The sequence below is a fragment of the Streptomyces sp. NPDC051569 genome, assembly GCF_044454085.1.
Classification (GTDB): Bacteria; Actinomycetota; Actinomycetes; order Streptomycetales; family Streptomycetaceae; genus Streptomyces.
On sequence record NZ_JBITDJ010000033.1, the window covers coordinates 1 to 40,711 of the forward strand.

Consider the following 40,711-nt stretch of genomic DNA (forward strand, 5'->3'; position numbering starts at 1 on the left):
GGGGACCCTGTGGGAGAGTAGGACGCCGCCGAACAATTATTGTGGGAAGGCCCCGCACCTTATGGTGCGGGGCCTTTTCGCGTTCACGGCCATTTCGTGTCCACGCCCAATTTCTTTTCCTCCGGGCACGACATATTTCCGTCCCGCTTAGGGTCTAGGCATGCGCTACGAACTGGTCATCTTCGACAATGACGGCGTCCTCGTCGACAGCGAGCCGCTCTCCAACACGATTCTGGCCGGCTACCTCACCGAGCTCGGCCACCCCACCTCGTACGAGGACTCCCTCCGCGACTACATGGGGGCCGCCGTCCACCGGGTGCACGACCTTGTGGGGGAACGGACCGGGCAGCGGCTGCCCGCGGACTTCGACGACACGCTGCACGCCCGCGTCTTCGCCGCCTTCGAGCGGGAGCTGGAGCCGGTCGACGGTGTGGTCGAGCTGCTGAGCGGACTGGCGACGGACAAGGTGCCGTACTGCGTCGCCTCGTCCGGGAGCCATGAGCGGATCCGCGTCGGGCACCGGAAGACCGGGCTCGACCGGTGGTTCGACGACAGCGTCATCTTCAGCGCGCAGGATGTCGGCCGGGGCAAGCCGGCGCCCGATCTCTTCCTCCATGCCGCCGCACGGATGGGCGTCGCCCCCGAGCGCTGCGTGGTCGTGGAGGACAGCCCCCTCGGAGTCGCGGCCGCCCAGGCCGCGGGCATGGACGTGTACGCGTTCACCGCGATGACACCGGCCGGGAAACTCACCGGTGCCAACGGGTACTTCTCCCGCATGACGGAGCTGCCGGGGCTGCTGGGCTGATCGGCCGGCGGATCCGTCGACCGATCCGTCTACCCACGGGTAGCGCGGCGTCCTACGCTGTCCGGCCATGACAGATACGCGGTCGCGGCACGGGCGGGCCTCCCTGGCGTTGAGCTTCTTCGTCCAGGGGGTGACGTTCGCACTGCTCGTCACGCGCATCCCCGCCATCCAGGACCGGTACGGGATATCCGACGCGCTCCTCCCCGTGTTCCTCGCCGCCGTGCCGATCCTGGCCGGGGCCGGCAGCGTCCTCACCGAGAAGCTCGTCGTGCGCGTGCGGCCCGGGAGGGTGCTGCGGTGGGCGCAGCCCGTCGTGCTGCTGGCGCTGCTCGGCGTCGGGGCGGGCGACGCGGTGTGGCAACTCGCCTTCGCCCTGGCCGCGTTCGGGCTGTCGGTCGGGGCGCTGGACGCGTCGATGAACATGCTCGGGGTGAGCCTTCAGCGGGCGTACGGGCGCAGCATCATGCTGGGCTTCCACGCCGCGTACAGCCTCGGCGGGATCGTCGGGGCCTCGCTCGCGTGGGTGGGCGCGCACGGCGGACTCCCGCTGCTGGTGTCGTATCTGCCCGTGGTGGTGGTCCTGTTGCCGGCCGCGTTCATCGGGAGCCGCTGGTACGCGGACGCGAGGAGTGGCGCGGACGCGGGCGGGAACGGCGGCGGGGAGAGTCGTGGGGACGGTGCGGCGGACGGCAGGCCCGTCGCTGGTGGGCCATTCGTGTTCAGGCTGCTGCTGCCGCTCTGCCTCGTCATGGCGTTCGCCTACGTCGGTGACTCGACGGTGTCGAACTGGAGCGCCAAGTACCTGCGGGATGTGCTGGGCGGCTCGGAGGAGCTGGCGACCGTTCCGTACAACGCCTACATGGTCACGACGCTGCTGGGGCGCGCGGTGGGGGATCTGGGGGTGCGGCGCTTCGGGGCGGTGGCCGTCGTGCGGTGCGGGACGGTGCTGGCCGCCGGGGGGTTCGGGGTGGTGGCGGTGGCGCCGGGGGCCTGGGTGGGGATGCTCGGGTTCACGCTGCTCGGGTTCGGGCTGTGTGTGATCGTGCCGCAGACGTTCGCGGCGGCCGGCCGGCTCTTCCCGGGTGCCAGTGACGCGGCGGTGGCCCGGCTGAATGTCTTCAATTACGTGGGTTTCCTGATCGGTTCGCCGCTGGTGGGGGCGCTCGGCGACGCGTGGAGCTACCGGGGCGCGATGCTCGTACCGATGGTGATGGTCCTGGTGACTCTCGTATACGCCCGCTCGTTCGGGGCCGACCCGGCCCGATACGGTGGCGGGCATGAGCGGCCGCGCACTGTTGATGTGGGATGACGCAGTAACGGGTTACGACTTCGGCCCGCACCATCCGATGGATCCGGTGCGGCTGGCACTGACCATGGGGCTGGTGCGGGCGTACGGGCTCGACAGAGCGGTGGACGTGGTCGCCGCGCCCGCCGCCGGGGATTCCACGCTGCGGCTCGTTCACCACGAGGAGTACGTGGAGGCGGTGCGGCGGGTCTCGGCGGCTCCGGACAGCGCCGACGGGTCGTTCGGCCTCGGCACGGGCGACGATCCGGCGTTCGCCGGGATACACGAGGCGTCGGCGCTGATCGCCGGGCAGTCGGTGGGCGCGGCCGAGGCGGTATGGCGCGGGGAGGCCGCGCACGCCGTGAACTTCTCGGGCGGTCTGCACCACGCGATGCCGGGGTCCGCCGCCGGTTTCTGTATCTACAACGACGCGGCCCTGGCGGTCGCGCGGCTGCTGGAACTGGGTGCGGAGCGCGTCGCGTACGTCGATGTGGACGTGCACCACGGGGACGGTGTGCAGGCGGCGTTCTGGGACGATCCGCGGGTGCTGACGGTCTCTCTGCACGAGCACCCCCGGACGTTGTTCCCGGGGACGGGCTGGCCGCAGGAGACCGGTGGTGGCGCGGCCGAGGGCGGCGCGGTGAATGTGGCGCTGCCGGCCGGCACGGGCGACGAGGGGTGGCTGCGGGCGTTCCACTCCGTGGTGCCGGAGCTGCTGGCGGACTTCCGGCCGGAGGTACTGGTGACACAGCACGGCGCCGATACGCATATCGAGGATCCGCTGGCGCATCTGGCGGTGTCGCTCGACGCGCAGCGGGCGGTGCAGGCGTCCTGTCATGACCTGGCGCATGACTACGCCGAGGGCGGGCGGTGGGTCGCGCTCGGTGGCGGTGGTTACGCGGTGGTGGACGTGGTGCCCCGGTCCTGGACCCATCTGGTGGGGATCGCGGCGCACGCGCCGGTCGATCCGGAGTCGGTGGTCCCGGTGTCCTGGCGGGACGAGGTGTACGCGCGGACACGGCAGTTGGGGCCGGGGCGGATGACGGACGGGCGGACACCGGGGTGGCGGCCGTGGGAGGCCGGGTACGATCCGGCGGACCGGCTGGACCAGGCGATCCTGGCGACACGCAGGGCGGTGTTCCCGCTGCGGGGGCTCCTCGCCTAAGACTTGACGGGTTCTGACGGCCCGGATCAGGGCCTGATGGCTCGCTGCGGCTCGTTCGTTACGCCAACTGTGCGGTGTCCCGACGGTTCCGGCCCGCTGTGGTGCCGGAGCCGGGAGTATCGGCAGGATGTTGAGCACCGGAGCGCTCCGCGCGCATCTGCTGGCGGCCAGGCTGGCCGGTCCTGTGGCCACGTCACGGGAGGACAGCCTGCGCAGTTATCGTCTCTTCGCGGCCCGCGATCCCCGGGTGACGCTCGGCCTCGATCCCGAAGGGCCTTGGGACGAGGATGACTTGCTCAGGCTCATGGCCGACAGGTGCGGGGTCTCCGGCGATCCCGGTCTGGTGTCGGGCCCTGATGTGATCGATCCGGAGCGGACGCTGAGCGCGCTGGAGGCGTTCGCCGGGCGGCTGCGCGCGGCGGTGGCGGGCAGGGTTCCGGTGCTGTTCGGGACGGGACATCCGCACCGGCTGCTCGGTTTCTACGCCGGCCTGGCGGATGCGCTGTCGGCGGCCGGCTGTGTTGTTCTCACCCCGGCGCAGGGGAGATGTATCGACATAACAACCCGGTTCGGAGTACGTACGTACAAGCTCGACTACGTACGGGGGGTCGCGCTGGTGCGGGAGCGCGGCGTGGTGCGCGCCCGGAACGAGCCGGGGGCGCATACGCATTCACCCCTGCCGGTCCGGGTGGCGCTGGACGGTCTGGTGGAGGCCGGCGGGCCGTTGCCCGGGCTGGTGATCGGTGATCATGGCTGGGTCTGCGGGGCAGGTCAGCTGGGCTTCGAGGCCATCGGCCTGGCCGATACGGACGATCCCGCGCTGTTCGTCGGCGAGGCCGAGGGCCGGGTGTCCGTGGCGGTGCCGCTCGATGACGGCGTCCGGGCTGATTATTACGGGCCGCTTACTCGCTATGTACTCAATCGAGCGTGTCTGTCACAGTAGCCGCCGTGGGGTACTCCTCTTCCCCACTCGTATCATCCGCCCCTAGTCTGTGGCGTGAGCGCACAGCGACGAAGAGTCACCGGAGGGGAAGCCGGCGGCCGTCGCGTGCGGAAGGTACAGGTGGGTCATGGCTGCTGGCAGCGAGAGGCCTCTCAACGAGGTCAAGTTCCTTACCGTGGCGGAGGTCGCCTCGGTGATGCGAGTGTCGAAGATGACGGTGTACCGCCTGGTGCACAGCGGTCATCTGCCGGCGATCCGGGTGGGCAGGTCCTTCCGGGTGCCGGAGCAAGCGGTTCACGAGTACCTCCGCGAGTCCTTTGTGGGGGTTGGGTCCGCCTAGGGCGTCCCCTCGGATTACGTCCCTCACTCGGTGACGGGTAGGCTAGGCCGACGTAGGTCGTGTGGGCCCAGACGCCCCGCACCGAGTGAAGAGAAGTGAGCGAGGGTAAGTCGTGGGCTCTGTCATTAAGAAGCGGCGTAAGCGGATGGCCAAGAAGAAGCACCGCAAGCTGCTCAAGCGCACCCGCGTTCAGCGTCGCAACAAGAAGTAAGCGACAGCTGTTCGTGCATGTACGGCCCTTCCACCGGCTCGGTGGGAGGGCCGTGGTGTTTGTGTGGCCGGTGTTCGCGGCCGGTGTCCGTGCGGCCAAAGAAGAGGTCAAGCGCGCCGCGTGGCAATCACCGTGCGATGCCGACCGGCTACGGTGACGCCTACAGGACCTAGGGAAGGCGCTGATCTTGGGCAAGGTCGTGCTCGTGACCGGGGCGGCCCGGCAGCTCGGAGGCCGTTTCGTGCGGCGTGTGCAACGCGCTTCCGATGTGGACCGGGTGATCGCGGTCGACGCGGTCACTCCCGAGCACCAGCTGGGCGGCGCGGAATTCGTCCGTGCGGACATCCGCCGGCCGGCCATAGCGCGCGTCCTCGCCGAGCACCGTGTCGACACCGTGGTCCATTTGGATGTGACGGGCACTCCGCTGAGCGGCGGCAGCCGTGCCTCGGTCAAGGAGACCAACGTCATCGGCACGATGCAGCTGCTCGGTGCGTGCCAGAAGTCGCCGACGGTCAAGCGCTTCGTGGTCAAGTCCACGACGAGTGTGTACGGCTCCGCGCCCCGCGACCCGGCGGTCTTCATGGAGACGACCTCGCCCAAGTCGCTGCCGAGCGGTGGCTTCGCCAAGGACGCGGTGGAGGTCGAGGGGTACGTACGCGGCTTCGCGCGGCGCAGGCCGGATGTGGCGGTGTGCGTGCTGCGGTTCGCGAACATCCTGGGGCCCGCGGCGGACACCCCGCTCGCCGAATATCTCTCGCTGCCCGTCCTGCCGACGGTCTTCGGCTACGACCCCCGGCTGCAGTTCGTCCATGAGGACGATGTGATCGATGTGCTGCTGATCGCCTCGGACGAGCCGCGTCGCGGGACGCTCAACAGCGGGACCTTCAACATCGCCGGGGACGGGGTGCTGCTGCTCTCGCAGTGCTCACGGCGGCTGGGGCGGCCCACGGTGCCCGTTCCGCTGCCGGCGGTGAACTGGGTCGGCACGGCGCTGCGTACGGTCGGGATGACGGACTTCTCGCCGGAGCAGATCAGGCTGCTGACCCACGGGCGGGTGGTCAGTACGGACCAGATGCGCGAGACACTGGGATTCGTGCCCACGTACACGACCGCGGAGACGCTCGCGGACTTCGCGCGGGGCCGGAGTGCCGGGCTGCTGCCGCCCGAGGCAGTGGCGCGTACGGTCGACCGGCTCTCCACCTTCGTCAGCAAGGAGGGCGTCTGACATGGCGGATGCCAAGGTCATTCCCTTCGGTGATGAACCGAGAAGGCGTGGATCCGCCACCGGGCGGTCCAAGGGGGCCAGGGACGGTGTGGCGAAACGTGTCTCCGGTCCGGGGCAGGGACGTAAGCCGGGGCCGCTGACGCCCGTACCGGAGACCGTGGAAGGTCCGGCCGGGCGTGAGGGGACGGCGGGGGAGCGCGGGACGGGCGCTGAGGGGCCCGGCGGGCTGTCGGCGTCCGCAGCCGCCGCCGCGGCCGAGGAGGTCGGCGAGGCGGTCCGTGAGGCGGCTCGCGGGCGGGGACGCGGGGACGGCTGGGAGCGCGCGATCGCGGGCGGGCTGGCGTTCCTGCGCCGGCGGGTCACCGGTGAGTACGAGGTCGATGAGTTCGGGTACGACGCGGAGCTGACCGACCAGGTCCTGATGTCGCTGATCCGGCCGCTCTACGACGACTACTTCCGGGTCGAGGTCAAGGGCATCGAGAACATCCCGTCGGACGGGCCGGCGCTGGTGGTGGCCAACCACTCCGGGACGCTGCCGCTGGACGGGCTGATGATGCAGGTCGCCGTGCACGACCACCATCCGGCGGACCGGCATCTGCGGCTGCTGGCCGCCGATCTGGTGTTCATGCTGCCGGTGGTCAACGAGCTGGCGCGGAAGGCCGGGCACACGCTGGCGTGCGCGGAGGACGCGGAGCGGCTGCTGCGGCGGGGCGAGGTCGTCGGGGTGATGCCCGAGGGCTTCAAGGGGATCGGCAAGCCCTTCGGTGAGCGCTACAAGCTCCAGCGGTTCGGCCGGGGCGGGTTCGTCTCGACTGCTCTGCGGGCGGGGGCGCCGATCGTGCCGTGTTCGATCGTGGGGGCCGAGGAGATCTACCCGATGATCGGCAACGCGAGGACGCTGGCGCGGCTGCTCGGTATCCCGTACTTCCCGCTCACGCCGACGTTTCCGTGGCTGGGTCCGCTGGGGGTGCTGCCGCTGCCGACGAAGTGGACGATCCAGTTCGGTGAGCCGATCGCGACGGACGGGTATCCGCCGGAGGCGGCGGAGGATCCGATGCTGATGTTCAATCTGACCGATCAGGTGCGGGAGCAGATTCAGCACACGCTGTACAAGCTGCTGGTGCAGCGGCGGTCGGTGTTCTTCTGACGTCGGTGTACTTCTGACGTCGGTGTTCTTCCGACGTCTTCCGCGCGTCCTCCGAGATCCTTCTGCGATCTTGGGTTGTTCCGGCTCGGGTGGTTCCGGCTCGGCTTCCGGAATGGCTGAGGCGGGGTGCTCCTGGTGGGAGCACCCCGCCTCAGCCATGTGGCCGGTCCGCCTATTCCGTGTGTTCGGCGTCGAAACCGAGACCCGGCAGCAGACCCGGCAGCAGGGGCGGGATCGTGACGTCGGGACCTGGGTGGACGGCGCCGTCCTGGTGTTCGGAGGGCGCCGGCGTGCCGCTGTTCGGCGGCGGGTCGAGCAGTCCGCCCGTACTGCCGCCGATCAGATGATCCCCCTCGGAGGAACTGTCCGAGCGCGAGCCCGACGGTTGTGGCGTATCGCTGGAGTGCGAGCCGCCGCCTTCGTTCTTGCTCGGTGAGGAGGGTGAGGCAGGGTCCGGCCGGCCGGAGCCGGCGGGGTCCTGGGGGGAGCCGGGGCGGTAGGTGGTGCCCCCGCTCTTCTCCGGGACCCGCGGCAGCAGCGACTGGAGCGGAGCGACCTCTTCGTCTATGGCGTCGAACACCGAACTCACCTCGTTGCCGACATCCGTCAGCTGGACGGGAAGCCGGCCCCGGAGCCCGTCCCACGCCACGCGGTGCGAGGCGGAGAACGACGACAGGGTCGCGATCGGGCGGAGCGATCCGTCCCGTTCGTATGCCTGATGGAGCAGGCGATGGCCCTCGGTGACGTCGTGCTTCATCCCGCCCAGCGTGCGCCGGACCTCGGCCAGGAACTCGTGGTCGATCTGGCCGGAGCGGCCACGCTCCATCAGCCGGCGGGCCTCGTTGAGCCGGGTCGAGGCGTGGTCGAGGAACAGCTCGCCCCGGTCGGAGTCGTCGTCCGCCAGGTTGAGCTTGAGGTCCTCCATGCCGCGCTTCAGCCCGTACAGCGAGTCACCGGGAAGGGCGTCGGAACTGGCAGCGGCCACTCCGCCGAACGCGCCGGCTGCCACACCGACCGTGAGTCCGCCGGCCGCGAGTCCCTTGGTCCACCGGGACCTGGGTCGCAATTTCCGGAGCGGGGAAGCCCGGTGGGCACCCCGGCCGGATGTCCGCTGCTCGGGCACCGTAGGGCCCGAGGTAGTACCCCCGGCAGCTGTGCCCTCCAGCAGCATGGCCTCCATGGCTGCCACGAGTTGTGCTCGTTGCACCACTTTGACCTCGGGGTCCAGCGTGGGTTTCGGCCGTTCGCCGAGACCACGCGCCAGAGCCAACAGCCGCCCCTGTTCGGCCGGTTCGGCCGACTCGGCAGCCTGTTCGGCCGCCGCGCCCTGGACCATCTGGTCGTCCAGGGCCTGGGCGAAGGCGTTCGCCCGCCGGTGGGCCGAAACGTTCGCGATCACTGGCGGCACCTCCTCTCGTCATGACGATCGACTCCCCTGGGGGTCCGGAAGGTTGCACGCCTTGAGCGCGTCCACAGGGAGCCTGCATCCCCCACAACGAGCGGCGCGGCACTTGGGTTACGCGCGAAAGATGATCGGACCAGTGCGTCATCGAGGCGTCACCGAAAGTGAGTTGAGCCGCGGGGGAGGCGGGCGGGGAGGCGGTCGGGAAGGTCGGGAAGGGGGAGGCGGGTGGGGCGGGGGTGCCGGACCGGACGCCGGCGTCAGCGGGCGTCTTCCGGGAGCAGACGGGCCAGGGTGCGTACCGCTCGGTACTGCAAGGTCTTGATCGCTCCTTCGTTCTTGCCCATGACCTGGGCCGTCTCGGCGACCGAGAGGCCCTGCAGGAAGCGCAGGGTGACGCACTCCTGCTGCTGTGGGTTGAGTTTCCGTACGGCTTCCAGCAGTGCCGCGTTGGAGAGGGACTCCAGGACGGAGTCCTCCGGGCTGCGCTCGACCTCGTTGGCGTCGAGCATTTCGCCGGTGGTCACTTCCAGGCGGAAGCGGCTCGACTTGAAGTGGTCGGCGACCAGGTTCCGGGCGATCGTGACCAGCCAGGCGCCGAAGTCGCGCCCCTGCCAGGTGAAGGTGGAGATCCTGCGCAAGGCACGCAGGAAGGTCTCGCTGGTGAGGTCTTCCGCGGTCGCCTTTCCGCCCACGCGGTAATAGATGTAGCGGTAGACGGTGTCGCTGTACTGGTCGTACAGCCGGCCGAACGCTTCGGCCTCACCGGCCTGTGCGCGCTCGACGAGTTCCATCATGCGGGCGCTGTCGCTGTCGGCGCTGGGCCGGCGGGTGGTGGTCGATGCGGCGGTGCTGCTGCGGCTTCCCCGTCTGCCGACCGCCGCACCGCCGGTCGCCAGGGCATAACAAGGTCCGATAGGGCCGCTCACGGCAGGGGCCGGTGCGGCGAAGGCGGGGACGGCGTACGCGGTGGGGACGAAGCCGCGCAAGCGGTCGAGGACCGTTGCGCGCAGCGTAGCCAGGCCCGAGGCGTCAACCCCGACGTGTGGGTACACGGGACTCCCAGAGGCAGAGCTTCCATCACGTGCAGTGCGGGACCGTTCGCTCGCCGTGGCGAGTTGTGGGGTCCGGTATGCGTCTGAGGAGAATAACGCTTCGTACAGGCAGCGCTACACCCAGTTGCTCAAATCGTCGATTACGTCGCTTCCGTGGCACCTAGGAGGCGGATCTAGTCGCACATGGTGACCATTTATTGATCGGATTGCGTCACGATCTGCTTGCTCACGTGATGGGTTGTGGCTGGGTGACGGCGCCGGGACTGGCGGGCGGCTCGCGCGGGTAGGAAGCCTGGATCGCTCGCGCCCAGGCATGAGCGCGGCCCCGGGGATTCCCGGGGCCGTGGCGGCGCGAGTGTGTCGTGGGGCCGCTGGGGCCTGTTTGCCGGACGGGTCCCAGCGGCGCGGTATCTGTCCGGCAGTGTGCCCGGTGCCCGGTGCCCGGTGCCCGGTGCCTAGCGGCGGCGGCGGTGCAGGGCGACCGCGGCCGCCGTGCCGCCCGCGAGGGCGCCGACTCCGGCTGCCGCCGGGATGCCGACCTTGGCCGCTTTGCGGCCGGTGCGGTAGTCGCGCAGTCGCCAGTCGAGCCGGCGGGCGTGCTTGCGGAGCTTGCTGTCCGGGTTGATGGCGTACGGGTGTCCGACCAGCGAGAGCATCGGGATGTCGTTGTGCGAGTCGCTGTACGCGGCGCACCGGTCGAGGTCGAAGTCCTCGGCGGCGGCCAGGGCCCGGACGGCTTCGGCCTTCGCCGGGCCGTGCAGCGGTTCGCCGACGAGCTTGCCGGTGTAGACGCCGTCGACCGATTCGGCGACGGTGCCGAGGGCGCCGGTCAGGCCGAGGCGGCGGGCGATGATCGTGGCGGTCTCGACGGGGGCCGCCGTCACCAGCCAGACCTGCTGGCCGGCGTCGAGGTGGGCCTGGGCGAGGGCGCGGGTGCCGGGCCAGATGCGGTCGGCCATGTATTCGTCGTAGATCTCCTCGCCGATGGACATCAGCTCGGAGACGCGGTGGCCCTTGACGATGGACAGGGCGCTGTCGCGGGCGTCCTGCATGTGCTCGGGGTCCTCGACCCCGGCGATCCGGAACCACGTCTGCTGCCAGGCGAACCGGGCGAGTTCGCGGCGCTGGAAGAACTTCCGCTTGTAGAGGCCACGGCCGAAGTGGAAGATCGCGGCGCCCTGCATGACGGTGTTGTCGAGATCGAAGAAGGCTGCGGCGCGGGCGTCCCCGAAGACGGGGAAGTCCGGTACGGGGGCGGCTCCGCCGGGTGCGGCACCCGCGGTGTCCGGTGTCTCCTGCGTGGACTTGAGCCCTGCCTCCGCCGCGGCCTCGCCTGCCAGCACGCTCCGGGCTGTCGCGGAGCGCCTACGGGGGGTGAGCCATCCCAGTGCGGCCATATCGTGAGCATAGCCAGTCTGTTCGGCGCCGGCGGACACGCCGGGGTGGAGTGAGGTGAACTCTCGACGGCCGGTGTGTTGATACGGCGATCGTGGTGTGCCTGTGGACGGACGGCCGCCGACTCCGTCGCCCGGACGGAGAATGGTTCCCATGAGTCCTCTGTTGCGGCGTGCGGCGAAGAAGAAGGCGGGCGAGCGGCTGGTGACGCTTGTCTCGAAGCCGGGTTGTCACCTCTGTGACGACGCGCGGTCGGTGGTCGAGGCGGTGTGTGCCGAGACCGGTGCTTCCTGGGAGGAAAAGGACATCACCCAGGACGAAGCGCTGCACCGTGCTTACTGGGAGCAGATTCCGGTGGTGCTGGTCGACGGTGAGCAGCACACCTTCTGGCGGGTGGACGCCGATCGGCTCCGCCGCGAACTGGGGGCCTGACCGAAAAGACGGTTACCATCGTGGGCGCTTTGCCGGGCTTCCTTCGGTGGGCGGCGTCCGGGTCGCGATCGCGACGCGGAGGTTGTCGCCGGGTCCGGGAAATGGGTCCCGGCGAGGCGCGGGAAGTGGTCGCGGGGGCGTATTCGTGAGGAGTGTGTGCCGGTTTGCCCCCTTCGTGTGTGCAACGTGCTGATGCGGCCGCCGGTTCCGGGATCGTGGGATCGAGTCGCGTGACCCCGGTCACTTTGCTCGGACAAAGCGGACACAATCTTTGTGCACGCGTTCACAAAGACATAGCCTGCATTCGACGGGGCGGTCCTGGGACATACGGCCGCCTGCAGCCTCGCTCATCCCGCAGGAGCACCGTGGCAACTGGCCGAACTCACCGACCGGCGACCCGTAGCCGAGGAATCCCCGAAGCCACTGTCGCCCGACTTCCGCTGTACCTGCGGGCGCTGACCGCTCTTTCCGAGCGTTCGGTACCCACGGTCTCCTCCGAGGAACTCGCGACCGCGGCCGGGGTCAACTCCGCGAAGCTGCGCAAGGATTTCTCCTACCTCGGTTCCTACGGGACCCGCGGGGTCGGGTACGACGTGGAGTATCTCGTCTACCAGATCTCCCGCGAGCTGGGGCTCACGCAGGACTGGCCGGTCGTGATCGTCGGTATCGGTAATCTCGGCGCCGCGCTCGCCAATTACGGCGGGTTCGCGTCCCGTGGCTTCCGGGTCGCCGCCCTGATAGACGCGGACCCCGCGATGGCGGGCAAGCCGGTCGCCGGGATCCCTGTCCAGCACACGGACGAGCTGGAGAAGATCATCAGCGGCAACGGTGTCTCGATCGGGGTCATCGCGACCCCCGCGGGCGCCGCACAGCAGGTCTGCGACCGGCTGGTCGCCGCCGGTGTGACCTCGATCCTCAACTTCGCGCCGACCGTGCTCTCCGTGCCGGACGGTGTCGACGTGCGCAAGGTCGATCTCTCCATCGAGCTGCAGATCCTCGCCTTCCACGAGCAGCGCAAGGCCGGCGAGGAAGCGGCGGCCGAGGCCGCTCCGCCGGCTGTCGAGCGCGGCACCGGGGCGGACGGCTCCGCCGCGAGCGGGAAGGGACCCGAGGGCGACGTGCCCGCGGTGATGCCGGCATGAGCCTTCTGGTCGTCGGCCTGAGCCACCGCAGCGCGCCGGTGAGCGTGCTGGACCGCGCGTCGCTCTCCATCGACGCGCAGGTCAAGCTGTTGCAGGACTCGCTCGCCGCGGAGCCCGCGACCGAGGCCACCGTCCTCGCCACGTGCAACCGCATCGAGCTGTACGCCGACGTGGACAAGTTCCACGCCGGTGTCGCCGAGCTGTCCACGCTCCTCGCCCAGCACAGCGGGGTCGGCCTGGAGGAACTCACTCCCTATCTCTATGTGCACTACGAGGACCGGGCCGTCCACCACCTCTTCTCGGTGGCCTGCGGTCTGGACTCGATGGTCGTCGGAGAGGGCCAGATCCTCGGGCAGATCAAGGACGGGCTGGCGCTCGGCCAGGATCTCCACACCGCGGGCCGGCTCCTCAACGACCTCTTCCAGCAGGCGCTGCGGGTCGGCAAGCGGGCCCACAGCGAGACCGGCATCGACCGGGCCGGGCAGTCGCTCGTCACCTTCGGCCTGGAGCAGCTCGCCGCGGGCGCGGCCGTCGAGGCCTGGGCCAAGGGCAAGCGCGCGCTGGTGATCGGCGCCGGCTCGATGTCCTCGCTGGCCGCGGCGACACTCGCGCGTGCCGGGGTCGACGAGATCGTCGTCGCCAACCGCACGGCCGCCCGCGCCGACCGGCTCGTACAGATCCTCGACCAGCCGGGTGGCAGCGGGGTGAGCGCGCGGGCGGTGGAGATGGCCGCCGTCGGGGACGAGCTGACACGCGCCGATGTGGTCGTCTCCTGCACGGGCGCGACGGGTCTGGTGCTGACCGCCGACGCCGTCGAGGCCGGTCTGGAAGGGCGCACCGCCCCGCAGGCACTCCTCGACCTGGCCATGCCCCGTGACATCGACGCCGCCGTGCACCGCCTCGGCGGGGTCCGGCTCGTGGACATCGAGTCGCTCGCCGAGGCATCGGCCGACGCGCCGATGGCCGCCGACGTCGATCAGGTACGCACGATCGTCTCCGACGAGGTGGCCGCCTTCGGCGCCGCCCAGCGCGCCGCGCACATCACGCCGACCGTGGTCGCGCTGCGCGCCATGGCCGCCGACGTGGTGAGCAGCGAGGTCGCGCGCCTCGAAGGCCGCCTCCCCGACCTGGACGAGAAGCAGCGCGCCGAGATCACCAGGACGGTGCGCCGCGTCGTCGACAAGCTCCTGCACGCGCCCACCGTGCGGGTCAAGCAGCTGGCCAGCGAGCCCGGAGGCGCCGGATACGCGGACGCGCTGCGAGAACTCTTCGACCTCGACCCGCAGACGGTCGCCGCCGTCAGCCGGGCCGACCTGAATGACACCGACGGTGTAGGCAGAGGGCGGGTATGACCGAGAAGGTACTGAGGCCCGAGAAGGCTCTGAGGCTCGGGACCAGGCGCAGCAAGCTCGCCATGGCCCAGTCCGGGCAGGTGGCGCGAGCGGTGCGTGAGCTGACCGGGCGGCCGGTGGAACTGGTCGAGATCACCACGTACGGCGACACCTCCCGCGAGCATCTCGCGCAGATCGGCGGTACGGGCGTCTTCGTCACCGCGCTGCGCGACGCGCTGCTGAGTGGGGAGGTCGACTTCGCCGTGCACTCCCTCAAGGATCTGCCGACGGCGCAGCCCGAGGATCTGGTGCTGGCCGCCGTGCCGCGCCGCGAGGACCCGCGGGACGTCCTGGTCGCGCGGGACGGGCTCACCTTCGGGCAGTTGCCCGACGGTGCCCGGGTCGGTACGGGTTCGCCGCGCCGGATGGCGCAGCTGAACGCGTACGCACGGGACCACGGCCGCACCATCGAGACCGTCCCGATCCGCGGGAACATCGATACGCGGATCGGTTACGTCCACGGCGGGGAGCTCGACGCGGTCGTGCTGGCCGCCGCCGGGCTGCACCGCATCGGCAGGATCGGCGAGGTGACCGACTTCCTGTCGGTCGACACCGTTCTGCCCGCCCCCGGCCAGGGGGCTCTGGCTGTCGAGTGTGCCGCGGTCAACGTGGACCTCGCCGCTGTGCTCGCCGAGCTCGACGACCCGGACACCCGGGCCGCCGTGACCGCCGAGCGATCCCTGCTCGCCGCCCTGGAGGCCGGTTGCAGCGCACCTGTGGGTGCGTTGGCCGACCTGCTGGCCGACGGACAGGTTGTCAACGAAATGCGCCTGCGCGGCGTCGTCGGGACGACCGACGGTTCGACGCTTGTGCAGCTGTCCACCACCGGTCCCGTACCTACGTCGCATGGCGACGCCGTCGCGCTCGGTCGCGAACTCGCGTCCGAGATGCTCGCCAAGGGTGCGGCCGGTCTTATGGGGGAGCGAGAACTTTGAGCCCCAGCACCTCTGACCTTCCGGCCTACTCCGCATCGGGGCACGTCACCTTCCTCGGTGCCGGACCCGGAGATCCGGGTCTGCTGACACTGCGCGCCGTCGAGGCGCTCGCGGGGGCTGATGTACTGATCGCCGAGCCGCATGTGCTCGATGTCGTGCTGAGCCACGCCAGGGCGGGTGTGAGCACGCCTGCGCTGACGGTTGTTGACGATGCGTCAGCGGCCGCCGGGATCCCTGCGATCCGGGATGCGGCCAATCTTGTCATGGAGGCCGCGCGGAGCGGCAAGCGGGTGGTCCGTGCGGTCTCCGGGGATCCGGGACTCGACGGCGACGCGGGCACGGAGATGCTGGAGTGCGCCACCGCGGGCATTCCCTTCGAGGTCGTTCCCGGTGTCGCCGCCGCGGTCGGTGTGCCGGCGTACGCCGGGGTGCCGCTGCGCGACGCGCAGGGTACGGACGTCCGTTTCGTGGACGCCAGGACCGCCAGCCAGCGCTGCTGGACCGAGGTCGGCGCGAGCGATGGCACGGTCGTCGTCTCCACCACCCTGGAGTCGGTCGCCGCCACCGCTGGTGAGCTGGTCGCGGCGGGCCGCAAGCCCGACACCCCGATGACCGTCACCGCGGCCGGTACGACCACGCGCCAGCGGACCTGGACGGCCACCCTCGGCACCATCGCGGTGACCCTCAAGCAGGCCAAGGTGCTGCCCTCGCCGGAGGGGCACCAGCCCGTCATAGCCGTGGTCGGTGAGCGCAGCTCCGCCGCCCAGCGCGACCAGCTCGCGTGGTTCGAGTCCAAGCCGCTGTTCGGCTGGAAGGTCCTGGTCCCGCGCACCCGGGAGCAGGCCGCCTCACTCTCCGACCAGCTCCGGTCGTACGGCGCGGTCCCGCACGAGGTCCCGACCATCGCGGTCGAGCCTCCCCGGACGCCCCAGCAGATGGAGCGCGCGGTCAAGGGCCTGGTCACGGGCCGCTACGAGTGGATCGCCTTCACGTCGGTCAACGCGGTGAAGGCGGTGCGGGAGAAGTTCGAGGAGTACGGGCTCGACGCCCGTGCCTTCGCCGGGATCAAGGTCGCCGCGGTGGGCGAGCAGACGGCCGCCGCGCTGGTCGACTTCGGTGTGAAGCCCGACCTCGTGCCGTCCGGTGAGCAGTCCGCCGCCGGGCTGCTGGAGGACTGGCCGCCGTACGACCCGGTCTTCGACCCGATCGACCGGGTGTTCCTGCCGCGCGCCGACATCGCCACCGAGACGCTGGTGGCGGGCCTGATCGAGCTGGGCTGGGAGGTCGACGACGTCACGGCATACCGCACCGTGCGCGCCTCGCCGCCGCCGGCCGACACCCGCGAGGCCATCAAGGGCGGCGGCTTCGACGCCGTGCTCTTCACCTCGTCGTCGACCGTGCGGAACCTGGTCGGGATCGCGGGCAAGCCGCACAACGTGACGGTGATCGCGTGTATCGGCCCCGCGACGGCGAAGACCGCCGAGGAGCACGGTCTGCGGGTCGATGTCCTCTCGCCGGAGCCGTCGGTCCACAAGCTGGCGGAGGCGCTCGCCGCGTTCGGCGCGGCGCGCCGTGAGGCGGCGAAGGGGGCGGGTGAGACGGTGACCCGTCCGAGCGAGCGCCGTCCCGGCAGCCGCAGGCGCCGCACGACCTGAGAGCGGAGCCGGCGCCGTGGTCCCGGCCGCCGCCCGGCCGGGACCCTTCCGCCGGGCGGCGGCCGGGTTCATGACCGGCCGGGTTCATGACCGGCCGGGTTCATGACCGGTCGGGTTCATGACCGGTCGGGAGCCGGGCCGAGCCGGCTCGTGGCCGGGCCGGTGCGCGGCCGAGGCTGTTGGGCCCCGGGCCGGCCGGGAGCCGGGCCGGGAACAAGAACGTACGACCTCACGACACAGAGGCGATGACGATGACTGAGTACGGTTCCTTCCCCGGTTCGCGGCCCCGGCGGCTGCGGGTGAATCCGGCGATGCGGCGGATGGTCGCCGAGACCCGGCCGCACCCGGCGGACCTGATCCTCCCCGCGTTCGTACGGGAGGGGATCAGTGAGCCCGTTCCCATCGCGACCATGCCCGGGGTCGTTCAGCACACCCTGGACACGCTGCGTAAGGCGGCGGCGGAGGCGGTCGCGGCCGGTGTTGCCGGGATCATGCTCTTCGGGGTTCCCGAGGAGGCCAGGAAGGACGCGGCCGGTACGGCGGGCACGGATCCGGACGGGATTCTCCAGGCCGGGATCCGCGCGGTGAAGGCCGAGGTCGGCGACGACCTGGTGATCATGTCCGACCTGTGCCTGGACGAGTACACGGACCACGGTCACTGCGGGGTGCTGGACGCGGCGGGGCGTGTCGACAACGACGCGACGCTGGAGCGGTATGCCGAGATGGCCCAGGTCCAGGCCGACGCGGGCGTCCATGTGGTGGGCCCGAGCGGCATGATGGACGGTCAGGTCGGGGTCGTACGGGACGCGCTGGACCAGACGGGCCATGAGGACGTGTCGATCCTGGCGTACACGGCGAAGTACTCCTCGGCGTTCTACGGGCCGTTCCGGGAGGCTGTCGGCTCGTCGCTGAGGGGTGACCGCAAGACCTACCAGCAGGACCCGGCCAACGCCCGGGAGGCGCTGCGGGAGCTGGCTCTCGACCTGGCGGAGGGCGCCGACATGGTGATGGTCAAGCCGGCGCTGCCGTACCTGGACATCCTGGCGCGTATCGCGGACGAGGCGGATGTGCCGGTCGCGGCCTATCAGATCTCCGGTGAGTACGCGATGGTGGAGGCGGCGGCCGAGAAGGGCTGGATCGACCGTGACGCGGCGATCCTGGAGACCCTGACCGGCATCAAGCGCGCGGGCGCGAGCATGATCCTCACGTACTGGGCGACGGAGGCGGCGGTGAAGCTCCGCCGCTGAGCTGAGGCTCCGCCGCTGAGCGGACGAAGACCTGACGGGTGGGGGGCACGTCTCCCCGCCCGGCGGTGGTGGGGAGACGTGCCCCCCACCACCCGGGACTTCGGTCAGAGGCGCTCGGGCGACCGGATGCCGAGCAGGGCCAGGCCCTGCTGGAGCGTGCGGGCCGTGATCTCGCAGAGGAAGAGGCGGTTCTCGACCACCTCGGCCGGGTTGTTCTCGTCCAGCACCTTGCACTGGTCGTAGAACGTCGTGAACAGCGACGACAGCTGGAAGAGGTACGCGGCCAGCTTGTGCGGCTCGTACGCCGTCGCCACCTCGGCCAGGACCTCGCCGAACTGGTCCGCGTGCAGACCCAGCGCCCGCTCGGCCGGAGCCAGTTCCAGCTCCGGGTGGGGGACCGGATTCGCGTCGCCCTTCCTGCGGAAGATGGACCGGGTGCGCGCGTACGCGTACTGGATGTAGACGGACGTGTCGCCGTTCAGCGAGACCATCTGGTCCAGGTCGAACTTGTAGTCCCGGGCGGCGGACGTGGACAGGTCCGCGTACTTCACCGCGCCGATGCCCACCTGCTTGCCGCGCTCGGCGATCTCCGCGTCGCTGAGGTCCCGCGCCTTCTCCCGTACGACCGCCGTCGCCCGCTCGACCGCTTCGTCGAGCAGGTCCACCAGCCGTACGGTCTCGCCCTCACGGGTCTTGAACGGCTTGCCGTCCTTGCCGAGGACCGTGCCGAAGGCGAGCTGGACGGCGCGGACCTCGTCGTTGAGCCAGCCGGCCCGGCGGGCGGTCTCGAAGACCATCTTGAAGTGCAGCGACTGCCGGGCGTCCACGACGTACACGATGCTCGTCGCGTCCAGGTTCTGGACCCGGTCGCGGATCGCGGAGAGGTCGGTGGCCGCGTAGCCGTAGCCGCCGTTGCTCTTCTTGACGATCAGCGGGACCGGATTGCCGTCGGGGCCCTTGACGTCGTCGAAGAAGACACAGAGGGCGCCCTCGGAGCGGACGGCGACGCCCGTCTCCTCCAGGATCCGGCAGGTCTCCTCAAGCATGTCGTTGTAGCCGGACTCGCCCACGACGTCGGGGTCGTGGATCTCCATGTCCAGCTGGTTGAAGACCGAGTAGAAGTAGATCTTCGACTCGTCGACGAAGCGCTGCCAGAGGGTGAGGGTCTCCTCGTCGCCCGCCTGGAGGGAGACGACCCGCTGGCGGGCCCGGGTCTTGAACTCCTCGTCGGAGTCGAAGAGCCCGCGCGAGGCCTTGTAGAGCCGGTTCAGGTTCGACATGGCGGTCTCGCCGTCGAGGGCCGTGCTGCCCTCGACGTGCGTGTCGTCCCCGGTGCCGCTCTCGTGGTCCAGCTCGTGCGGGTGCTCGATCAGGTACTGGATGAGCATGCCGAACTGGGTGCCCCAGTCGCCGATGTGGTGGCGCCTGATGACCTTCTCGCCCGTGAACTCCAGGATCTCGACCATCGCGGCGCCGATCACGGCGGACCGCAGGTGCCCGACGTGCATCTCCTTGGCCACGTTCGGCTGGGCGTAGTCGATGACCGTCGTACCGGGCCGCTCCGCGTACGGGACGCCGAGCCGGTCGTCGGCCACCCGGGCCGTGAGGGTCTCGATGATCGCCCGGTCCGTGACCGTGATGTTGAGGAAGCCGGGGCCGGAGACCTCAACGTCCTTGATCACGTCCTGGGTGGGGATGGCGGAGACGACCTGCGCGGCCAGCTCGCGCGGGTTGCCCTTGAGCTTCTTCGCGAGCGCCAGGATGCCGTTGGCCTGGAAGTCGGCCCGGTCGCTGCGTCGCAGCAGCGGGTCGACGGAACCGGCCTCCGGCAGGGTTGCCGAGAGGGCGTCCGCGATGCGCTGATCGACGGTCGAGGCGAGGGAAGTGACCGGGGCCATGGGCTGGGTGCCGTTCCTGTCGGGTGCGGGGGATCGGGCCCAGTATCCCACGGGGATCCGACGGGTCCCCAAACCGTTTTCGCATCGTCGGAGGGACCTGGGAGAATGGCGGTCGCCAGTTTTTTCCGGCGTACGAGGAAGAAGGATGTGCCGATCGTGGCTCAGAGCACCGAGACCGACTGGGTCTCTCGTTTCGCGGACGATGTCATCGCCGAGTCGGAGCGACGTGCGCCTGGCAAACCGGTCGTGGTGGCATCCGGACTGTCCCCTTCCGGGCCGATCCACCTGGGCAACCTCCGCGAGGTCATGACCCCGCACCTGGTCGCCGACGAGGTCCGCCGGCGGGGGTACGAGGTCAGGCACCTGATCTCCTGGGACGACTACGACCGGTACCGCAAGGTGCCGGCGGGCGTCCCCGGTGTGGACGGGTCCTGGGCCGAGCACATCGGCAAGCCGCTCACCTCGGTGCCCGCGCCCGCCGGGTCCGCGTATCCGAACTGGGCCGAGCACTTCAAGGCCGCGATGACCGCGTCGCTGGCCGAGCTGGGCGTCGAGTACGACGGGATCAGCCAGACCGCGCAGTACACGGCCGGGGTCTACCGCGAGCAGATCCTGCACGCGATGAAGCACCGCGCGGACATCGACGCGATCCTCGACCGGTACCGGACGAAGGACAAGGGCGACGGCACCGGAAGCACCGGGAAGCCGAAGACCGGCGCCAAGCCGCAGCAGAAGAAGGCCGAGGAGGCCGAGCTGGAGGCCGCCGAGGGCTCCGGCGCCGCCGCCGAGGACGACGGCGGCGGCGGTTCCGCCGGGTACTTCCCGTACAAGCCGTACTGCGGCGGCTGCGGCAAGGACCTGACGACCGTCACCTCGTACGACGACGGGACGACGGAGCTCGCCTACACCTGCGCGGCGTGCGGCTTCACCGAGACCGTGCTGCTGAGCGAGTTCAACCGCGGCAAGCTGGTCTGGAAGGTCGACTGGCCGATGCGCTGGGCGTACGAGGGCGTGATCTTCGAGCCCTCCGGCGTCGACCACTCCTCGCCCGGTTCGTCGTTCGTCGTGGGCGGCCAGATCGTGCGCGAGATCTTCGACGGTGTGCAGCCGATCGGCCCCATGTACGCCTTCGTGGGCATCTCCGGGATGGCGAAGATGTCGTCGAGCAAGGGCGGCGTGCCGACCCCCGCCGACGCGTTGAAGATCATGGAGGCGCCGCTGCTGCGCTGGCTGTACGCGCGGCGGAAGCCGAACCAGTCGTTCAAGATCGCCTTCGACCAGGAGATCCAGCGGCTGTACGACGAGTGGGACGCGCTGGAGCGCAAGATCGCCGACGGTTCCGTGCTGTCCGCCGACGCGGCCGCGTACGCCCGGGCCGTCGGCACGGCGGCCGGTGAGCTGCCGCGTACCGCGCGCCCGCTGCCGTACCGCACCCTGGCCTCGGTCGTGGACATCACGGCCGGCGCCGAGGAGCAGACGCTGCGGATCCTGAGCGAACTGGACCCGGCCCGCCCGCTCACCTCCCTGGACGAGGTCCGTCCCCGGCTCGACCGCGCCGAGAACTGGATCACCAGCCAGGTCCCGGCGGAAGCGCGGACGATCGTGCGCGCGGAGCCGGACCAGGAGCTGCTGGACTCGCTGGACGAGCAGGGTCGCGAGTCCCTGCGGCTGCTGCTGGAAGGTCTGGACAGCCACTGGTCGCTGGACGGGCTGACCACGCTCGTCTACGGCGTGCCGAAGACGCTGGCCGGTCTGGCGCCCGACGCCAAGCCGACGCCGGAGCTGAAGGTCGCGCAGCGGTCGTTCTTCGCGGTGCTCTACCAGCTGCTGGTCGGCCGGGACACCGGGCCGCGGCTTCCCACGCTGCTGCTGGCGGTGGGCGCGGACCGGGTGCGCAAGCTGCTCGGCGCCTGACCGGCCGGACCGGTGGCCTGAGCGGTGGCGCGACCGGGCGGTTCGTATCGCTGTTTCGTATTGCTGTGAGGGGTTCCCGTCCCGTCGACCCAGGTCGGCGCGGAGGGAGCCCTTCGGCGTCCGAGGCGGAAGATCCGCCAGGCGTTGCGGGAGGGCCCTCAGGCGATGTGCTCGTCCAGCTCCGCCTGGTAACGGAGCGGGAAGTCGCGCACGTAGGGCCGGAGCGCGCTGTCGCTCAGCGGGCCGCCGTTGCGGCCCGTGACGCCGTACAGGTCGAGCAGGTACAGGCCGAACTGGCGGGCGTTGGGGAAGCCGCTGTACTCGCTGATGTACTTCCGGAAGGCGCCGTAGTACGCCTCCTCCCGGGTGAGGTCGTCGGGCAGGCTCGGCGCCGGAAGGTCCTCGGGCTGTTCCTGCGCGGGGACGGGCGCCCCGGCCGGGTCGTCCTGCTGCTGGACCTGCTCCTGGGTGCGCTGGCCGGGCACTCCACCGAGCGGGCGGGAGCGGCCGGGGCCCGAGGGGATCCGTACCGGAGCGGGCTCCAGGCTCTCGGCGTACGTCGGGTTGTAACCGCCCTCGTACGCGCCCTCCGGCACCTTCGGCGCCGCGAACCACGGGCTGACCTGGCGGCGGGGGATTTCCTGCGCGGGGCCGTGCTGTACGTCGTCCCGTACCGGCTGCGGGGTCCCGTCCGGAGCCTGTCCCGGTGTCTCCGGCGGTCCCGGTACGCGCCCCGGTCCGTCGGCGGCCCGCGTCTGCTCGGGGCGGCGCTGGGCCGGTATCTGAGGGTGTGCCCGCTCCGCCGTCCCGCCCTGTCCCTGCGGGAGTTCGGCGACGGCGGGCGAGGCGGACGGCGCGGCCGGGGGTACGGGGGTGGGCGCGGGCGGCAGCAGCGCCGGCTCGACACCGGCGGCGGCCAGACCCGCGGCGGCCGTGTCCGCCAGCGGTACGCCGTACTTGGCGAGCCGGAGCGGCATGAGCGCCTCGACGGGCGCCTTGCGGCGCCAGTTGCGGCCGAACCGCGACTGGAGGCGGGCCTGGTAGATGAGCCGGTCCTGTTCGAGCTTGATGACCTGCTCGTACGACCGCAGTTCCCACAGCTTCATCCTGCGCCACAGCATGAACGTCGGGACGGGCGACAGCAGCCAGCGGGTGACCCGTACGCCCTCCATGTGCTTGTCGGCGGTGATGTCCGCGATCCGGCCGACCGCGTGGCGCGCCGCCTCGATGGAGACGATGAAGAGCAGCGGGATCACCGCGTGCATGCCGACGCCCAGCGGGTCCGGCCAGGCCGCCGCGCCGTTGAAGGCGATGGTCGCGGCCGTCAGGATCCATGCCGACTGGCGCAGCAGCGGGAAGGGGATGCGGATCCAGGTCAGGAGGAGGTCGAGCGCGAGCAGGACGCAGATGCCCGCGTCGATGCCGATCGGGAAGACCAGGGAGAACTCCCCGAAGCCCTTCTTCTCGGCGAGTTCGCGAACGGCGGCGTACGACCCCGTGAAACCGATCGCGGCGATGACCACCGCCCCGGCGACCACGACCCCGATCAGCATCCGGTGCGTGCGCGTCAACTCCATCGCTGCCACCCGTGATCCCCTCCCCGTATCCGACCCCGTACGCGACATCTGGCGGGCACAGCCTGGCACATGTGTGCGGATGGCGTGGCGGGGGGAGCGGCGGGGAGGTGGCAGGGAGGCGGTGGTGCGGCTATCCGGCGGTGGGGGTCCCGTCTGCGGAGGGCTTCCCGGAGGCGGGCTTGGTTCCCGTGGCGGGCGTCTCGGCGGCGGGCTTGGTTCCCGAGGCGGGCGTCTCGGCGGGCGTCTCGGCGGCGGGCTTCGCGGCGGGGACGCCGGTGACCGCGGCCAGCACTTCCCTGGCCGCCGTCACCGCTTTCTCCGTCAGAGCGGCACTGGTCGGGGCCTTGGCGCCGGCGTATCCGGTGCCGTTGTAGCTGAGGGTGAGGACGACGTTCTCCGTACGGGCCACGATTTTGACGTACGCGAAGTCCGCGTCGGTCTTCCTGAGGGTGTAGGTGATGGTCGTCGACCGGTCGCCGAGGCCGTTCGAGGCGGCCGCCTTCAGGTTCTTCGCGTCCGCCGTGCCCTGGACGGCCGCGACGGCTTCCGTGTAATTCTTCGCCGCGCGCTCGGCGCCGCTGCCGACGTTCGCGTCGGAGTCGTACCGTACGAGGGAGACATCGAGCCAGCGGTACTGCGAGCCCTTGACACCCTTGTCCTCCAGGCCGTTCCAGGAGCAGCTGGTGCGGGCGTTGGCGTCGCTGGAGTCGGCGCGCGTGCCCTTCTTCGCCTTCGTCTTCGGGACGAGCGAGCCGATCGTCTTGGAGCCGAGCGTCTCGCAGGCGTCGGGCAGCGCGCTGTACTTGGCGGGCGCGACGGTCGCGGACGGCTTGGCGGTCGGGGTGGCCTCCGCGTCGCTCTCGCCGTCGGAACCGGCCGAACAGCCGGCGGCGACGAGCATCACCGGAACGGCGGCGGAGGCGAGTATGCGGGTGAGTCGCGAGGCTGATCGGCGCATGGTTCTTCCGGGCTTCCTTCACTCAGCGGTCGTACGGTCCGATCGGCCACGGTAGCCGCCGCACGGGATCCGTGGGCCGTCGAACCGGAGCCCGGCCGCCGCCGGCGGGCCGTCCGGGGCGACGGCGCGAGCGGCTACGCGTTGAGCTGCTCGGCGAGCTTCCGGGCCAGTCCCCGTGCCTTTTCCTGCAGTTCCTTGCTGTCGGGGACCTCGTCGGAGTGCGCGGGCTGCTCGGTGTACCGGACGGTGACGATCACGTTCGATGTGCGGAACACCACGCTCACCGTGCGGTGCTGAGCGGCCGAACCGGAGCGGGCGAGGACATCGTTCAGGAAGGCGGCCTCGCCGAGGCCGTCCAGGAGGCGGGGCTCAAGTCCATCGGCGGCGGGAGTGCCGGAGGGCCCCTGGGCGGATTCCTGGGAAGCGTCGCCCGACCCGGTCGAGGGATCGGCTGAGGAACCGGCTGAGGAACCGGTCTGGGTGGCTGCTCCGCCCGTGCCGCCCGTGCCGCTCGCACCGGTTGTTCCGGTCGGGCCGGAGGCGGGGGGCGTGCTGCTGCCGGGCACCCCGGGCGACGGGAGAGAGGCCGCGCTCTGCTTCGTCGCGTAGACCTCCCGCGCACGGTCGTCGTCGCTCACGGCGGGGTCGTACGACACCACGCGTTCGAGGTCGACCTCCAGCTGGTGGGAGGCGTCGGGGGAATCGGCCTTCCAGCCGCAGCCGACGCGGCGGTCCGTGTCATAAGTGACGGACGGCCTGCCCGCGTACACCTCTTCCTGCTGCGCCTCGGGGAGCGAGGAGACCCCCGGCAGCAGGTCCTTGAGCGTGGCGCGCGGCACCGAACCGCAGGGCTCGCGGAGCGTGCGGTACTTGCCCGGCTGCGCGGCGGCGGGGGTGCTGGGGCTGCCCGGCTTGGTGTCCATGGCGGAGCCGACACCGTCACCGCCGGCCGAGCACCCCGCGGCCACCAGCGCGAGGAGCGCTGCCAGACCGGGTACGTACGCCTTGCGCGCCTTTCGCTGCACGGTCCCGGGCTCCGTTCTGTACGGGCTTCCGCGTGGGATGCCGCGCGAAAACTGTTTGCCGCCGGATGGCGGCCGATGAACACAATGTCTATCGCACGCACTGCCGTCGACGCTGGTCGGCTGTCTTCTATGACAGCCCTGGTTCCGGTATTTGCGCTATCAGACTTTGTGGGGGATTGAGGAACTATGTCGTATGTAGAGGTGCCGGGCGCGAAGGTTCCCATCCGTATGTGGGCCGACCCCGCGACGGTCGAGGACGTCGCCATGCAGCAGTTGCGGAACGTCGCCACCCTGCCCTGGATCAAGGGACTGGCCGTGATGCCGGACGTGCACTACGGCAAGGGTGCCACGGTCGGTTCGGTGATCGCGATGCACGGGGCGGTCTGCCCGGCGGCGGTGGGCGTGGACATCGGCTGCGGAATGTCGGCGGTGAAGACGTCCCTGACGGCGAACGACCTGCCGGGCGACCTCTCCCGGCTGCGCTCGAAGATCGAGCAGGCGATCCCGGTGGGCCGTGGGATGCACGACGACCCGGTGGACCCGGGCCGGCTGCACGGATTCCCGACGGCCGGGTGGGAGGACTTCTGGGGGCGGTTCGACGGAGTCGCCGACGCGGTCAAGTTCCGTCAGGAACGCGCCGTGAAGCAGATGGGAACGCTCGGAAGTGGCAACCATTTCTGCGAAGTCTGCATCGATGACGAAGGGTCGGTCTGGCTGATGCTTCACTCCGGGTCGCGGAACATCGGCAAGGAGCTGGCCGACCACCACATCGGCACGGCGCAGAAGCTGCCTCACAACCAAGGCCTGGTGGACCGGGACCTGGCCGTGTTCATCGCTGACACCCCGCAGATGGCGGCGTACCGCAACGACCTCTTCTGGGCCCAGGAGTACGCCAAGTACAACCGCGCGATCATGATGGGGCTCCTCCAGGACGTGGTCCGGAAGGAGTTCAAAAAGGCCAAGGTGGCCTTCGATCCGGTTATCTCCTGCCACCACAACTATGTGGCGGAGGAGCGGTACGACGGATTGGACCTCCTGGTCACCCGTAAGGGCGCTATCCGTGCCGGCAGCGGCGACTTCGGCATCATCCCGGGCTCGATGGGCACGGGGTCGTACATCGTGAAGGGCCTCGGAAACGCCGCCGCCTTCAACTCGGCGTCCCACGGCGCGGGCCGGCGGATGAGCCGCAACGCGGCGAAGCGCCGTTTCACGGCACAGGACCTGGAGGAGCAGACGCGGGGTGTGGAGTGCCGCAAGGACTCCGGTGTCGTGGACGAGATCCCGGCGGCGTACAAGCCGATCGAGACGGTCATCGCGCAGCAGCGGGACCTGGTCGAGGTGGTGGCGAAGCTGAAGCAGGTCGTCTGCGTCAAGGGTTAGGCACGAGGGCACGAGGGAGGCGGGCTGTGGCCCCGGGCTCTCACCCGGGGCCACGCGCGGCCACCGGCCTCTCGGGCTCATGCAGCGAGGACGATCCGGGACCGGTTTTCGCGGCTGCCCGGCGACCGCCGCGCCCGGCTGCCCGGCGACCGCCGCGTTCGCTGTCCCCGACCGGCCCCGCGCCGGGTCGCGGTCACAGCTCCCCGCGCCGGGTCGCGGTCACAGCTCCCTGTGCACCTTGGAGTTGGACGCCTGGGCGCGCGGGCGGACGACCAGCAGGTCGATGTTGACGTGGCTGGGGCGTGTGACGGCCCAGGTGATGGTGTCGGCCACGTCGTCCGCGGTGAGCGGGTGGGCGACGCCCGCGTAGACCTTCGCCGCCTTCTCGGTGTCGCCGCCGAAGCGGGTGGTGGCGAATTCCTCCGTCTTGACCATGCCGGGGGCGACCTCGATCACCCGGACCGGGGTGCCGACGATCTCCAGGCGGAGCGTTTCGGCGAGGACGTGCGCGCCGTGCTTGGCGGCGACGTAGCCCGCTCCGCCCTCGTACGTGCCGTGGCCGGCGGTCGACGAGAGGACGACGACCGTGCCGTCGCCGCTCGCGGTCAGCGCGGGGAGCAGGGCCTGGGTGAGATTGAGGGTGCCGATGACGTTCGTCTCGAACATCTGCCGCCACTGACCGGGGTCGCCCGTGGCCACCGGATCCGCGCCGAGGGCGCCACCGGCGTTGTTGACCAGGACGTCCACGGAGGGGAAACCGGCGAGCTCGGCGGCGAAGGCGTCGACCGCCGGGCGGTCGGTGACGTCCAGGGTGTACGCGGTCGCGAGATGGCCGGCGGCGGTGATCTCCGCCGCGAGCGCCTCGATACGGTCCTTGCGCCGGGCGGTGACGACGACGTGGTAGCCGGCGGCGGCGAGCTGCCGTGCGGTGGCGGCGCCGATGCCACTGCTGGCTCCGGTGATGACGGCGATGGGGGTCCCCGCGGCGGTCATGACGTAACTCCTCGCGCGTGTGATCGATGTGGGCCCAGGATAGGCAGGGGGAGGGCGCGGCCGCGTGCGTCGTCCGGGGCGCGGACCTGGGGACTCACGGACCGGTCGGCGCGGGGGGCGAACGTGCCAGGCGGGTGACCCGGGGCGCGTCGGGGTGAGGGGTGGGCGGGATCGCGATGTGATCATCGGTACCTTCCCGCCATGAGTGTCATGCGCAGAGCGCTGTTGGTGGCGGTGTCCGCCGCTACGGCGGTGGTGATGGCCGCGGGTCCGGGAGCCGGTGCGGAAGCCGGGAGCGCGGGCGGACGGGGTGGCGACCCGGGTCCTGGCGGCGCTCCGGGTGCCGCGCCCGCTCCGGCTTCCATCGCTCCGGAGGCCGATCTGGCGCACCACGGGCACGCGTCCCTGTGGAGCGGTGAACTGACGATGCGGCTGGGGTCCGAGAACCACGGCCCGTCGCCGCTGCCGGACGCGACCGTACGGATCGAATTCTCGGTGCGCCTGGTGGCCGACCAGGCGCTGCCGTCGAACTGCCTGTGGGGCGGGGAGCGGATCGTACTCTGCCGTACGGGGCAGCTCCGGGCGGTCGGGCGGAGCCGGGAGATCGCCTTGGGCCTGAGGACGGTCGGCACTCCGGACGAGGTGGTCGTACGGATCGACACGGCGTGGAACGGCGGCGCGAGCGACCGCAACCTTGAGAACCACCAGCACCGGGTGCTGGTGCCGGCCACCGGGGACCTGTACGCCTTCTGACGGGATCACCCGCATCGCCCGGCGTGGCCCCGCATCGGCTCTGCGTCGGCTGCGTCGGCTCTGCGTCGGCTCCGCGTTGCCCCGATCGTCGGGCGCGTGCGCCCGTCCGCGTCGTCAGGCCGCCGCGCCGCCGAATTCGCGTACGGCGTCCTCGACGATGGCGGCCAGGCGGGCGTGGTGCGCGCCCCTCCAGTACACCTGCCCGCACGCCGTGCACTGCGCGAAGACGTCGTACGCGCGCTGCGTGCCGTGCTCCAACCGCCCCTGGACGGACTCCTTGTCGGCCGCCCCCAGCTCACCGTTGCAGGCGGTGCAGCGGGTCCACGGGGCGAGGGTGGGCGCGAACCGCTCCAGTACGTCGCGGAGCTGGTCGTCGGGGCGGGCGCTGTAGATGTACGCCCCGGCCCAGATCTCGCGCCGCCGCAGCAGCCCCCGGTCGCGGGACAGCATCACCCGGCGTTCCGTGGCGGAGAGAGTGGCCAGGGCCGGGTCGCCGAGGTCCTCGTTCTCGTACGCCGCGTCGACGCCCAGCAGCCGCAGCCGGCGGGCCAGCGTGCCGAGATGGACATCCAGGAGGAAGCGCAGGGGCGCGCCCGGCACGTGCTGCGGTCGGGGCACGGCCCGTACGTCGACGGACTCGCCCGCGGCGGGGAGGTGCGCGACGGACACCTCGCGGCCGTCGACGAGCAGCGGACCGACCTCGGTGAGGGGGACACCCAGCGACTCGACGGCATGGCCGAGGGTGGACGAGCCGTCGGTGAGCAGGGCGGTACGTCCCTCACGTCGCGCCGCCGCGACGAAGAGGCGCAGCTCAGGGGCGAAACTGATCTGGATCTCCGGTCCGTTCACCTCGTCAGCATGTCACCGGGGGAGGGAGTGAGCCAGGGCTTTCCGTGGCCGCCGTCCACACGGGGGACTCGCGCGTCAGGCGGGTCCTGCGGCGGGGCGGCTCAGCGCGGGGGTGGGGCTGGAGGCCGTCAGGTCCAGACGCCAGTTGTTGCACTGCATCAAGTGCCCGGGTGGGTACTCGAACAGGCGGGGGCCCTGAAGCGAGAAGCCCGCTTTCCGGCACAGTGCGTTCGACGCGGGATTGTCCACCGACGGGAAGGCGTGCAGATAGCGGTGCATCCGCTCGGTGCGCGCCTGCTCCACGACGGCCGCGGCCGCGGCGGCGGCGATGCCCCGCCCCTGGAATTCGGTGAGGACCCCCCATCCCGTCTCGTACAGCTGCTCGCCCTGCCAGGTCTGCTCCCAGAAACCGATCGTGCCGACCGGTTCGCCGTCCGGTAGCAGCACGATGCGGAAAATCCGCCCCTTGCCCGTCCGGTCGGCGCTCAGACCGACGTACCGTCTGTGCCGGGTGAGCAGCTGCTCTTCGGTCTCGGGCCCGCCCAGATGGGTCATCAGCTCCGGTGCGTTCGAGGCGCGGAGGAGATCGAGATCGTCCTCCGACCACGGCTCGATCCTCACCGGCGGTGCTTCGGTATTCATGGTGGGCACTGTAGGGCGACGGTCCGACAACCGGCCGCGCCGGCGATCCCGCCGCAGATCACCGTTCACCCGGCTCGCTCAACTCGCCCAACTCGCCCGGTGTGCTGAGTTGCTCGGTCTGTTCGGCTTGCTCGGGCGGCTCGGGCGGCTCGGGCGGCTCCGTCAAACCGGACTGGCGAACTGTCGCATCCTTGGACTGAACGGGCGTTCGGTGGGCAGACGTTTGACGTGCACCACTATCGGTAGCGGGTGTGGTGAGAAGGAGCGGACATGGAGATCTCCGGCATTGTCACGGCCATCGTGATCGGCATCATCATCGGCGTGCTGGGGCGACTGGTGGTGCCCGGGCGCCAGCGCATCGGCGTGCTGCTGACCATCGTCGTCGGTATCGTCGCGGCGCTGATCGGGACGGCGATCGCGGCCGCCGTGGGTGTGGCGAACACCGACGGCCCCGACTGGATCGAATGGATAATCCAGATCGCCCTGGCGGCGGTGGGTGTCGCGGCCCTGGACCGGGCGAGGGCGCGCCACTGAGCGGCTGGGGGCACTCGCGAGCGTGAGTGCCCGCCGGCTTGAGGGTGCTGGAGGACGCTGGTGTGCGCCCCGCGTGTGTGAGGGCGTTCTCAGTGCGGGCCGGTGTGCAGAGGGCGGCCGCTGAGCAGATTCCAACGGCCGTTCCTGCCACTGAGTTCGGTGGCGGACAGAGGTCGCACGTCGACGCGCCAGAACGCCTCCGGGCCGGCGCCGAGGGCGTGGACCGTGGCGGCACGGATGACGTCCGGCTCGGCCACGGCGATGACGCGTCCCCCGGGGTTGTCCGGCGCCTGGCCGGCCGTGCTCGGACGTGTGGTGAGCGCGTCGAGCCAGTGGCCGACGCGGGCGTGCAGCGCTCGGATGGATTCCCCGCCGTGCGGGGCTGACGCGGGATCCGACAGCCAGGCGGAGACCGACTGCGGCTCGGCGGCCGCTACTTCGTCGAGGGTTCTGCCCTGCCAGCGGCCCATCGCGCACGGTGCGAGATCGGCGAGCGGTGACGCGTCCAGGCCGAGCACCTCGGCGGTGCGGCGGCAGCGCCGCGAGGGGGAGACGTACAGGGCGGCGGCGCGGGGGAAGGTCTCCCGTACGGCCTCGGCCTGCCGCAGCCCGGCGGGGTCCAGTTCGTCGGTGTCGCCGTTGTCGCCGTTGTCGCCGGTGTCGTCGGGGACACCGCTGTCACCGGGGACACGGCCGCCGAAGCGGGCTTCACGCAGTGCTGTGCTGATGGCCGGTGAGATGAGCGTCACACGCGTGGTCATACGGCCTCCTCGGTGGTCGCGACGGCCCGTGGCCCTCCCCTGTTTGATGCCTGGCGATCGCCCGTATCCCGCCGTGCGCCCGACCGGTCGGGAAGGGGGGCCTCTTGGCTCGCTTGTCTGTTCGCGGTACCTTCGCGTCGATATCACGACGGCGAGACGGAAGTCCGGTGAGAGCCCGGCACGGTCGCGCCACTGTATGCCGGGTGCCGGCTGCGTACCACGCAGAGGGGCCCGGTGAGTCAGACCCGATGGCCGTCGTGCGAGCTCCACTGACTGGGACGCGAGTTCCCCAAGGAGGTTCTGTCATGGCTCAGGCCATAGCACCCCCGGCCATTTCTCCCACCAGCGCCGCGGTGACCCCTATTCCGCTGCGCGCGGTCCTGCCGTGGGCCGTGTTCGTCGGCACCCTGATGCTGGTGCTGCTGTACTTCGTCGGCGCTGAGCAGGGCGCGACGTCGGTGTTCTCCGGTGCGGGTGTGCACGAGTGGGTGCACGACGGCCGTCACCTGCTCGGCTTTCCCTGCCACTGACCGCTGACGGAGATCACGCAATGCATGCCTCCACCGTCAGAACTCTCCTCGTCCGCGGCATGATCGCGGGCGTGCTGGCCGGACTCTTCGCGTTCGCGCTGGCTTATGTGGCGGGAGAGCCTTCCGTACGGGACTCCATCGCGTTGGAGGAGACGCAGTCCGCGCCCGCTCATCAGCACGGCGCGGCCCATTCCCCGGATGCCTCCGAGGCCTCGGACGAGGAGGAGGAACTCGTCAGCCGGCCGGTCCAGTCGACGTTCGGGCTGGCCACCGGCCTCCTCGTGTACGGGGTGGCTCTGGGCGGAATCGCCTCGCTGGTCTTCTCCGTCAGCCTGGGGAGGATCGGCGGACTGGGTCCGCGGGCGACTTCGGCCCTGATCGCCGGGGCCGCCTTCCTCACCGTCTACCTGGTGCCGTTCCTCAAGTACCCGGCGATGCCACCGGCGGTGGGAAACCCGGACACCATCGGCAAGCGCACCACGATGTACTTCCTCATGATCCTGCTGAGCGTGTTGCTGGCGGCCATCGCCGTCATCGCGGGGAGAAGGCTCGCCCCGCGCCTCGGCAACTGGAACGCGACGGTCGTCGCCGGTGCCGGATACGCCGTCGTCGTCGCCGTGGCCTGCCTTGTCCTGCCCGCCAACACCGATGCCATCCCGGAGGCCTTCCCGGCCGCTCTGCTCTGGGAATTCCGGCTGGCGTCGATCGGCGTACAGGCCCTGCTCTGGACGGCCTTCGGGCTGATCTTCGGGGCGCTGGCCGAGCGGGTGCTCCAGCCGCGTCAGGCGGTGCCGGCCACCGTCCGGACGGCCCCGTAACCCCCCTGCGTGTGCTCGTGGGGCCCGGCGTATTCACGCCGGGCCCCACCGCGTCTCCCGCCCGCGACCTTTCCGCGCGTGCTGTCCGCCGCTCGATGCCCGTCGAGGCTCCGTGCCCCCGGCCAGTAGAGTTCGGGGTCGGCCTTCCCCGGTCATTCCCCCAGTCCAGAGGTATGTGGCAGTGAGCCCTGCACCCCCCGCGCTCCCCGTGACCGTTGTCGGGATCGGCGCCGACGGGTGGCCCGGCCTGGCGGAGGATGCGCGGCGGGCGCTGCGCGAAGCCGATGTGCTGATCGGTGGGCCCCGGCAGCTGGAGCTTCTCCCCGTGGACGAGTGCGGCGGCGAGCGGGTGGCCTGGCCGTCGCCGTTGCGGCCCGCCGTTCCCGGGCTGCTCGCCGCGCACGCCGGCCGGCGGGTCTCCGTGCTGGCCAGCGGGGACCCGATGTTCTACGGGATCGGGCGGGCCCTGTCCGAGGTCGTGGGCGCCGGGGCGTTGCGGGTGCTGCCGCATCCGTCGTCGGTGTCGTACGCCTGCGCGCGGCTCGGCTGGCCCGTGGAGGAGACCGAGGTCGTCACGCTCGTCGGCCGTCCCGCCGAGCGGTTGGCCGCCGCCCTCCACGACGGCCGCCGGATCCTGGTCCTCAGCGCCGGGGCCGCCACCCCCGCCGAGGTCGCGGCGCTGCTGCGTGAGCGGGGGTACGGGCCGAGCCGTATGCACGTACTCGAACAGCTGGGGGCACAGCGGGAACGGCACGTCGACGGCACCGCGCGGGACTGGGCGGAGCCGGCGGGCGATCCGCTGAACGTCGTGGCGGTCGAGTGCCGCCGCGCCCCGGACGCGCCGCGGCTCGGAGCCGTACCCGGCCTGCCGGACACCGCGTACGAGCATGACGGTCAGCTCACCAAGCGTCATGTACGGGCCGCCACGCTGGCCGTGCTCGCGCCCGCGCCCGGGGAGACGCTGTGGGATGTCGGGGGCGGGTCGGGATCGATCGCGGTGGAATGGATGCGTACGCACCATGCGTGTCGTGCGGTGTCGGTGGAGCGCGATCCCGTACGGGCGGAACGTATCGGCCGCAACGCGCGGACTCTCGGCGTCCCCGGCCTGCGGGTCGTCACGGGCGCGGCCCCCGGTGTGCTGGCGGGGCTGCCGGTGCCGGACGCGGTGTTCATCGGCGGCGGGCTGACCGCGCCGGGGCTGCTGGAAGCGTGCTGGGCGGCGCTGCCGGTGGGCGGCCGGCTGGTCGCGAACACGGTGACGCTGGAGTCCGAGGCGCTGCTGGCCGAGTGGTATCGCCGGTTCGGCGGCGACCTCGTACGCCTCGCGGTCGCGCACGCCGTCCCGGTGGGCGGATTCACCGGCTGGCGACAGGCCATGCCGGTCACCCAGTGGGCCGTCACGAAAGACCTTTCGCACGTCCCCTCGGGGGAATCCTCAGGAGAAGAACGATGACGGTGTACTTCATCGGCGCCGGCCCCGGCGCCGCCGACCTGATCACGGTGCGGGGCGCGCGCAGGCTCGCGGAGTGCGGTGTGTGCCTGTACGCGGGAAGCCTGGTGCCGCGCGAACTGCTGGCCGATTGCCCGCCGGACGCGCGGCTCATCGACACGGCCCGGATGGACCTGGACGGCATCACGGCGGAACTGGTCCGCGCGCACGAGGAGGGCCAGGACGTGGCCCGGCTGCACTCCGGTGACCCGTCGGTGTTCAGCGCGGTCGCGGAGCAGATGCGGCGACTGGACGCGGCGGGGGTGCCGTACGAAGTGGTCCCGGGAGTACCGGCGTTCGCGGCGGCGGCAGCCGCCCTGAAGCGCGAACTGACCGTACCGACGGTGGGCCAGACCGTCATCCTGACCCGCGTCGCCCAGCAGGCCACCCCGATGCCGGAGGGCGAGGACCTGGCCACGCTCGGGAAGAGCGGAGCGCTGCTGGTACTGCACCTCGCGGCGAGGTACGTCGACCGGGTCGTGGCGGAACTGCTGCCGCACTACGGCGCGGACTGCCCGGCGGCGGTGGTGGCGATGGCCAGCCGCCCGGACGAACTGGTCCTGCGGGGAACGCTGGGGGACATCGCCGAGCAGGTGAAGGCGGCGGGCGTGGTGCGGACGGCGGTCATCATGGTGGGCCGGACGCTGGGAGCGGAACAGTTCAGGGACAGCCACCTGTACTCACCGGAGCGGGACAGGCGGGAACCGCACGCCTGTTGAGGGGCGAGGGCTGAGGCGGCTGGGAGCCGGGGCGACCGAGGAGCGCGCTGACCGGTCACCGGTCACATGTGACCGGTGAGTGCCGCCAGGGGGCGGACAGGAGCATGATCAGCCACCGGTGGCCCCGTCGCCGACCGGCGGGAACCGCTGACCAGCGCCACCACTCTCGTGCGGCGAAGGCAGCAGGCCCCACCGAACCGTCTCGGTGGGGGCCACTGCGTACGCCGACGTTGCCTCAAACGCTGTCTTCGCCTTGGGGGGGCGGACCGAATCCGCTCCTCGGTCAGGGGAGCGAGAGGGGACGCCGGAACGGGTTGGACCGACAACGCCCCCGTCCTCACCACCCCCACCGGCAAGCCGCTCGAACCCCGGCAGCCTCAGATGTCACCACCGTCTCCCTCCGGAGCAGGGCCCCGCGCGATCAGCTGCCACCATCGCAGGCATTCGACCGCCATCCTGCTGCCAGAACAAGGCGCCGGCTCATCGTGGTCAAGGAGCTCCTCGGCTCGCGCCCGCATGCGTGTCACGTTCAAGCGCCTGGTGGACCTGCGCAAGCGGCGCTCGGCGACCATCCGCGACGTGCTGGGCGTCAAGAACATGTGGCACGTCGGCCCCTCCCCTGAGTGGCCGCTCACGGTCCTGATCATCGATGAGGCGCACACGTACTTCCGCGAGTACAAGGGCAGCGACGCCGAGACGAAACGTTTGGCCGCGTTGACGGCGGAAAACGCCCGACTGGTGGAGGACCTGGTCAAGAAGGGCCGCAGCGTCGGCATCCTGGTGATCCTGATCAGCCAGAAGACCACCGGTGATGCCATCCCCACCTTCATCCGCGACGTGTGCCCCATCGGGCTGTCCTTCGCGCAGAAGACCGTGGAAGCCGCCGTGGCCGCGCTGGGCGACGACATCCGCAACTGGCCCGACGCCAGCCCCGTCACCTTGCAGGACCCCGCCTACGTCGGCGTCGCCGTGATGGCGATGCAGGGCCGCCCCGGCTACACGCGCATCCGCACCCCCTACGTCTCAGACGCCGACGCGGCCCGCGTCGCCGAAGATACCTCGCACCTGACCGCCGACCCGGACCTGTGCCTGGACGCCCTCCTCGACTCGACCGGCCGGACATTCCCCGACGACGAAGGACCGGACGGCGCCCCTGTCCCGCTCGCCAAGTAGACCGAACAACCCATGCCAGAAAGAAGGTCGAGGATATGACGGAGGAGCGGTTCACCCGGCGCACCGTGACCGTGGTCATGGCGGTCATCGCGGCCCTGGCCTTCGTCTTCTCCTTCGGCAACGTCTGGGCGCTCGCCCTGCGGCTCGGCGTTCCCCACCCGATCGCGCCGCTGATCGCCCCTATGGTGGACCTGTCGGTCGTCGGGCTCCTGGTCGCCCTGCGGTTCCTGGCCCTGCGCGGTGTGCCCAAGGCGGAGCTGCGGGCCGGTAACCGACTGCTGCACCTGTGCGGGCTGCTCACCCTCGCGCTGAACACCGCCGAACCCCTGCTGGCCGGACGCTACGGACGGGCCTGCCTGGACACCGTCGCCCCGCTCCTGCTCCTCGGCTGGGGCCACGTCGGCCCCGCCTTCCTCGCCCAGTTCCACACCCACACCCGCCCCACCCAGAACCTGGAGGCCACCGCCGCCACCCCTGCCGCCGATCCGGTGCCCGACGTCGCACCATCACCCGAATCGGCACCCCCGATGCCCGCCCCGCAGTTCGTCGCCTCCCTGATCGAGGAGCTGGAGCCCGCTCCGGCCGCCGCTCTGCCCACCACCGTCGCCAAGACGGCCCACTCCGCCTCCGGCCCGGCTCTGCCGGTCGCCCTGCTGGACGCGGCCCGGCGCATCGCGGACACTCACCGCGCCGATCACGAAGCGCCTATCACAGCGGCCCAGTTGGGGACTCGCATGGGCGTTGCCCTGCCGGTGGCCACCGCCGCTCTCGCTCAGCTCTGAGCCCCGTCCCTCACCGGCCGCATCCCCCTCGCTCAGCCCCACGCCCGTCCATGGGCCTGGTTCGTCATGCCCCGAGCAGCACCAAGACGCCTCTTCGCCTGGCTGGTTGCTGCTCGGGGCCACCCCGCCCGACAGAAGGGACACGCCCCGAATGGTCACCCTGGACCTGCGCCACGTGGCAAGCCCCGCCGTACGGGACCTGCTCCACCTCGTCAACCACCCCGACTTCGACCGCGCACAGCAGCAGATCGAACACCTCGGCGGCTGCACCGAACCCGTCCGCCTCACCGGCCAGAGCACCACCGTCGATGCCATGACCGGGGAGGTGCTGCGCTCCTACAGCTCCGCCGAGGAGCCCACGGGCAGCCTGCTCACTACGTGCGGCAACCGCCGCTCCTCCCGCTGCCCGGCCTGCTCCCGTCTCTACGCCGCCGACACCTACCACCTCATCCGCGCCGGCCTCTCCGGCGGCAAGACCATCCCCGACACCGTCCGCACCCACCCCCGCGTCTTCGCCACCCTCACCGCCCCCTCCTTCGGCCCCGTTCACAACCGCCCCGACGCCCGGCCCTGCCGCTGCGGAACCCGGCACGAACCCACAGACACGCTGCTCGGCACGCCGCTCAATCCGGCGACGTACGACTACGCGGGCGCGGTCCTGTTCAACGCCCACGCCGGAGCCTTGTGGGCCCGCTTCGCGATCTACCTACGGCGCGAACTCGCCACCCGGCTCGGCCTGACCCAGAAGGCCGCCCGCGCGGTGTTTCGAGTGTCCTTCGCCAAAGTCGCCGAGTATCAGAAGCGCGGCCTGGTCCACTTCCACGCCGTGATCCGCCTCGACGGCCCGGACGGCGACACCCAGCCCCCACCGTCCTACGCCACCGCCGCCGTACTCACCGACGCCATCCGCTCCGCCGCACCACGCGCCCGCATCACGGTCACCTCGGACGCGATCGGGGAACGCGAACTCTCCTGGGGCACGCAACTCGACGTCACCGAGATCGCCGCCTTCGGCACCGACAGCGAACTCACCGACCAGGCCGTGGCCGCCTACGTGGCGAAGTACGCCACCAAGTCCGCCGACGCCTCGGGCACCCTCGACCGCGCCCTGTACTGCCGCCCCTGCCAGGGACGCGGCGCCACCCTCCTGCCCCACGGAACCCCACTCCCCTGCACCGCCTGCGCCGGCACCGGACAGGCCCGCCCACTGCCCCGGCTCGCCGTCGCCCGCCACGTACGGCAGATGATCCGCACCTGCTGGGAACTGGGCAAGCTGCCCGAGTTCTCCGAACTCAAGCTCTGGAAGTGGGCCCACATGCTCGGCTTCCGGGGCCACTTCTCCACCAAGTCCCGCCGCTACTCCGTCACGCTCGGCGCGCTGCGCAACGCCCGCCGCGCCTGGCGCACCGAACAGGCCCGCGCCCACGCCGGCCTCCCTGAGCCAGACCCGACGACCACGCTCATCGTCGGACATTGGGACTACCTCGGCGCGGGCTACAGCCCCGGCGCAAGTCTGCTCGCCGCCTCCGTGAGGCACCGCAGGGAACTGGAACGGCAGTTCGCGGCCGAAGGGGGCTGCTGATGCCCTCGCCCCTGCCCACCGCCCTCCGCACAGAGGCGGTCCCGGTGCTGGATCTGCTCACGGTGCCCCAGGTGATGGCCCGCCTCCAGCTCGGCCGCTCCGCCGTCTACGACCTGCTCCGCACCGGCCAGCTCGCCTCGATCACCCTCGGCCGCGCCCGCCGCATCCCCACCCACGCCCTCACCGACTTCATCCGCACCCGCCTCGAACAGGACGCCGCCTGATGACCACGCCACGCCCTACTCCGCCTCGCCGCTCCCGTACCCGTGCGAACGGCGACGGGACCGTCTACCAGCGCAAGGACGGACGCTGGGAAGCCGCCGGATACGTGCTGGCCCCCGGCAATACCCGCAAGCGCGTCCGCGTCTACGGCGCTACCCGTAAAGACGCGATGACCAAGCTCACCGAGAAGATCGCCGCCAGCAACCGCGGCCTCCCCGTCGCGGCGGCCGACAGCACCGTGAGCGCCTACCTCGCGTACTGGCTGGACGGCGTCGCCGTGCACCGTCTGAGGGAGAACACCCACACCCGCTACGCCGCCTCCATCCGCCTCCACCTCAACCCCCGCCTCGGTGCCAAGAAGCTCGCCCGGCTCACCACCCGCGACGTCCGCATCTTCCTCGACGGACTCCGCACCACCTGCCAGTGCTGCGCCCAGGAACGCGACACCCACCGGCGGTCCTGCTGCGCCATCGGGCAGTGCTGCGAGAAGCGGCTGTCACCGCTGACCGTGACGTACGTCCACGCGGTCCTCAAATCCGCCCTGGAACACGCCGTCCGCGAAGACGAACTGCCACGCAACGTCGCCCGCAACGTCAAGACCACCACGCCCCGCCCCCGGCGCTTCCAGCCCCTCACCGCCGCCGAAGCCCGGCAGTTCCTCCAGTCGGCCGGCGACGACCGGCTTCATGCTCTGTACGAACTCGCCCTCCGCACCGGACTCCGCAAGGGCGAACTCCTCGGCCTCCACTGGGAAGACCTCGACCTCGATGGCGGCACCGCAACCATCCACCGCTCCCTCCAGCGCACCCGCAGCCAGGGCCTGACCGTCCTGCACACCAAGACCCTCGCCTCCGAACGCCGCATCGCGCTCCCCACCGAGTGCATCACCTCCCTGAAGATCCACCAGGATCGGCAGCAGGAAGAGCGTCAGGCGGCCAGAGCGGGCTGGACGGACAACGGGCTCGTCTTCACGACCGTGAAGGGCGGACCCCTCGACCCCGGCAACCTCACCCGCCGCTTCCGTCGCGTCCTCCACAGCGCTGGCCTTCGGACGATCCGCTTCCACGACCTCCGGCACTCGACCGCCACCCTGCTCCTGGAACAAGGCGTCGATCTCGTCGTCATCAAGGAGCTCCTCGGCCACGCCCACATCGGCGTGACCGCCGGCGTCTACGCCCACGTCCGACTCCGCCTCCAACGCCAGGCCATCGATGCTCTGGGCCACGTACTCGGCCTTACCGACGACGACCCCAATGACCCACCCGCCGCAGCCGTCGTCCGCTGACGTTGCCGTCACCGTTGCCGTCAAACACACCTGAAGCCCCACCGGAAATTAATCCGGTGGGGCTTCAGATTTACTGATGAAACCCTAGGACCACCATCGAGTCCTCTTCATTTCAACAGTTCGAAATTGGGTCACGATGACGATTTGAATCGCTCTACATCTCGACGGATCGGGCCAACCCGGGGAACTCGATCCCACCACCATTCGCCATTCGATCGCTCACCGCCATCGAGGCGACGAGCAATTCCAGATTCATCAATTTCAGTGAACTGCATAAATCTGGAGTCGACATCATCGAGTGCCAGTCTGAATCCCTCAAGGAAATCCGAGTCGATGTTTTTCATGCCACGAAAGACGAAGCTTCTGAGCGCGAGGGCGGCAATCAAATCATAGACGCCCCACACCGTCCTGTCAGAATCTGGTAGCCCAACCTCTGCCTCGATCCTGAGAACGTGATTGCGCCAGCTCTCCAGCAGCTCAACCAGCCCTAGAGCCCGCTCCGGGGCGACTGGAACTGAGACGCCTTCCAGTCGACGAATATCCATATCCGCCAGGAAGCATCCGAGCCATTCGCCTGGCTCGCTAGTATTCATTCATTCACCTGCCAGGGTAATACGACGTGGACTTCCACGGCATATCCCAGTTGATAATTACGCGGACGCCATTGTGGTCAAACCTTGACGAGTTCTGCCCGTCCAACTGGCGCGGGCCGGCCTGTCGAAGCGTCGTCTCAACTTCCGTGGCAGACGGACGCCCCATTGCCGGATTCCCCCCACCCGTGTGCCCGTTCACGAACTCAACCATCTCGTCGAGACTGTAGTCACTTCCGTGGAAATCCTCGCCGCCGAGACGGTCTCCATTTTTGCCGCCAGCTGGCACTCCACAATTCGGACCGGAATTGTGAACCAGGACCGGCGTGGCCCCCGCCAGCACATAGTACGTGTGGCGGTCACCGACGGTGAGGTTGTGGACGGTGGTGCTGTGGCTGGTCCGGCGGGTGATTGCGGTGATCTGGACGTGGGTGCCCGCGCTGGTCCGGAGCCATTGGCCGG

Annotated in this window: 40 protein-coding genes and 1 riboswitch; of the genes, 27 read left to right on the forward strand and 13 right to left on the reverse strand. The window is 70.6% G+C overall.

What is annotated here, in order from left to right; genetic code table 11:
* The first annotated feature begins 160 nt into the window (after window positions 1–160).
* From ACIBAE_RS28295 to ACIBAE_RS28330, 8 genes are all read left to right on the forward strand, one after another.
* Window positions 161–805 carry an HAD family hydrolase gene (locus ACIBAE_RS28295; RefSeq protein ID WP_399290818.1) on the forward strand — a complete coding sequence of 215 codons (645 nt, stop codon included), beginning with the start codon at window positions 161–163 and terminating at the stop codon, window positions 803–805.
* 67 nt (window positions 806–872) lie between these two features.
* A complete protein-coding gene (locus ACIBAE_RS28300) occupies window positions 873–2,114 on the forward strand; it encodes an MFS transporter (RefSeq protein WP_399290821.1) in 1,242 nt (413 codons plus the stop codon).
* Complete coding sequence (locus tag ACIBAE_RS28305; protein WP_399290823.1) at window positions 2,083–3,255, forward strand: acetoin utilization protein AcuC; 1,173 nt, start codon at window positions 2,083–2,085, stop codon at window positions 3,253–3,255. The genes ACIBAE_RS28300 and ACIBAE_RS28305 overlap by 32 nt, the downstream gene beginning before the upstream one ends.
* A gap of 127 nt (window positions 3,256–3,382) precedes the next feature.
* On the forward strand, window positions 3,383–4,198 hold the full coding sequence (locus tag ACIBAE_RS28310; protein WP_399290826.1) for a phosphatase: 816 nt from the start codon (window positions 3,383–3,385) through the stop codon (window positions 4,196–4,198).
* A gap of 127 nt (window positions 4,199–4,325) precedes the next feature.
* Entirely contained in the window at window positions 4,326–4,538 is a 213-nt protein-coding gene (locus ACIBAE_RS28315) for a helix-turn-helix domain-containing protein (RefSeq protein WP_365412038.1), read from the forward strand.
* A 112-nt stretch (window positions 4,539–4,650) separates the two neighbouring features.
* Window positions 4,651–4,749: a 30S ribosomal protein bS22 gene (locus ACIBAE_RS28320; protein WP_003948845.1), complete on the forward strand. Its 99-nt coding sequence runs from the start codon at window positions 4,651–4,653 to the stop codon at window positions 4,747–4,749.
* Window positions 4,750–4,936: 187 nt separating this feature from the next.
* A complete protein-coding gene (locus tag ACIBAE_RS28325; RefSeq protein WP_399290829.1) occupies window positions 4,937–5,974 on the forward strand; it encodes an NAD-dependent epimerase/dehydratase family protein in 1,038 nt (345 codons plus the stop codon).
* A gap of 1 nt (window position 5,975) precedes the next feature.
* Window positions 5,976–7,121 (forward strand): lysophospholipid acyltransferase family protein, encoded by a 1,146-nt coding sequence (locus ACIBAE_RS28330; RefSeq protein ID WP_399290832.1) that lies wholly within the window; start codon window positions 5,976–5,978, stop codon window positions 7,119–7,121.
* A 172-nt stretch (window positions 7,122–7,293) separates the two neighbouring features.
* On the opposite strand, the gene ACIBAE_RS28335 is transcribed toward ACIBAE_RS28330, so the two are convergent.
* The 3 genes from ACIBAE_RS28335 to ACIBAE_RS28345 all read right to left on the reverse strand — a co-directional run bounded on the left by ACIBAE_RS28335 (window position 7,294) and on the right by ACIBAE_RS28345 (window position 10,975).
* A complete protein-coding gene (locus tag ACIBAE_RS28335) occupies window positions 7,294–8,520 on the reverse strand; it encodes a DUF5667 domain-containing protein (RefSeq protein ID WP_399290835.1) in 1,227 nt (408 codons plus the stop codon).
* A gap of 263 nt (window positions 8,521–8,783) precedes the next feature.
* Window positions 8,784–9,578 (reverse strand): ECF subfamily RNA polymerase sigma factor, BldN family, encoded by a 795-nt coding sequence (locus ACIBAE_RS28340; protein WP_399290838.1) that lies wholly within the window; start codon window positions 9,576–9,578, stop codon window positions 8,784–8,786.
* Window positions 9,579–10,033: 455 nt separating this feature from the next.
* Window positions 10,034–10,975, reverse strand: coding sequence for an HAD family hydrolase (locus tag ACIBAE_RS28345; RefSeq protein ID WP_399290841.1), 942 nt, complete (start codon window positions 10,973–10,975; stop codon window positions 10,034–10,036).
* A 151-nt stretch (window positions 10,976–11,126) separates the two neighbouring features.
* Here ACIBAE_RS28345 and ACIBAE_RS28350 point away from each other — a divergent pair, with 151 nt between their 5' ends.
* The 6 genes from ACIBAE_RS28350 to hemB all read left to right on the forward strand — a co-directional run bounded on the left by ACIBAE_RS28350 (window position 11,127) and on the right by hemB (window position 17,775).
* A complete protein-coding gene (locus tag ACIBAE_RS28350) occupies window positions 11,127–11,405 on the forward strand; it encodes a glutaredoxin family protein (RefSeq protein ID WP_399290844.1) in 279 nt (92 codons plus the stop codon).
* A gap of 365 nt (window positions 11,406–11,770) precedes the next feature.
* A complete protein-coding gene (locus ACIBAE_RS28355; RefSeq protein ID WP_399290847.1) occupies window positions 11,771–12,547 on the forward strand; it encodes a redox-sensing transcriptional repressor Rex in 777 nt (258 codons plus the stop codon).
* Window positions 12,544–13,899: a glutamyl-tRNA reductase gene (locus ACIBAE_RS28360; protein ID WP_399290850.1), complete on the forward strand. Its 1,356-nt coding sequence runs from the start codon at window positions 12,544–12,546 to the stop codon at window positions 13,897–13,899. Before ACIBAE_RS28355 ends, ACIBAE_RS28360 begins: the two co-directional genes overlap by 4 nt.
* Window positions 13,896–14,873, forward strand: a complete 978-nt coding sequence (hemC, locus tag ACIBAE_RS28365) for a hydroxymethylbilane synthase (RefSeq protein WP_399290853.1) — start codon at window positions 13,896–13,898, stop codon at window positions 14,871–14,873. The genes ACIBAE_RS28360 and hemC overlap by 4 nt, the downstream gene beginning before the upstream one ends.
* A complete protein-coding gene (locus ACIBAE_RS28370; protein WP_399290856.1) occupies window positions 14,870–16,528 on the forward strand; it encodes a uroporphyrinogen-III synthase in 1,659 nt (552 codons plus the stop codon). Before hemC ends, ACIBAE_RS28370 begins: the two co-directional genes overlap by 4 nt.
* Window positions 16,529–16,779: 251 nt before the next feature.
* On the forward strand, window positions 16,780–17,775 hold the full coding sequence (gene hemB / locus ACIBAE_RS28375) for a porphobilinogen synthase (protein ID WP_399290923.1): 996 nt from the start codon (window positions 16,780–16,782) through the stop codon (window positions 17,773–17,775).
* A gap of 104 nt (window positions 17,776–17,879) precedes the next feature.
* Here the strand turns inward: hemB and argS are convergent, their stop codons facing one another.
* Complete coding sequence (gene argS, locus ACIBAE_RS28380; RefSeq protein ID WP_399290859.1) at window positions 17,880–19,673, reverse strand: arginine--tRNA ligase; 1,794 nt, start codon at window positions 19,671–19,673, stop codon at window positions 17,880–17,882.
* 147 nt (window positions 19,674–19,820) lie between these two features.
* Between argS and lysS the strand changes: the two genes are divergently transcribed.
* On the forward strand, window positions 19,821–21,587 hold the full coding sequence (gene lysS, locus ACIBAE_RS28385) for a lysine--tRNA ligase (RefSeq protein WP_399290861.1): 1,767 nt from the start codon (window positions 19,821–19,823) through the stop codon (window positions 21,585–21,587).
* A gap of 158 nt (window positions 21,588–21,745) precedes the next feature.
* On the opposite strand, the gene ACIBAE_RS28390 is transcribed toward lysS, so the two are convergent.
* The 3 genes from ACIBAE_RS28390 to ACIBAE_RS28400 all read right to left on the reverse strand — a co-directional run bounded on the left by ACIBAE_RS28390 (window position 21,746) and on the right by ACIBAE_RS28400 (window position 25,147).
* Complete coding sequence (locus tag ACIBAE_RS28390) at window positions 21,746–23,173, reverse strand: DUF2637 domain-containing protein (protein WP_399290863.1); 1,428 nt, start codon at window positions 23,171–23,173, stop codon at window positions 21,746–21,748.
* Between the two features lie 121 nt (window positions 23,174–23,294).
* Window positions 23,295–24,122: a DUF3558 domain-containing protein gene (locus ACIBAE_RS28395; protein WP_399290866.1), complete on the reverse strand. Its 828-nt coding sequence runs from the start codon at window positions 24,120–24,122 to the stop codon at window positions 23,295–23,297.
* 134 nt (window positions 24,123–24,256) lie between these two features.
* Window positions 24,257–25,147 carry a DUF3558 domain-containing protein gene (locus tag ACIBAE_RS28400; RefSeq protein WP_399290869.1) on the reverse strand — a complete coding sequence of 297 codons (891 nt, stop codon included), beginning with the start codon at window positions 25,145–25,147 and terminating at the stop codon, window positions 24,257–24,259.
* Window positions 25,148–25,333: 186 nt separating this feature from the next.
* Here ACIBAE_RS28400 and ACIBAE_RS28405 point away from each other — a divergent pair, with 186 nt between their 5' ends.
* Window positions 25,334–26,527, forward strand: a complete 1,194-nt coding sequence (locus ACIBAE_RS28405) for an RtcB family protein (protein ID WP_399290872.1) — start codon at window positions 25,334–25,336, stop codon at window positions 26,525–26,527.
* A 219-nt stretch (window positions 26,528–26,746) separates the two neighbouring features.
* On the opposite strand, the gene ACIBAE_RS28410 is transcribed toward ACIBAE_RS28405, so the two are convergent.
* Window positions 26,747–27,520 carry an SDR family NAD(P)-dependent oxidoreductase gene (locus tag ACIBAE_RS28410; protein ID WP_399290874.1) on the reverse strand — a complete coding sequence of 258 codons (774 nt, stop codon included), beginning with the start codon at window positions 27,518–27,520 and terminating at the stop codon, window positions 26,747–26,749.
* Window positions 27,521–27,721: 201 nt separating this feature from the next.
* On the opposite strand from ACIBAE_RS28410, the gene ACIBAE_RS28415 reads away from it, so the two are divergent.
* Window positions 27,722–28,273, forward strand: a complete 552-nt coding sequence (locus tag ACIBAE_RS28415) for a hypothetical protein (RefSeq protein WP_399290877.1) — start codon at window positions 27,722–27,724, stop codon at window positions 28,271–28,273.
* A gap of 114 nt (window positions 28,274–28,387) precedes the next feature.
* Here ACIBAE_RS28415 and ACIBAE_RS28420 read toward each other — a convergent pair whose 3' ends face one another.
* Both ACIBAE_RS28420 and ACIBAE_RS28425 read right to left on the reverse strand, forming a co-directional pair.
* The gene (locus tag ACIBAE_RS28420) at window positions 28,388–29,122 is read right to left on the reverse strand and encodes a Mut7-C RNAse domain-containing protein (protein ID WP_399290880.1); all 735 of its coding nucleotides are present in this window, start codon (window positions 29,120–29,122) and stop codon (window positions 28,388–28,390) included.
* A gap of 75 nt (window positions 29,123–29,197) precedes the next feature.
* Complete coding sequence (locus tag ACIBAE_RS28425) at window positions 29,198–29,764, reverse strand: GNAT family N-acetyltransferase (protein ID WP_399290883.1); 567 nt, start codon at window positions 29,762–29,764, stop codon at window positions 29,198–29,200.
* A 270-nt stretch (window positions 29,765–30,034) separates the two neighbouring features.
* On the opposite strand from ACIBAE_RS28425, the gene ACIBAE_RS28430 reads away from it, so the two are divergent.
* Window positions 30,035–30,298: a GlsB/YeaQ/YmgE family stress response membrane protein gene (locus ACIBAE_RS28430; RefSeq protein ID WP_399290886.1), complete on the forward strand. Its 264-nt coding sequence runs from the start codon at window positions 30,035–30,037 to the stop codon at window positions 30,296–30,298.
* Between the two features lie 89 nt (window positions 30,299–30,387).
* On the opposite strand, the gene ACIBAE_RS28435 is transcribed toward ACIBAE_RS28430, so the two are convergent.
* Window positions 30,388–31,059, reverse strand: a complete 672-nt coding sequence (locus ACIBAE_RS28435) for a histidine phosphatase family protein (RefSeq protein ID WP_399290889.1) — start codon at window positions 31,057–31,059, stop codon at window positions 30,388–30,390.
* A 115-nt stretch (window positions 31,060–31,174) separates the two neighbouring features.
* Window positions 31,175–31,325, forward strand: a riboswitch (cobalamin riboswitch).
* Between the two features lie 39 nt (window positions 31,326–31,364).
* Between ACIBAE_RS28435 and ACIBAE_RS28440 the strand changes: the two genes are divergently transcribed.
* From ACIBAE_RS28440 to ACIBAE_RS28480, 9 genes are all read left to right on the forward strand, one after another.
* Window positions 31,365–31,589 carry a CbtB-domain containing protein gene (locus ACIBAE_RS28440; RefSeq protein ID WP_399290892.1) on the forward strand — a complete coding sequence of 75 codons (225 nt, stop codon included), beginning with the start codon at window positions 31,365–31,367 and terminating at the stop codon, window positions 31,587–31,589.
* A 20-nt stretch (window positions 31,590–31,609) separates the two neighbouring features.
* Window positions 31,610–32,407 carry a CbtA family protein gene (locus tag ACIBAE_RS28445; RefSeq protein ID WP_399290894.1) on the forward strand — a complete coding sequence of 266 codons (798 nt, stop codon included), beginning with the start codon at window positions 31,610–31,612 and terminating at the stop codon, window positions 32,405–32,407.
* Window positions 32,408–32,588: 181 nt separating this feature from the next.
* Window positions 32,589–33,860: a precorrin-6y C5,15-methyltransferase (decarboxylating) subunit CbiE gene (gene cbiE, locus ACIBAE_RS28450; protein ID WP_399290896.1), complete on the forward strand. Its 1,272-nt coding sequence runs from the start codon at window positions 32,589–32,591 to the stop codon at window positions 33,858–33,860.
* Window positions 33,857–34,615: a precorrin-4 C(11)-methyltransferase gene (gene cobM / locus ACIBAE_RS28455; protein WP_399290899.1), complete on the forward strand. Its 759-nt coding sequence runs from the start codon at window positions 33,857–33,859 to the stop codon at window positions 34,613–34,615. Before cbiE ends, cobM begins: the two co-directional genes overlap by 4 nt.
* A gap of 516 nt (window positions 34,616–35,131) precedes the next feature.
* A complete protein-coding gene (locus ACIBAE_RS28460) occupies window positions 35,132–35,788 on the forward strand; it encodes a hypothetical protein (protein ID WP_399290902.1) in 657 nt (218 codons plus the stop codon).
* Window positions 35,789–35,823: 35 nt separating this feature from the next.
* A complete protein-coding gene (locus tag ACIBAE_RS28465; RefSeq protein ID WP_399290905.1) occupies window positions 35,824–36,570 on the forward strand; it encodes a DUF2637 domain-containing protein in 747 nt (248 codons plus the stop codon).
* Window positions 36,571–36,721: 151 nt separating this feature from the next.
* Window positions 36,722–38,152: a replication initiator gene (locus ACIBAE_RS28470; protein ID WP_399290908.1), complete on the forward strand. Its 1,431-nt coding sequence runs from the start codon at window positions 36,722–36,724 to the stop codon at window positions 38,150–38,152.
* Window positions 38,152–38,376: a helix-turn-helix domain-containing protein gene (locus ACIBAE_RS28475; RefSeq protein ID WP_399290911.1), complete on the forward strand. Its 225-nt coding sequence runs from the start codon at window positions 38,152–38,154 to the stop codon at window positions 38,374–38,376. Before ACIBAE_RS28470 ends, ACIBAE_RS28475 begins: the two co-directional genes overlap by 1 nt.
* A complete protein-coding gene (locus ACIBAE_RS28480) occupies window positions 38,376–39,659 on the forward strand; it encodes a tyrosine-type recombinase/integrase (protein ID WP_399290914.1) in 1,284 nt (427 codons plus the stop codon). Before ACIBAE_RS28475 ends, ACIBAE_RS28480 begins: the two co-directional genes overlap by 1 nt.
* Window positions 39,660–39,790: 131 nt before the next feature.
* On the opposite strand, the gene ACIBAE_RS28485 is transcribed toward ACIBAE_RS28480, so the two are convergent.
* Window positions 39,791–40,252 carry a hypothetical protein gene (locus ACIBAE_RS28485; RefSeq protein ID WP_399290917.1) on the reverse strand — a complete coding sequence of 154 codons (462 nt, stop codon included), beginning with the start codon at window positions 40,250–40,252 and terminating at the stop codon, window positions 39,791–39,793.
* A 4-nt stretch (window positions 40,253–40,256) separates the two neighbouring features.
* On the reverse strand, window positions 40,257–40,711 hold a 455-nt coding region (locus tag ACIBAE_RS28490; protein WP_399290920.1), incomplete at its 5' end, for a hypothetical protein.

Coding starts and splice junctions, on each gene's coding strand:
- ACIBAE_RS28415 (WP_399290877.1), top strand. CDS start 27,722: ATGAGTGTCATGCGCAGAGCGCTGTTGGTGGCGGTGTCCGCCGCTACG.
- ACIBAE_RS28465 (WP_399290905.1), top strand. CDS start 35,824: ATGACGGAGGAGCGGTTCACCCGGCGCACCGTGACCGTGGTCATGGCG.
- ACIBAE_RS28475 (WP_399290911.1), top strand. CDS start 38,152: ATGCCCTCGCCCCTGCCCACCGCCCTCCGCACAGAGGCGGTCCCGGTG.
- ACIBAE_RS28435 (WP_399290889.1), bottom strand. CDS start 31,059: ATGACCACGCGTGTGACGCTCATCTCACCGGCCATCAGCACAGCACTG.
- ACIBAE_RS28345 (WP_399290841.1), bottom strand. CDS start 10,975: ATGGCCGCACTGGGATGGCTCACCCCCCGTAGGCGCTCCGCGACAGCC.
- hemC (WP_399290853.1), top strand. CDS start 13,896: ATGACCGAGAAGGTACTGAGGCCCGAGAAGGCTCTGAGGCTCGGGACC.
- ACIBAE_RS28480 (WP_399290914.1), top strand. CDS start 38,376: ATGACCACGCCACGCCCTACTCCGCCTCGCCGCTCCCGTACCCGTGCG.
- ACIBAE_RS28330 (WP_399290832.1), top strand. CDS start 5,976: ATGGCGGATGCCAAGGTCATTCCCTTCGGTGATGAACCGAGAAGGCGT.
- ACIBAE_RS28485 (WP_399290917.1), bottom strand. CDS start 40,252: ATGAATACTAGCGAGCCAGGCGAATGGCTCGGATGCTTCCTGGCGGAT.
- ACIBAE_RS28360 (WP_399290850.1), top strand. CDS start 12,544: ATGAGCCTTCTGGTCGTCGGCCTGAGCCACCGCAGCGCGCCGGTGAGC.
- hemB (WP_399290923.1), top strand. CDS start 16,780: ATGACTGAGTACGGTTCCTTCCCCGGTTCGCGGCCCCGGCGGCTGCGG.
- ACIBAE_RS28440 (WP_399290892.1), top strand. CDS start 31,365: ATGGCTCAGGCCATAGCACCCCCGGCCATTTCTCCCACCAGCGCCGCG.
- cobM (WP_399290899.1), top strand. CDS start 33,857: ATGACGGTGTACTTCATCGGCGCCGGCCCCGGCGCCGCCGACCTGATC.
- ACIBAE_RS28405 (WP_399290872.1), top strand. CDS start 25,334: ATGTCGTATGTAGAGGTGCCGGGCGCGAAGGTTCCCATCCGTATGTGG.
- ACIBAE_RS28315 (WP_365412038.1), top strand. CDS start 4,326: ATGGCTGCTGGCAGCGAGAGGCCTCTCAACGAGGTCAAGTTCCTTACC.
- ACIBAE_RS28470 (WP_399290908.1), top strand. CDS start 36,722: ATGGTCACCCTGGACCTGCGCCACGTGGCAAGCCCCGCCGTACGGGAC.
- ACIBAE_RS28460 (WP_399290902.1), top strand. CDS start 35,132: ATGCGTGTCACGTTCAAGCGCCTGGTGGACCTGCGCAAGCGGCGCTCG.
- ACIBAE_RS28395 (WP_399290866.1), bottom strand. CDS start 24,122: ATGCGCCGATCAGCCTCGCGACTCACCCGCATACTCGCCTCCGCCGCC.
- ACIBAE_RS28430 (WP_399290886.1), top strand. CDS start 30,035: ATGGAGATCTCCGGCATTGTCACGGCCATCGTGATCGGCATCATCATC.
- ACIBAE_RS28310 (WP_399290826.1), top strand. CDS start 3,383: ATGTTGAGCACCGGAGCGCTCCGCGCGCATCTGCTGGCGGCCAGGCTG.
- ACIBAE_RS28350 (WP_399290844.1), top strand. CDS start 11,127: ATGAGTCCTCTGTTGCGGCGTGCGGCGAAGAAGAAGGCGGGCGAGCGG.
- ACIBAE_RS28425 (WP_399290883.1), bottom strand. CDS start 29,764: ATGAATACCGAAGCACCGCCGGTGAGGATCGAGCCGTGGTCGGAGGAC.
- ACIBAE_RS28445 (WP_399290894.1), top strand. CDS start 31,610: ATGCATGCCTCCACCGTCAGAACTCTCCTCGTCCGCGGCATGATCGCG.
- argS (WP_399290859.1), bottom strand. CDS start 19,673: ATGGCCCCGGTCACTTCCCTCGCCTCGACCGTCGATCAGCGCATCGCG.
- ACIBAE_RS28300 (WP_399290821.1), top strand. CDS start 873: ATGACAGATACGCGGTCGCGGCACGGGCGGGCCTCCCTGGCGTTGAGC.
- ACIBAE_RS28305 (WP_399290823.1), top strand. CDS start 2,083: ATGAGCGGCCGCGCACTGTTGATGTGGGATGACGCAGTAACGGGTTAC.
- ACIBAE_RS28295 (WP_399290818.1), top strand. CDS start 161: ATGCGCTACGAACTGGTCATCTTCGACAATGACGGCGTCCTCGTCGAC.
- ACIBAE_RS28410 (WP_399290874.1), bottom strand. CDS start 27,520: ATGACCGCCGCGGGGACCCCCATCGCCGTCATCACCGGAGCCAGCAGT.